The 56,673-nt window shown below is 62.2% G+C and carries 52 protein-coding genes (1 of these 52 running past the window's edge); 24 read left to right on the forward strand and 28 right to left on the reverse strand.

Annotated features, from left to right (window positions below; all coding sequences use genetic code 11):
• The 6 genes from AC0L3L_RS11220 to AC0L3L_RS11245 form a co-directional block, all read right to left on the reverse strand.
• On the reverse strand, nt 1–450 hold the beginning of the coding sequence (locus AC0L3L_RS11220; RefSeq protein WP_473637599.1) for a multicopper oxidase family protein. The gene continues 909 nt to the left of window position 1, outside the view; the window shows 450 of its 1,359 coding nt (coding positions 1–450); the start codon lies at nt 448–450; the stop codon falls past the left edge of the window.
• An 18-nt stretch (nt 451–468) separates the two neighbouring features.
• A complete protein-coding gene (locus AC0L3L_RS11225) occupies nt 469–1,926 on the reverse strand; it encodes a TolC family protein (protein ID WP_473637600.1) in 1,458 nt (485 codons plus the stop codon).
• Nucleotides 1,923–2,156 (reverse strand): hypothetical protein, encoded by a 234-nt coding sequence (locus AC0L3L_RS11230; protein ID WP_473637601.1) that lies wholly within the window; start codon nt 2,154–2,156, stop codon nt 1,923–1,925. Before AC0L3L_RS11230 ends, AC0L3L_RS11225 begins: the two co-directional genes overlap by 4 nt.
• A gap of 83 nt (nt 2,157–2,239) precedes the next feature.
• The gene (locus AC0L3L_RS11235) at nt 2,240–2,590 is read right to left on the reverse strand and encodes a hypothetical protein (protein ID WP_473637602.1); all 351 of its coding nucleotides are present in this window, start codon (nt 2,588–2,590) and stop codon (nt 2,240–2,242) included.
• A gap of 163 nt (nt 2,591–2,753) precedes the next feature.
• A complete protein-coding gene (locus AC0L3L_RS11240) occupies nt 2,754–3,191 on the reverse strand; it encodes a YqaA family protein (protein WP_473637603.1) in 438 nt (145 codons plus the stop codon).
• 26 nt (nt 3,192–3,217) lie between these two features.
• Nucleotides 3,218–5,221 (reverse strand): multicopper oxidase domain-containing protein, encoded by a 2,004-nt coding sequence (locus AC0L3L_RS11245; protein WP_473637604.1) that lies wholly within the window; start codon nt 5,219–5,221, stop codon nt 3,218–3,220.
• A 302-nt stretch (nt 5,222–5,523) separates the two neighbouring features.
• On the opposite strand from AC0L3L_RS11245, the gene AC0L3L_RS11250 reads away from it, so the two are divergent.
• From AC0L3L_RS11250 to AC0L3L_RS11270, 5 genes are all read left to right on the forward strand, one after another.
• Complete coding sequence (locus AC0L3L_RS11250; RefSeq protein WP_473637652.1) at nt 5,524–6,243, forward strand: FadR/GntR family transcriptional regulator; 720 nt, start codon at nt 5,524–5,526, stop codon at nt 6,241–6,243.
• Between the two features lie 148 nt (nt 6,244–6,391).
• Entirely contained in the window at nt 6,392–7,366 is a 975-nt protein-coding gene (locus tag AC0L3L_RS11255) for a sialic acid TRAP transporter substrate-binding protein SiaP (protein WP_473637605.1), read from the forward strand.
• A gap of 145 nt (nt 7,367–7,511) precedes the next feature.
• Nucleotides 7,512–8,084, forward strand: a complete 573-nt coding sequence (locus AC0L3L_RS11260; protein WP_473488355.1) for a TRAP transporter small permease — start codon at nt 7,512–7,514, stop codon at nt 8,082–8,084.
• A 3-nt stretch (nt 8,085–8,087) separates the two neighbouring features.
• On the forward strand, nt 8,088–9,494 hold the full coding sequence (locus AC0L3L_RS11265; protein WP_473637606.1) for a TRAP transporter large permease: 1,407 nt from the start codon (nt 8,088–8,090) through the stop codon (nt 9,492–9,494).
• Nucleotides 9,491–10,540 (forward strand): L-idonate 5-dehydrogenase, encoded by a 1,050-nt coding sequence (locus AC0L3L_RS11270; RefSeq protein ID WP_473637607.1) that lies wholly within the window; start codon nt 9,491–9,493, stop codon nt 10,538–10,540. Before AC0L3L_RS11265 ends, AC0L3L_RS11270 begins: the two co-directional genes overlap by 4 nt.
• A gap of 47 nt (nt 10,541–10,587) precedes the next feature.
• Here the strand turns inward: AC0L3L_RS11270 and AC0L3L_RS11275 are convergent, their stop codons facing one another.
• Both AC0L3L_RS11275 and AC0L3L_RS11280 read right to left on the reverse strand, forming a co-directional pair.
• Nucleotides 10,588–13,080 carry a TRAP transporter permease gene (locus AC0L3L_RS11275; RefSeq protein WP_473637653.1) on the reverse strand — a complete coding sequence of 831 codons (2,493 nt, stop codon included), beginning with the start codon at nt 13,078–13,080 and terminating at the stop codon, nt 10,588–10,590.
• 181 nt (nt 13,081–13,261) lie between these two features.
• Entirely contained in the window at nt 13,262–14,245 is a 984-nt protein-coding gene (locus tag AC0L3L_RS11280) for a TAXI family TRAP transporter solute-binding subunit (protein ID WP_473488358.1), read from the reverse strand.
• A 117-nt stretch (nt 14,246–14,362) separates the two neighbouring features.
• Between AC0L3L_RS11280 and AC0L3L_RS11285 the strand changes: the two genes are divergently transcribed.
• Complete coding sequence (locus AC0L3L_RS11285; protein ID WP_473637608.1) at nt 14,363–15,235, forward strand: MurR/RpiR family transcriptional regulator; 873 nt, start codon at nt 14,363–14,365, stop codon at nt 15,233–15,235.
• 12 nt (nt 15,236–15,247) lie between these two features.
• Here AC0L3L_RS11285 and AC0L3L_RS11290 read toward each other — a convergent pair whose 3' ends face one another.
• Nucleotides 15,248–16,570: an aspartate aminotransferase family protein gene (locus AC0L3L_RS11290; protein ID WP_473526759.1), complete on the reverse strand. Its 1,323-nt coding sequence runs from the start codon at nt 16,568–16,570 to the stop codon at nt 15,248–15,250.
• 93 nt (nt 16,571–16,663) lie between these two features.
• Here AC0L3L_RS11290 and AC0L3L_RS11295 point away from each other — a divergent pair, with 93 nt between their 5' ends.
• From AC0L3L_RS11295 to AC0L3L_RS11305, 3 genes are all read left to right on the forward strand, one after another.
• Nucleotides 16,664–17,521 (forward strand): beta-keto acid cleavage family enzyme, encoded by an 858-nt coding sequence (locus tag AC0L3L_RS11295; protein ID WP_473637609.1) that lies wholly within the window; start codon nt 16,664–16,666, stop codon nt 17,519–17,521.
• A 243-nt stretch (nt 17,522–17,764) separates the two neighbouring features.
• The gene (locus tag AC0L3L_RS11300; RefSeq protein WP_473637610.1) at nt 17,765–18,040 is read left to right on the forward strand and encodes a hypothetical protein; all 276 of its coding nucleotides are present in this window, start codon (nt 17,765–17,767) and stop codon (nt 18,038–18,040) included.
• Nucleotides 18,041–18,219: 179 nt separating this feature from the next.
• Entirely contained in the window at nt 18,220–18,558 is a 339-nt protein-coding gene (locus tag AC0L3L_RS11305; RefSeq protein WP_473637611.1) for an acyl carrier protein, read from the forward strand.
• 176 nt (nt 18,559–18,734) lie between these two features.
• On the opposite strand, the gene AC0L3L_RS11310 is transcribed toward AC0L3L_RS11305, so the two are convergent.
• Complete coding sequence (locus AC0L3L_RS11310) at nt 18,735–19,427, reverse strand: N5-glutamine methyltransferase family protein (RefSeq protein ID WP_473488363.1); 693 nt, start codon at nt 19,425–19,427, stop codon at nt 18,735–18,737.
• 795 nt (nt 19,428–20,222) lie between these two features.
• On the opposite strand from AC0L3L_RS11310, the gene AC0L3L_RS11315 reads away from it, so the two are divergent.
• Nucleotides 20,223–20,897: a LuxR C-terminal-related transcriptional regulator gene (locus AC0L3L_RS11315; protein ID WP_473488364.1), complete on the forward strand. Its 675-nt coding sequence runs from the start codon at nt 20,223–20,225 to the stop codon at nt 20,895–20,897.
• 195 nt (nt 20,898–21,092) lie between these two features.
• Here AC0L3L_RS11315 and AC0L3L_RS11320 read toward each other — a convergent pair whose 3' ends face one another.
• Nucleotides 21,093–22,622: a PAS domain S-box protein gene (locus tag AC0L3L_RS11320; RefSeq protein WP_473613709.1), complete on the reverse strand. Its 1,530-nt coding sequence runs from the start codon at nt 22,620–22,622 to the stop codon at nt 21,093–21,095.
• A 473-nt stretch (nt 22,623–23,095) separates the two neighbouring features.
• Here AC0L3L_RS11320 and AC0L3L_RS11325 point away from each other — a divergent pair, with 473 nt between their 5' ends.
• Nucleotides 23,096–23,806: a helix-turn-helix transcriptional regulator gene (locus tag AC0L3L_RS11325; protein WP_473550186.1), complete on the forward strand. Its 711-nt coding sequence runs from the start codon at nt 23,096–23,098 to the stop codon at nt 23,804–23,806.
• Nucleotides 23,807–23,938: 132 nt separating this feature from the next.
• Here the strand turns inward: AC0L3L_RS11325 and AC0L3L_RS11330 are convergent, their stop codons facing one another.
• A complete protein-coding gene (locus AC0L3L_RS11330; protein ID WP_473637612.1) occupies nt 23,939–24,241 on the reverse strand; it encodes a DUF982 domain-containing protein in 303 nt (100 codons plus the stop codon).
• A gap of 215 nt (nt 24,242–24,456) precedes the next feature.
• Here AC0L3L_RS11330 and AC0L3L_RS11335 point away from each other — a divergent pair, with 215 nt between their 5' ends.
• From AC0L3L_RS11335 to AC0L3L_RS11345, 3 genes are all read left to right on the forward strand, one after another.
• Entirely contained in the window at nt 24,457–25,578 is a 1,122-nt protein-coding gene (locus AC0L3L_RS11335) for a glycosyltransferase family 4 protein (protein ID WP_473637613.1), read from the forward strand.
• Nucleotides 25,550–27,712 (forward strand): amylo-alpha-1,6-glucosidase, encoded by a 2,163-nt coding sequence (locus tag AC0L3L_RS11340; RefSeq protein ID WP_473637614.1) that lies wholly within the window; start codon nt 25,550–25,552, stop codon nt 27,710–27,712. Before AC0L3L_RS11335 ends, AC0L3L_RS11340 begins: the two co-directional genes overlap by 29 nt.
• A 161-nt stretch (nt 27,713–27,873) precedes the next feature.
• Complete coding sequence (locus AC0L3L_RS11345) at nt 27,874–29,649, forward strand: alpha,alpha-trehalose-phosphate synthase (UDP-forming) (protein WP_123145952.1); 1,776 nt, start codon at nt 27,874–27,876, stop codon at nt 29,647–29,649.
• 197 nt (nt 29,650–29,846) lie between these two features.
• On the opposite strand, the gene AC0L3L_RS11350 is transcribed toward AC0L3L_RS11345, so the two are convergent.
• From AC0L3L_RS11350 to AC0L3L_RS11360, 3 genes are read right to left on the reverse strand one after another with little or no spacing between them, the layout of a single operon-like run.
• Nucleotides 29,847–30,518: an ABC transporter ATP-binding protein gene (locus AC0L3L_RS11350; protein ID WP_473637615.1), complete on the reverse strand. Its 672-nt coding sequence runs from the start codon at nt 30,516–30,518 to the stop codon at nt 29,847–29,849.
• On the reverse strand, nt 30,515–31,756 hold the full coding sequence (locus AC0L3L_RS11355) for an ABC transporter permease (protein ID WP_473488370.1): 1,242 nt from the start codon (nt 31,754–31,756) through the stop codon (nt 30,515–30,517). The genes AC0L3L_RS11350 and AC0L3L_RS11355 overlap by 4 nt, the downstream gene beginning before the upstream one ends.
• A 7-nt stretch (nt 31,757–31,763) precedes the next feature.
• Nucleotides 31,764–32,774 (reverse strand): efflux RND transporter periplasmic adaptor subunit, encoded by a 1,011-nt coding sequence (locus AC0L3L_RS11360; protein ID WP_473637616.1) that lies wholly within the window; start codon nt 32,772–32,774, stop codon nt 31,764–31,766.
• A gap of 139 nt (nt 32,775–32,913) precedes the next feature.
• On the opposite strand from AC0L3L_RS11360, the gene AC0L3L_RS11365 reads away from it, so the two are divergent.
• On the forward strand, nt 32,914–33,606 hold the full coding sequence (locus AC0L3L_RS11365) for a TetR/AcrR family transcriptional regulator (RefSeq protein WP_473488372.1): 693 nt from the start codon (nt 32,914–32,916) through the stop codon (nt 33,604–33,606).
• A 66-nt stretch (nt 33,607–33,672) separates the two neighbouring features.
• On the opposite strand, the gene AC0L3L_RS11370 is transcribed toward AC0L3L_RS11365, so the two are convergent.
• The 6 genes from AC0L3L_RS11370 to AC0L3L_RS11395 form a co-directional block, all read right to left on the reverse strand.
• A complete protein-coding gene (locus AC0L3L_RS11370) occupies nt 33,673–34,203 on the reverse strand; it encodes a cupin domain-containing protein (protein ID WP_473637617.1) in 531 nt (176 codons plus the stop codon).
• Between the two features lie 21 nt (nt 34,204–34,224).
• Nucleotides 34,225–35,088, reverse strand: coding sequence for a class I SAM-dependent methyltransferase (locus AC0L3L_RS11375; protein ID WP_473637618.1), 864 nt, complete (start codon nt 35,086–35,088; stop codon nt 34,225–34,227).
• A 213-nt stretch (nt 35,089–35,301) separates the two neighbouring features.
• A complete protein-coding gene (locus AC0L3L_RS11380) occupies nt 35,302–35,469 on the reverse strand; it encodes a hypothetical protein (RefSeq protein ID WP_473637619.1) in 168 nt (55 codons plus the stop codon).
• A gap of 13 nt (nt 35,470–35,482) precedes the next feature.
• The gene (locus AC0L3L_RS11385; RefSeq protein WP_473637620.1) at nt 35,483–35,851 is read right to left on the reverse strand and encodes a hypothetical protein; all 369 of its coding nucleotides are present in this window, start codon (nt 35,849–35,851) and stop codon (nt 35,483–35,485) included.
• 129 nt (nt 35,852–35,980) lie between these two features.
• Nucleotides 35,981–38,494, reverse strand: a complete 2,514-nt coding sequence (locus AC0L3L_RS11390) for a two-component system VirA-like sensor kinase (RefSeq protein WP_473637621.1) — start codon at nt 38,492–38,494, stop codon at nt 35,981–35,983.
• The gene (locus AC0L3L_RS11395) at nt 38,491–39,435 is read right to left on the reverse strand and encodes a cytochrome-c peroxidase (protein WP_473637623.1); all 945 of its coding nucleotides are present in this window, start codon (nt 39,433–39,435) and stop codon (nt 38,491–38,493) included. Before AC0L3L_RS11395 ends, AC0L3L_RS11390 begins: the two co-directional genes overlap by 4 nt.
• A 202-nt stretch (nt 39,436–39,637) precedes the next feature.
• Between AC0L3L_RS11395 and AC0L3L_RS11400 the strand changes: the two genes are divergently transcribed.
• Complete coding sequence (locus AC0L3L_RS11400; protein ID WP_473637624.1) at nt 39,638–39,826, forward strand: hypothetical protein; 189 nt, start codon at nt 39,638–39,640, stop codon at nt 39,824–39,826.
• Nucleotides 39,826–40,395, forward strand: coding sequence for a winged helix-turn-helix domain-containing protein (locus AC0L3L_RS11405; RefSeq protein WP_473637625.1), 570 nt, complete (start codon nt 39,826–39,828; stop codon nt 40,393–40,395). Before AC0L3L_RS11400 ends, AC0L3L_RS11405 begins: the two co-directional genes overlap by 1 nt.
• A gap of 46 nt (nt 40,396–40,441) precedes the next feature.
• Here AC0L3L_RS11405 and AC0L3L_RS11410 read toward each other — a convergent pair whose 3' ends face one another.
• From AC0L3L_RS11410 to tpiA, 6 genes are all read right to left on the reverse strand, one after another.
• On the reverse strand, nt 40,442–40,744 hold the full coding sequence (locus tag AC0L3L_RS11410) for a DUF982 domain-containing protein (protein WP_473487096.1): 303 nt from the start codon (nt 40,742–40,744) through the stop codon (nt 40,442–40,444).
• A gap of 352 nt (nt 40,745–41,096) precedes the next feature.
• The gene (locus AC0L3L_RS11415; protein ID WP_473637626.1) at nt 41,097–41,636 is read right to left on the reverse strand and encodes a DUF1697 domain-containing protein; all 540 of its coding nucleotides are present in this window, start codon (nt 41,634–41,636) and stop codon (nt 41,097–41,099) included.
• Between the two features lie 14 nt (nt 41,637–41,650).
• Nucleotides 41,651–43,288 (reverse strand): CTP synthase, encoded by a 1,638-nt coding sequence (locus AC0L3L_RS11420; protein WP_352953448.1) that lies wholly within the window; start codon nt 43,286–43,288, stop codon nt 41,651–41,653.
• A gap of 140 nt (nt 43,289–43,428) precedes the next feature.
• Entirely contained in the window at nt 43,429–44,541 is a 1,113-nt protein-coding gene (locus AC0L3L_RS11425; protein WP_473487097.1) for a L,D-transpeptidase, read from the reverse strand.
• A gap of 212 nt (nt 44,542–44,753) precedes the next feature.
• Complete coding sequence (gene secG / locus AC0L3L_RS11430; protein WP_473637627.1) at nt 44,754–45,212, reverse strand: preprotein translocase subunit SecG; 459 nt, start codon at nt 45,210–45,212, stop codon at nt 44,754–44,756.
• 178 nt (nt 45,213–45,390) lie between these two features.
• Nucleotides 45,391–46,158, reverse strand: coding sequence for a triose-phosphate isomerase (gene tpiA, locus AC0L3L_RS11435; protein ID WP_473637628.1), 768 nt, complete (start codon nt 46,156–46,158; stop codon nt 45,391–45,393).
• A gap of 144 nt (nt 46,159–46,302) precedes the next feature.
• Here tpiA and AC0L3L_RS11440 point away from each other — a divergent pair, with 144 nt between their 5' ends.
• The 6 genes from AC0L3L_RS11440 to lexA all read left to right on the forward strand — a co-directional run bounded on the left by AC0L3L_RS11440 (nt 46,303) and on the right by lexA (nt 52,672).
• Entirely contained in the window at nt 46,303–48,198 is a 1,896-nt protein-coding gene (locus tag AC0L3L_RS11440; protein WP_473637629.1) for a SurA N-terminal domain-containing protein, read from the forward strand.
• On the forward strand, nt 48,195–49,205 hold the full coding sequence (trpD, locus tag AC0L3L_RS11445; RefSeq protein ID WP_473487000.1) for an anthranilate phosphoribosyltransferase: 1,011 nt from the start codon (nt 48,195–48,197) through the stop codon (nt 49,203–49,205). The genes AC0L3L_RS11440 and trpD overlap by 4 nt, the downstream gene beginning before the upstream one ends.
• Nucleotides 49,206–49,209: 4 nt before the next feature.
• A complete protein-coding gene (trpC, locus tag AC0L3L_RS11450) occupies nt 49,210–50,061 on the forward strand; it encodes an indole-3-glycerol phosphate synthase TrpC (protein WP_473526770.1) in 852 nt (283 codons plus the stop codon).
• A 66-nt stretch (nt 50,062–50,127) separates the two neighbouring features.
• Nucleotides 50,128–50,622, forward strand: coding sequence for a cyclic pyranopterin monophosphate synthase MoaC (gene moaC, locus AC0L3L_RS11455; RefSeq protein ID WP_473487002.1), 495 nt, complete (start codon nt 50,128–50,130; stop codon nt 50,620–50,622).
• Nucleotides 50,623–50,624: 2 nt separating this feature from the next.
• On the forward strand, nt 50,625–51,830 hold the full coding sequence (locus AC0L3L_RS11460; RefSeq protein WP_473637630.1) for a molybdopterin molybdotransferase MoeA: 1,206 nt from the start codon (nt 50,625–50,627) through the stop codon (nt 51,828–51,830).
• Nucleotides 51,831–51,934: 104 nt separating this feature from the next.
• Entirely contained in the window at nt 51,935–52,672 is a 738-nt protein-coding gene (gene lexA, locus AC0L3L_RS11465; RefSeq protein WP_095492879.1) for a transcriptional repressor LexA, read from the forward strand.
• Here lexA and AC0L3L_RS11470 read toward each other — a convergent pair.
• Complete coding sequence (locus AC0L3L_RS11470) at nt 52,666–55,110, reverse strand: ComEC/Rec2 family competence protein (protein WP_473637631.1); 2,445 nt, start codon at nt 55,108–55,110, stop codon at nt 52,666–52,668. The two genes, lexA and AC0L3L_RS11470, sit on opposite strands and share 7 nt — an antisense overlap.
• 102 nt (nt 55,111–55,212) lie before the next feature.
• Between AC0L3L_RS11470 and gltX the strand changes: the two genes are divergently transcribed.
• A complete protein-coding gene (gene gltX / locus AC0L3L_RS11475; protein WP_473637632.1) occupies nt 55,213–56,637 on the forward strand; it encodes a glutamate--tRNA ligase in 1,425 nt (474 codons plus the stop codon).
• Nucleotides 56,638–56,673 lie beyond the last annotated feature (36 nt).

A 56,673-nucleotide genomic window follows, 5' to 3' on the forward strand; every position in this document is an offset into this window, starting at 1 on the left:
AGACGGGATTCCAGGCTGGGTCAGTCCTGTCACGCCATCCATGCCGTTTGGCAGGATCATGCCGTGCCAATGGATGGTGGTGTGCTCGGGGAGCTTGTTGGTCACGAAGATGCGGACCCGGTCGCCCTCGACCGCCTCGATCGTCGGACCGGGGGATTGACCGTTGTAGCCCCACAGATACGCAGTCGAGCCGGGCGCCAGCTCCCGTTCGACGGGCTCGGCGACGAGATGGAATTCTTTCACGCCGTTGTTGATGCGATGCGGAAGGGTCCAGCCGTTGAGCGTCACCACCGGCTGGTAGTCCGGCCCGCTCGTCGGAAAGATCGGCGGCTGCATGTCCGGGGATTCCATGATCGGAGCCTCCGGCAAGCCCATCGCCGAAGTCTTGGTCCATGCCGTAGCGCCGGCGAGCAGGGCTCCCGCGCCTAGTAACTGACGTCTTGAAAGCATCTATTGTTCTCCTTGGGTTCAGTGGCCTTCGGCGCCGGCCTCGGCTACGGCCGGGGCGTCGCCGCCACCGGCGCCCGATGCGCCTCCACCGTAGACGGCGGTTCCGAGATTGACGTCGGCGAGCCAGAAATTGCGCTTGGCGTTGAGGGAAAGCATGATCGAACTGATTTTCGCGCGGGTGTCTGCCAGAAGCTCGAACGTGTTGGTGATCATGCCGCTATAGGTGAGGACGGACTCTTCCTCGATTTTAGTTCGAAGAGGCACGACACTGTTGCGATAGTGCCGGGCAATGTCATAGGTCGAACGATATCCGTCATAGGCCGACCGCGCCTCGGAGCGGACGTTCACCGCTTTTTCCGCCAGCCGATTGGCAGCCTGCATGTAGGCGAGTTCAGCCTTGCGCATGCGCGCCTTGCCCGTATCGAAGATAGGGATGACGAACTCCAGCTCGAGGATGGGGGAGGTGCTCGTCTCGGTTCCGCCTTCTTCCGCCTCCTCGCGTTCCACTTCCACCCCAGTAAGAAGTTCCAGGTCGGTGACGTAGCGCGTCGCCTCGGTCAGACCGTAGGATTTCGCCAGCGCCTCCAGCTCGAGTTTCGCGATCTCAAGGTCGATGCGATTTCTTAGCGCCTCCGCCTCGATCGCGCGTTTGGCTTTGGCGCCTTTCGGTAAGGCTGGAAGCATGTTGGGGACTGAGTAATCGACGTCCGGTCCCCATAGACCCATCAGCCGGGTGAGCTGTTCCTTGGCAGTCCGGGCAGCGAGCCGCGCCTCCGCCGCCTGACCGGTGATCTCGGCATAGAAGACGTGTTCGCGGGCTTGGCCGGTCTTTGTGAAGGCGCCCGTTTCTCCAAGTTTTTGAGCGAGTTCGGAGGCAGCGTCGGCGGCGGCTTGGGCCTTATTCAAATAGGAGACGCTCTCCCAGGCCGAGACAGCATTGATCCAGGCCCGCCGCGTGTCCGCGGCCAGCCGTATCGTTTCTTCGGCGGCGCGAAGCTGCGCCTGACGGAAACGTGCATCCGCGACTGCGACGCGCCGCTTGTGGGTCGCCAGAGCAAGGATGTTGTTGACCACCGCTCCCTCAATCGTCCGCACAGGATCGACGCCGATCAAGCCGACCGAGATCGTCGGATTGACGAGCATCGTTTCCTGCCACATGTCGGCCGCCGACAGGCCGATCTCCGCATAGGCGGCCTGGAGGCCCTTGTTGTTGAGCAAGGCGACCTGCACCGCGGTGTCCGGGCCGATCGTCTTCTTCTGGACGAGGCGCTTCACGCGCTCTGAAACCGTCCGCGCTTCCTCGCTGGATTGCACCCAGACGGTTTTCTTGCCGGTCACGGATTCGGCACGTGCCGCGACCGTCGTGAAGCCGGCCATGGGATCGGAAATACCGTCAAGGGCGCCGGTGGTGGTGCATCCCGCCGTAATCAGGGGCATGGCTGCGACCGTAGCCATGGTCAGGAACCGCCGCTTCATGATCCGGCTCCTGGGTTCGCAGGGGAGCGTTCTTGATTGAGACGCCGCCAATTCTGCGGATCCACTGGCTCCCGGTGGCGATAGTCGACGACGGCCGGATGGTAGTGCGTATCACGGACGCCCATCGCGGGATCGGCCGGATTGAAGGTGGGAAGGATGTCCGGCGGCGTGGTTGCCGCACATCCTGCAACTAACAGCGATGCGAGCATCGCGAAGCTTGCGATTTTCATTGTAGACCTGAAGCTTGACGTATGCGTTTGGCCGCGCGGGAACGGATTCCCGACGCTGCGCGCGAACGCCCCGAAAGGGCGCGTCAGTTCAGATGTTTGGGAGGCCTTATGAGCGCTGTGTATTCGCCGAGCGGCAAAGTGACGGCAACGACGGGCGCAAAGCAGCGGGAGACAACATGCTCCAAGTCAGGGCAATCGACCGGCACCGCATTTGCCGGCGCGCAATGGACTTCACAGCTCTTGTCGGCGGATTGCTTGGCGCCGTGATGATGCTCAGACGTACCCGCGTCGTCCGCCGTGGCGCCGTGATCGCCCATATCGTGTGCGGGTGTCTCGGCCTGGAGATCCGCCCCGGCGTGAAAGCCCGTGGCATTGGCTGTGGCGAACAGACCAGGCTGAAGAGCCGACATGACCAGGAACACGACCGCCAGCATTGCTCGGAGCGGTACGTTTTCTAGGATCGCAATTCGACCAAGAGTCGTCATCGCACCCTTCCGACAATTGTTCGTCTGATTTGTCAAGGTCGCCGCGGCCGCTTTGTTGCAGTGCAACCAAAAGTGAACGCAACTGCCTGCTGCGATGTCCGCGATTTCGGTTTTACGTCAGGCTCAGCACCGCCCCGGCGACGACCAGATAACGCGAAACCTTCGCGACGGCGACGATTGCGACAAAGCTCCATAGCGGCTCGCGCAAAAGCCCAGCGACCACGGTTAGCGGATCGCCGATGAACGGCATCCAGCTTAACAAGAGCGACCATCTACCATAACGGCGATACCAGTTCGTGGCGCGGTTGAGCGTCGCGGGACGCAGGGGAAACCAAAGCTTGTCCTGGAAGCGCTCGATCCCTCGACCAAGACCCCAGTTCACCGCCGAGCCCAGGACGTTGCCTATGCTGGCGACAACAACCAGCATTGCGGGCGAGAAGGAATGTGTAGCGAGGAGCCCTGCAAGGGCGGCCTCCGACTGCGCCGGAAGGATGGTGGCTGCGGCGAAGGCAGCAAGAAACAGGCCGCCGTATACGGCAAACACATCCATCTATGTTTCGCCTTGCGAAGCGGGTTTCAGGGTTGCACATCGATCACGACCATCAGTCCGCCACCGCCCTTCTCTTCGACATTGTTGTTGGTCGTATGATGCCCGATATGGCAGTGGATCAGCCATTTTCCGGGCCGGCGTGCCTGCCAGACGACATCGTAGCGTTGCCCGGGTCCGACGTTGACCGTATCGGCAAGGAATCGTGCCGACTCAGGGATAGTCTCGCCGTCGCGGGCGACAACTTCGAATGGACCGCCATGGATGTGCATGGGGTGGATAAACCCATTATTGGTGCCGATGAAGCGCACTTTCAGCGTTTCGCCGACCTTCATCCTGATCGTGTCCGTTGACGGATAGGCTCGGCCGTTGATGGTGAAATAATTCGGCTGCCCGCCGTCCATCGGCATCGGCGGAAAAGTCAGGCCCTCACGCATCAGCCATTCCTGAAGCTGAATAACATAGTCGTGGTCGGCCGCAATCTCCTCCTGGGGATTGGCGGGATCGATGATGAGTGCGCCGTAGAGTCCGAGCGCCTGCTGGCGATCGACATGGTCATGCGAGTGATAGAAGTAGGTCCCCGATTGGCCCGCCGTGAATTCGTATCGGTAGCTGCCGCCGGGCGGGATCGGCTCCTGCGTGATCTCGGCCGGGCCGTCCATTTCGTTCGGCAGGATCAACCCGTGCCAATGGATGGTCGTGCTCTCCGGCAGCCGATTCGTCACATTGATGCGCACCCGGTCGCCTTGCCGGATATGCAGCCGCGGGCCGGGAACCTGCCCGTTGATCGCATAGGCGTCGACTTTCACGTCCGGCAGGATCGCCCAGCGGATGACCGAGGTTTCCAAGTCGAACACCTTTACCCCGTTCTCCATCCTGGCTTCCGGTTCCCGGTCGCCGCGAACCTCCAGGCCATGGCTGGCCGTGATCAGGCGAGGATGCACGGCGGCCATGTCCAGCATCGCTGCGGCCGGCGTGTCGCGGTCCATGATCATGCCGGGCGGCATGATGGCGCCGCCTACGTCTCGCGCGCTGAGGGTGAGATTCACCCAATTGGCCGGAGCGATCATGCCGAGCGCCAGCGCAAGCACGGAAACGCCGCCGAAGGCCGCGAGTTGCGGCACAGTTGCATCCGGCTCCATCCCGTGACCGCCATGCGGACCACGCGACCCGCCTCCCCCATTGCCGTGGGAGGAGCCATGGCCGGATCCATGATGGCCGGCCCCAGGGTTGCCACCTGGGCCGCCATGTCCAGGGTTGACGTGTTCGTCGAGGCGCGCGTGAGCGTGACGGTGCCCCGCCATCCCGGCTCCAGCGCCGCCATATACGTGCTCGCGCCCGCCTTCCCTCGCCTTGTCGAATTCCGGTTCGCGTTCGGTCATCAGCCCGTGCTTCAGGCCACGGGCCACCATCCATACGTTGGCAGGATATGCGGTGATGAAGCCAACGATCACGCCGAACGACATGACGCCCCAGAACAGAAGCTCGGTCGGCTCCATGGCCCGCATGTCGCTGCCCATCATCAGAAAGCTCATGACCGGCGCCATGCCCGCCATCATGAAATTCATGCTGATGAATTCCGGCATGAAGCTCTTGCGGACATTCTCCCAATAGGTGCCGCCCATCATCGATTTCATGAACAGCGACTGGAAGATGAACAGGCCGAATGCGAACCCGGCAATATACTCCACGATGAGATCGATCCACATCGGCAGCCCGAGAGCGGCGGTGATTGCCGCCGCGAGGATGATGCCGGTGGCGTCTCCGGCGACGCAGTGGATCGTCGAGCCGACGCCTTGCTTCCAGAGCGGCTTAGTGAACGCCTCGTGTTCGCCTGGCCGCGGCTCCTTGTCGGCCAGCACGTAAATCAGCAGCCCCAGCGGTCCCATATAGAGCGTGACTAGGATGAAGCCCCATTTCATCACCACGGGTTCGGGATTGTTGCGGAACTGATCCCACGCCACGTAAGCCGTGCTCAGGCCAGCAAGAACGAACCAGAATGCGAGGAAGTAGTCGACGGGCTGTACGAACACTGCAGAACTCCTGTCGGTTTTCTCTCCACTGACCTAGTCTGGCATTGCCTCTCCGGATCATCTGCGGCGGCTTCAGTTATCTCCTCGAAACCATGGACATAAGCTTTCCAGTTGCTGGAAGGTCAAGAGTTGCCGCCCAGCCAAATCGCCGATCCTTGCTTCCAAGAAAATGACAGAGAATGAGTTCCAAGGGCTGCTCCTTGACTCTTTGCTTTTTTCCCGGCACTTTTGATCAATAGGTCAGACCAATTTACCGATCCGGGATCAGCCAGATGATTCCGGTGAGGTGGAACTGGGTAACAATGCCGATCCAGGCCGTTGAACCGCGTCGACTTTACCGACAGATCGCCGACCAGCTCAGGCAGCTGATCGACGCGGGCGAATTCGCAGTCGGCGATCGCCTACCGACCGAGCGCGAACTGGCCGATCAGCTGGGCATCTCCCGCCCCACCGTCCGTGAAGCGCTGATCGCGCTCGAGGTCGAGGGGCGCATACGCATTCGCGTCGGTTCCGGCATCTATGTCACCGAACCGCCGCGGGCCGACGTTTTGACGGCAGAGATGGATGAAGGCCCGTTCGAGCTGTTGCGGGCGCGCGAGTTCCTCGAAGGGGCGATCGCCGCCGAAGCCGCCCTCCATGTTCGGCCGATCGACATCGAACATATGGACGACGTGCTGCGCCGCATGGAGGACATACCTCACCCGACCAGGATGACGATCGCGCTCGACCGAGAGTTCCATACGATGGTGGCGGGCGTTCTCGGAAACGCCGTCCTGGTGCGCTGCATCGGCGAGCTTTTCGACCAGCGCATGAACCCATATTTCGAACGCCTGTCGAGCTATTTCGAGAACAGGGATTCCTGGCGGGTCGCCGCGGAGGAGCATCGCGCGGTGCGCGACGCGATCGCGGCGCGCGACCCTGAAAGGGCCAAAGCCGCCATGCAGGAACATCTGCGTCAGTCGCAACTGAGATTCTCACGCAATTTCGGTGAGAAATCCGCGGCCAGGGAGGTCGCGGAATAGAGCATCGGACCCAAAAGCCTGCCCTCGGGCCCGACCCGGGGGTGGGAACCGGTTTTGGGAAAAACCGATGCTCAAACTAAAAGGTCTAGCAGTCGGCCGGGGGGAGATCCGGTCGGAGCAGTCAAATCCAACCTCAGGGAGGAACACAATGCTGAGAAAATACGGAATTCTACTCGGTGCGATCGCAGCAATCGCTATGCCTTTGGCTTCGGCCTCGGCGCAGACAGCTCTGAAATGGGCCCACGTGTATGAGACGTCGGAACCCTTCCATACCGAGTCCGTGTGGGCAGCGGAGGAGATTAAGAAGCGCACCCAGGGCCGCTACACCGTCGACGTCTTTCCGGCCTCGCAGCTCGGTAAGGAAGCGGATATAAACCAGGGCCTGACGCTCGGCACGGTCGATATCATCATTTCCGGGTCGAGCTTTGCGGCGCGCGAATATCCGCCGATCGGCGTCACCTATTTCCCGTATACCTTCCGCGACGCCGACCATTTGTTGAAATACACCAAAAGCGACGTCTACAAGGCGTTGACCAAGGGCTACGAGGAAAAGTCAGGCCATCACATAACGGCCACCACCTATTATGGCACGCGGCAGACCACCTCAAACCGGCCGATCGCCAAATGTGCCGATATGCAAGGTCTGAAGATGCGCGTCCCTGACGTTCCCGCCTATCTCGCCATGCCGCGCGCGTGCGGCGCCAACACCGCGCCGATCGCCTTCGCCGAGGTCTATCTGGCCCTGCAGAACGGCACCGTCGAGGCTCAGGAGAACCCGCTGACCACCATCGAGGCGAAGAAATTCTACGAGGTGCAGAAGCACATCGTGCTCACCGGACACATCGTCGATCACCTCAACACGATCGTATCACAGTCGCGCTGGGCCTCGCTTTCCGACGAGGACAAGCAGATCTTCACCGAGGTGATGCAGGAGGCAGCCGCCCGTGCCACGGCAAAGATCGTCGCGCGCGAAAAGGAATTGGTGCAGGTGTTCAAGGATCGCGGCATCACCGTGACCGACATCGACCGTGCCGATTTTGAAAAGAATGTTCTTGAGAAGGTCACGTTCGAGGAGTTCGGCTACAACAAGGCCGATTGGGAAGCGATCCGCGCGATTAAGTAGAGTATCGGGAAAATCAGGTGCTCAGACAAGGGGATAGAGCGGCAACCGGATTCGCCGCTTTAACCTGCCCGTCCGTCCGGTTCCATGTTGCGCCGGACGGCCTTTCCAATCCTTGACGACCTACCAGCTTCGGGAGCCCGCGCCAATGGCCGAGGAACACCATACCGAGATCACCGTCGAAGAGATCGCCCACGCTTTCGAGGAGGTGCCGATACACATTGATCTGTCGCACCACGGCATCGAGGACTGGATCACGCTCGCCGTGTTCTGGGGGATGGTCGTCTGTGTCTTCCTGCAGTTCTTCACCCGTTATGCGCTGAACAACAGCCTTGCCTGGACCGAGGAGATCGCCATCAACGCGCTCGTCGTCGTCGTCTTTCTCGGCGCCGCTATGTGCGTGCGCATCTCGCGCCACATCCATGTCGATGTGCTCTACCATTACCTGCCGGAGCGCGTCGGCCGCTGGCTCGCGCTTAGCGTCGACGTCATCCGTGTCGTCTTCTTCGCCTACGGGACCTGGCTGATGTGGCGCTATGTCTCGATCGTCGCGCACGAGCGGATGGTCACCATCAACCTGCCGCGCCGCTGGTTCTTCTACGCCGTCCTGGCGGGCTTCGCGCTGATGTTCGCGCGCTCGATCCAGGTCTTCATTGGCAACTACAGGCGTGGCTATTCGGTGCTCGAGCGCCCCGGTGCGTTCGAAACGGTGGGGGACTGAGCGATGCTGCTATTGGTCGGAGGCTTTCTGGTCCTGATGCTGATTGGCGTGCCGGTCGCCGTGTCGATGGCGGCAGCCTCGGTGCTCTACCTCGTCATCTATGGTGTCGCGCCCGACATCATCGCAGCCCAGCGCATGATTGCCGGGGTGGAGAGCTTTCCGCTGCTAGCCGTGCCCTTCTTCATCCTCGCCGGCAACCTCATGAACATCGCCGGCGTCACTGGCCGCATCTATGCCTTCGCCCTTGCGCTTGTCGGCTGGATGAAGGGCGGCCTGGCGCAGGTCAACATCATCGGATCGGTGATCTTCTCCGGCATGTCGGGCACCGCGCTCGCCGACGCCGCCGGCATCGGCACCATCGAGATCAAGGCGATGAAGGACCACGGCTATCCGATCGACGCCGCGGTCGGGGTCACCGCTGCCTCGGCGACGCTCGGGCCGATTTTCCCGCCGTCGCTGCCCTTCGTCATTTACGGCATGATGGCGAATGTCTCGATCGGCGCGCTGTTCATGGCCGGCATCCTGCCGGGCGTGGTCATGACCGTGCTGATGATGGTGACGGTCGCCATCTTCGCCTATCGGCGCGGCTGGGGTTCCGACACGCCGTTCGAGCTTCGGCGGCTCGCCGAAGCGGCGGGCGAGGTGCTGGTGGTGGCGGCCTTCCCGCTCGCCTGTTATCTGCTGGTGCAGCTTGGCCTGTCCACCAATGTCGCGGTCGGCATCGCGCTGCTGTTGCTGATTGCGGTCGACTGGTATTTCGACTTCTCCGCGGTCATGGCACTGATGACGCCGATCATCCTGATTGGCGGGATGACGATGGGCTGGTTCACGCCGACCGAGGCGGCGATGGCCGCCGTGATCTGGTCGCTTTTGCTCGGGCTGGTGCGCTACCGCACGATGACGCTGCGCACACTCGCAAAGGCGAGCTTCGACACCATCGAGACGACGGCCTCCGTACTCTTCATCGTCACCGCCGCCTCGATATTCGCCTGGCTGCTCACCGTCAGCCAGGCGGCACAGCTGTTCTCGACCTTCATCTTCGCCCTCACCGACAACATGTGGGTCTTCCTCATCCTGGTGAACGTCCTGATGCTGGTGGTCGGCTGCTTCCTCGATACGATTGCGGCGATCACCATTCTTGTGCCCATCCTGTTGCCGGTGGCCGCCGTGTACGGCATCAACCCGGTGCATTTCGGTCTGATCATGACGCTTAACCTGATGATTGGTCTCCTCCATCCGCCGCTCGGCATGGTGCTGTTCGTCCTGTCGCGGGTCGCCAAGCTGTCGGTCGAGCGTACGACCATGGCGATCCTGCCCTGGCTCGTGCCATTGATCGTCGCGCTGATCCTGATCACCTTCGTCCCCGCCATCACGCTGTGGCTTCCGACACAAATGGGACTGATCCGATGATCGATAACGCAGTCGCCGCGACGCTGTTCGGCCCCGAGGATCTGCGCGTCGTCGAGCATCCGCTCGGTTCCCTCGCGCTGGGAATGGTGCGCGTGCGTTTCGGCGCAGGCGGCATCTGCGGTTCCGACCTGCACTATTTCCGCCATGCGCGGACAGGCGATTTTGTCGTTACGTCGCCGCTCGTGCTCGGCCACGAGGTCGCCGGAGAGATCGTCGAAATCAACGCGGACGCGCCAGGACTTGCCGTCGGTGATCGCGTGGCGGTCAACCCATCGCGCTGGTGCGGACAATGCGCGCGATGCGCGGAGGGCCGCGCCAATCTCTGCGAAAACATCTATTTCATGGGCTCGGCGTCGAAAACGCCGCATATGCAAGGCGGTTTTGCCAGCGTGTTCGATGCCACGCCCGCGCAATGCGTCAAAGTCCCGCCTGATGTCGCCTACCAGGCGGCGGCACTCGCCGAACCGCTCGCCGTCAGCCTGCATGCTGTGGCACGGGCCGGCGACATCGCCGGCCGCAACGTCATCCTGTTCGGCGCCGGCCCAATCGGGCTTCTGACCATGCTCGCCGCCAGGCTCAAGGGATGTGGCGAGCTCACCGTCGCCGACATAGCCGAGGCGCCGCTCGCCTTCGCCAGCGAACTTGGAGCAAACAGGACGATCGACCTGTCCGGCGGTGGCGACGAACTCAAGGCGCTCGCGGCCGACAAGGCGATCGACGTCGCGTTCGAGATTTCAGGCACCGCTGCGGGTCTCGCGGCGGCGATCGCCAGCGTCCGGCGCGGCGGTACGGTCGTTCAGGTCGGCAATCTTCCGGGTGGTCAGATCCCGGTGGCGGCCAATGCGGTGATGGCCAAGGAAATCAATCTGAACGGCACGTTTCGTTTCGGCGCGGAATTCAACCAGGCGGTCGATCTCATCGTCGGCGGGGATATAGACGTCCTGAGACTGGTGACCGCCGAACGCCCCCTCTCCTCGGCCCGCGATGCGTTTCGCCTGGCCGCCGACCGCTCGCAGAGCGTCAAGGTGGTGCTGACCGCCGACTGAGGGTTTGCCCAGCGCCTGCCACCAGCTGTTATCAACCGTTCCCAGGCTCAGCGCGCCGGCCCGGTTTCCTTCCTGTCCGCCTGCTTGCGCGCCCGCGCAAACTGCAGCCCGGCGACGCCGGTGGCCGCAGCAAGCGCCAGGCCGATCGGAATGAGGCTCGAGGGCTGGTCGGCCTTTCTGAGCACGGCCACCACGTCATATCCGACATCCAGCCCAATGCGTTTGGCGTAGGATCCGAAATCGACATTGCTGATCATCAGCGCGTCGCCCACTTGCGTGATGGTAAGGCCGATGCCGCGCAGCCGCTCCAGCGGTTCGCCCGGCTCGCCGAGCGGCACGTTGACCGTTTTGCGTACATCTTCGCCCATAAGGTCGACACCCTCGACGACGAAATTGATGCGGCCATCGGCCGGCGTGCTCGCCACCGCCGGCAGGAACTCGCTCGCCGGCAATTCCTCGTAAGGCGGCGACACCTGATTGAGCCACCAGTCCGGCCGAAACAGCGTGAAGCAGATGACAAGCAGGGCCGCACTTTCCCAGAGACGGCTTTTCGTCACGAACCAGTTCATGGTCGCCGCCGAAAACAGCAGGATGGCGATCAACGACACCGTTGCCACCCAGATCGTCTGCGGCCAGGTGTCGACTCCGATCAACAGGATCGACGGATTGAAGATGAAGACGAAGGGCAGGATCGCCGTACGCAGCGAATAAAGCGCGCCCTGGAAGCCGGTGGCGATCGGATCTTCCTTGGAAATCGCCGCCGCCGCAAAGGCCGCCAGCCCGACGGGCGGGGTGATGTCGGCCATGATGCCGAAGTAGAAGACGAACAGGTGGACCGCGATCAGCGGGATTGGCAGTCCGGCCTGCGCCCCGAGATCGACCACGACCGGCGCCATCAGCGTCGCCACGAGGATGTAGTTTGCGGTGGTCGGAATACCCATGCCGAGCACAAGGCTGATCGCGGCGATGAGGATCAGCATCAGGATGACGTTGCCGCCGGAGATGAACTCGACGAGTTCCGTCATCATCAGGCCGAGACCGGTCAGCGTGATCGTGCCGACGACGATGCCGGCAGTGGCCGTGGCGATACCGATGCCGATCATGTTGCGGGCGCCGAGCGCCAGCCCGTCGATCAGGTCATCCCAGGCAGCCCATATTGAGGCGGCGAGGTTTTCGTTACGGAATACCGCCATCAGCGGCTTGCGGGTGGCGACGATACCGAGGATCGACAGGGTCGCCCAGAACGCCGAGAGGCCTGGCGACAATTGCTCGACCATCAGGCACCACAGAAGCACCGCGATCGGGATGAGGAAATCGAGCCCGGTCCGCGTGACGTCCCAGGCGCGCGGCAGTTCCAGGATTGGCGCGTTCGGATCGTCAAGTGCGAGGTCCGGATAGCGCGAGGAATACCAGACCGAGGCGACGTAGAGAGCGACGCCGGCGATCGCGAGCACCGGCGGCGCGTTTCCACCGAAGAGAGCCTGGATAGCAACGATGCCGTAATAAACGATACAGACGGCAAGAACGCTGCCCGACAGTCCCAGCCCCATCCGCAGCATCCGTTCCCTTGCCGGCGTCGGACGCTGCGGGATCGTCTTCAGGCCCATCTTTATCGCTTCGAGATGAACCATGTAGAGCAGCGCGATATAGGAGAAAACCGCCGGCAGCAGCGCGTGCTTGACGATCTCCGAATAGGGAATGCCGACATATTCGACCATCAGGAACGCAGCCGCGCCCATGACCGGCGGCATGATCTGGCCGTTGATCGAGGCTGAAGCCTCGATGGCGCCCGCCTTGACGCCGGAAAGGCCGGTGCGCTTCATCAGCGGGATGGTGAAGATGCCGCCTGAAACCACGTTGGAGACAGACGAGCCTGACACGACGCCGTTGAGAGCCGATGAGACCACCGCGACTTTCGCCGGGCCGCCGCGCAGATGGCCGAGCAGCGCGATGGAGATTTGCATCATCCAGTTGCCGGCGCCTGCCTTTTCCAGAAGCGTACCGAATAGGACGAAGAGAAAGACGAAGCTCGTCGACACACCAAGTGCAATCCCGAAGACGCCTTCGGTGGTCAGCCATTGATGGTTGAGAAACTTGTTGAGCGATGCGCCGCGATGCTGAATCACGTCCGGCATGTACTGGCCGGCAAAGGTGTAGAAGATGAAGACACATGCCACGACCACCATCGGAAGGCCGAGCGCGCGGCGCGTCGCCTCGAGAAGCAACAGGATGCCAACGGTGCCGGTAACGAGATCGAGCGTGGTCGGCTGGCCCGGCCGTCCGGAAAGCTGGACGTAAAAGAGAAAGAGGTAGGCGCCGGCAAACCCGCCGACCACGGCCAGCACCCAGTCGAGTAGCGGCACACGATCGCGGGGAGAGGATCTCAGCGCCGGATAGGCGAGGAACGTCAAAAACAGCGCGAAGCCGAGATGGATGGCGCGCGCTTCCGTATCATTGAGGATGCCGAAGCCGAACACGAACGGCAAAGGCGAAGCGTACCAGAGCTGGAAAAGCGACCAGGCAACTGCAACCCAGAGCAGGATTCGAGCGACTGTTCCGCTCGGACGCCGGCCACCCGTATCGGCCTCCGCGACGAGCTGTTCGAGCTCTTCGAGATCGACGCCGGCCGGTTGTTCTTTCACTTCGCTCAATGACGCCTCCTGTTGCGGATGGCCCCGGCGGGTCCGCTGAACCCGCCGGACAGTCGTCAGGTCACGAAGCCTACTTCAGCCAGCCCTTCTCCTTGAAGTATTTTTCAGCGCCCGGATGCAGCGGCGCGGAATTCCCTTCCGACACCATCTTGGCCGGGTCGAGCTTAGCGAAGGCCGGATGCAGCGACTTGAACTCGTCGAAATTCTCGAACACCGCCTTGGTCAATTGATAGACGCTCTCATCGGGAACCTTGGCCGAAGTCACCAGCGTGGCGAGCACGCCGAAAGTCCCGGTATCGTCGGGATTGTTTGCGTAAAGGCCGCCTGGGATGATCGCCTTGGCGTAGTAAGGATTCTCGGCGACGAGCTTGTCCACGACTTCTCCAGTCAACGGCACCAGCTTGGCGGCGCAGGTGGTCGTCGGATCCTGGATGTTCGCCGAGGGATGGCCGACGCCGTAGAAGAACCCGTCGATCTTGCCGTCGCAGAGCGCCGGGCCGTGCTCGTCAGCCTTCAACTCCGATGCGAGCGAAAAGTCGGCCAACGTCCAGCCCATCGCACCGAGCAGACGTTCCATGGAAGCGCGTGTCCCGGAACCGGGATTGCCGACGTTGAAACGTTTGCCCTTGAAGTCCTCGAATTTCGTCACGCCGGCATTCGGATGCGCCAGGACCGTGAACGGCTCCGGATGGATCGAGAAAACCGCGCGCAGGTCGGTATGGGCGCCACCATCCTTGAATGATTCCAGCCCCTTGTAGGCGTTGTACTGGACGTCGGACTGGGCCATGCCGAAGTCGAGTTCGCCTTCCTTGATCGTGTTCACGTTGAATGTCGATCCGCCGGTCGATTCGACCGAGCAGCGGATGCCGTGTGTCTTGCGATCTTTGTTGAGTAGGCGACAGATAGCACCGCCGGCGGCATAATAGACGCCGGTGACGCCACCGGTCCCGATGGTAACGAAATTCTGCTGCGCCATTGCGCTGGCCGAAAACAGCAGCGCCGCCGACAAGGCGGCGATCTGCGCTCCGTGGCGTGCAGTCCGGGCATGTTTCATCTGGTTCTCCCTTGGTACTTTGCGTGCCGTCGCGGCCGTCCGGTGTTTTAGTGTCAAGGCACGTCGATGCATGCTACGATTGTTGCGCTTTATCAATCAAGGGAAATGCTTGTTACAATGATTACGCGGGAGATGGGTTTCGACGCGCTTCTGGCGCGCATATTGACCGAACTCCCCGAATTGAGCTCGGAACTGCGCAAGGCGGCGCGATTCCTGGTCGATCATCCCGACGAGGTGGCGCTGGTTTCCATGCGGGTTCTGGCCGCGCGATCAGAGGTGACACCGACGACCTTCGTGCGATTGGCGCGGCGGCTGGGCTTCGGGGATTGGGCGGCGCTGCGCAAGCCGTTCGAGGACCGGCTGCGCTCAGGCAAGGCGCCTTTCGCGGCAAGGGCCGATGCGCTTGTCAAGCGCGGGTCCGAGGCGATTTTCGCGGAATCGCTAAGGACGACGGTTGCCAATCTGGCGGCGGCCGAAGCGGTCAACGGCAGCGAAGAAATAGCAAGGGCTTGCGCGATACTGGAGAAGGCACAGGGCATACGCGTCGCCGGGTTCCGAAGCTGCCGCGCGCCCGCCCACGCGCTCGTCTATCTCTGCCGGATGTTTCGGCGCGACGTCACGCTGCTCGGCGGCGACGGCGGTGCGATTGAGGCGGAACTCGCAGCGCTTGGAAAGAGGGAAGCGGTCGTCGCGATCGGCTTTTCGCCCTATTCGCGTGAACTCGGGCCGGTGATGGAGGCTGCGCAACGACACGGCGTTCCGATTGTCGCGATTGTCGACAGCGTGGCCGCTCCGATCGCGCGGCATGCCGACGTTACATTGCGATTCTCTACCGACAGCCCGTCCTTCTTCCCGTCGGTAGCCGCGGCTATGGCCATCGTTGAAGCGCTGGCTGCAACGATGCTGGCGCGCAGCGGGCCGGCCGCCGCGGCTCGTGTCAGGGAGACGGAACTGGAGTTACAGGCGTTCGGTGCCTATCTGCCGGAATGAAGAGCGCTGGCGCTATGCCACTGCAGCGTCTATCGCGTCGCCGAGCCGTTCAACAACCGCATCGATTGCTGCGGCGTCTATGATGAAGGGCGGCGCAAGCAGCACGTGATCGCCGCGGACGCCGTCGATCGTGCCTCCCGCGGGATAGACCAGCAGTCCGCGCATCATCGCCTCGCGCTTTACGCGCGCATTTAGTTTGCGGTCCGGATCGAACGGCTCTTTCGACGAACGGTCTTCGACCAGCTCAAGTCCCATGAAAAGGCCACGCCCGCGAATGTCGCCGATATGGGCATGGTTGCCGAACCGTTCGCCCAGTCGCCGCGAAAGATGTGCGCCCATCGCCCGAACATTGGCGAGCAGATCGTCGCGAGCGATCACCTCCTGGACGGCAAGCGCTGCTGCGCAGGCCATCGGATGGCATATGTAGGTGTGGCCGTGCTGGAAAAAGCCGGAGCCTTGGGCGAACGCGTCGAAGATGCGGCGCGAAAGCAACACCGCACCAATAGGCTGGTAGCCTCCGCCGAGGCCTTTGGCGATTGTCATCAGGTCGGGCGCGACACCGTCCTGCTCGCAGGCGTGCAGCGTGCCGGTGCGGCCCATGCCGCACATCACCTCGTCGAGGATGAGGAGCACACCGTAGCGGTCACAGATTTCCCGGATGCGCCCGAAATAGCCAGGAACGGCAGGCACCGCTCCTGCTGTCGCGCCGACGACAGGTTCCGCGACGAAGGCCATGACGGTGTCCGGACCGAGTTCGAGAATTTTATCCTCGAGCGCCTGAGCGGCGCGCAGCCCGTAGGTCTCCTCGCTCTCACCGGATTGCTGATAGCGGTAGGCATAGCATGGGTCGATATGATGCGTGTCGATCAGCAACGGGCGGAATTGGGCGCGGCGCCACTCATTACCCCCGGCAGCGAGAGCGCCGAGCGTGTTGCCGTGATAGCTCTGTCGGCGGGCGATGACGTTTCGCCGCTCGGGCTTGCCAGTTTCGACGAAAAACTGCCGTGCCATCTTGAGCGCCGCCTCCACCGCTTCGGAGCCGCCGGACACAAAATATGCGTGGCTAATACCTTGCGGCGCGCCAGCGACGAGCTGGTCGGCCAATGTCTCGGCCGGCTCGTTGGTGAAGAAGCTGGTGTGGGCATAGGCGAGCTTGTCGGCCTGTGCGTGGAGCGCGGCCGTAACGTCGGGATGGCCGTGACCGAGGCAGGAAACCGCCGCGCCGCCTGACGCGTCGATATAGGCGCGGCCATCGCGGTCGAAGAGTTCGATACCGTTGCCGCCAGCCGCGACGGGCAGGGTCGCATGGATCTGACGATGCAGGATGTGTGTCATGCTTTCCTCGATTGACGACGGCGCGATTTGGAGCAAACCATCATGCAACACATGTTACATAGTGCGCAATACTGAAACGATTGGACTGCACCTATGACCATCGACAGGGACGTGACCGGCCCCGGACTTATCGCACCAACTGCGATCGCCGTTGCGCCGAATGGTGGACGGCGTGGCAAGCAAGACCACCCTGCCCTGCCGATCGGCCCCCAGGAACTGGCCCGGACCGCCGCCGCCTGCCTCGAGGCGGGCGCCGCTATGATCCATACACATGTCCGCGATCGCGACGGCGGCCATTTGCTCGACGCGCACGCTTATCGCGAGACGACGAAAGCGATACGCGATGCGGTGGGCGAGCGGCTGATCATCCAGATCACCAGCGAAGCGGTCGGCCGATACCAGCCGGCCGAGCAGATGGCGATTGTTCGCGCTACCCGCCCTGAGGCGGTTTCGCTGGCGCTGCGCGAACTGGTGCCGGACGCTGCCCATGAGACCGCTTTCGCGGAGTTCCTGTGGTGGCTGAAGAGCGAGCGGATCGCCCCTCAGATGATCCTCTACGCGCCCGAAGAGGCGTCGGCCCTAGCCGCCATGCAGCAGCGCGGGCTGGTGCCCTTCGACGACATCCCGGTGCTCTATGTGCTCGGCCGCTACACGCCGGGACAGGTTTCGCGACCGGCCGACCTGCTTCCCTTCCTTGCGCATGACCGTCCGCGCTTCGCGCACTGGATGGTCTGCGCCTTCGGTCGGGAAGAAACCGCTTGCGTTACGGCCGGTGCGCTGCTGGGCGGCCATGCCCGCGTCGGGTTCGAGAACAATTTTACTCTGGCCGACGGCACAACCGCCAAGGACAATGCCGCGCTCGTAACGGCGACCAAAGGTGCCCTGACTGCTTGCGGCCTCAGGACCGCCCAGGCCAACGACCTGCGCGCCGCTTGGTCGATCCACCGCTAACCCTCGACCGTACACCTTGACGCAGGTTTCCTTTTCTCATGTAGCGCGGCGGCAAGATCCCGAGATGTAAGCGATCCGTAAGCGGCCTTCCGTCAGGATGAGAGCTTGGGCCATCTCCGTCGTTCTCGGAACGGCCGAGCAGCGGCCTCGTCGGTTCGTCACATTTGTCAAAAATCTCTTTGCTACGCTGCAACCGGACGCTTTGACCGACGTTAAAGTTGTAGCGGGCCTGGGGAGGCATCTATGCAGACATACCTCGTCGAACAAATGGAGGGCGATGATGTGATCGCGGCGCGTATCATCAACGCGCCGAGCCCCTTCAGAGCCGCCGCCATGTCGACAGATCGACATGTTACTCTCCGAACGTGGCAAAAGGATTGGATTCGCGTAACCGACGAGAACCGGGGACATATCTTTGCATACTGCTTTGTCTCCGCCGAAGACTCAGACACCAGCGGGCCCACAAAAGCACCGAATAAACCAAGAAAAGGCCAAAAAGCTGATCAGAGAGCCGGGTAAGCGCAAACCACTGATCTTTTTGCCCCCTCGCTGCGTGATATCGCCCAGAGCCGCGAACGCGACGAATTAAGCCAATAGCGGCGGCGCTGGCCATACGCCAGGCGCGATCGGCTGCGCCGCGATATGACAGCCAACGGAAGCAAGCGCGGCAGTTTGGCGAAGATCGCGGCTTCATCAGAATGATCGATGAAAAGATTTCGGCTGGCGGCGATGGTGCGGTCGAGCAGATCCGCCGCGCTCAGGAGAATTCAATGTTGTCTACCAAGGATAGAGCCGAAACCTGCAAGGATCAGATCCGCGCTTTCCTGGCGTCGAATTTCTACATAGCCGACGCGGATGCTCTGGAGAGCCACACGTCCCTTCTCGACCAAGGCATCGTCGACTCGGCAGGGGTACTCGAGGTTATCGGCTTCATCGAGGAGAGCTTCGGCATCACCGTCGAAGACAGCGAACTCCTGCCGGAGAACCTCGATTCCATCCAAGGAATTGCGCTATATATTCTCCGCAAGCAAAACTGATTGCCGACATCTTGCCTAAAGCGCGTCGCGTTTGACCGGGCCTCACGCGACACGCTTTAGGTTGTTGTTTTATGCATGTCGTTATCGCAAAACCGCTGCACACTTTTGCGCGACATGCATTAGCGTTGTTCTACGCCGCCGACAGCGCAACAGAGCCTGCCGCAGTCTCGGCATGCTCACGCTTGCGGCGTGGTATGTCCCATAACCACCCTGCCCTCGCCGGCTTCGTTCGTGATCGCGCGGATAGTTTCGTACGCCTTGGAACGCCCCAGCAGACTGATGACCTGCCGGTCCTGGCCGAGCCCTACCTCAAAGAGCAGGATGCCTCCGCGCCGCAAGTAACGTGGCGCGTCCTTGATCACCCGCATATGGATGCTCAGGCCGTAGGGACCGGCCGCAAACGCTTCCCGCGGCTCGAGTTCGGTCAGATGCGCGCGGTCGCCCTCGAGCCGCTTTTCCGAAATGTAAGGCGGGTTGCAGATGATCACGTCCATCGTGCCATCTAGCTTCAAGCCCGAGAAAGCGCTGAACAAATCGCCCTGAAGCACCGACACGCGATCCGCCATGACGTGATGGGCGACGTTGCGGCGCGCGACTTCGACGCATCCATCGGTGAGATCGCTCGCCCAGACAAGCGCGGTGGGGGCGTAATGCGCGATGGCGCAGGCCAGATTGCCGGCCCCGCAGCACATGTCGATAACGCGCGGCGCCGGCAGGTTCATTTGACTCAGAACATCAAGTGCGGTCGTGCCGAGCAACTCCGTCTCCGGCCGGGGAACGAGCGCACCGGGCGCAATGAGCAACTCCAGCCCCATGAAGATGGTGCGGCCTTTGCTGTAGGCTTCGGCGACACTGATCTCTTCGCTCACGACAGACCCCCTTCCTGACTTGCCGGTCCCGGTGTCCGACAATTGCGTACCAATTAAGTGTATCTCAAATTCATTAAAATTCTCGATGGGCAATCGAAAAACACTCGTCGCCATAGGCTTGAAGACATGATGCAACGGAAGGAGTGATCACAAGCCTCTCATCTGTCGCATGACTGGGAATATTGCCTCATGATTGGCGATATCAGCTTTTCCCGCCTCGCTATCCCAGCCTTGCAAAGCCAATCCCGGAATTCTCGGTCCTGCGTCACGATTTTGCTACATTTTAATCAAAAAGGCACATTTACGTAAGCAAATCGTGATGTTTCGGTAGCTAACGGAAAGCAGCCGCTTCCCGCAAAGGCGAGAGGGTTAGCGATCATCGACAGGACCAACAAGTTCGCGCCGCAATTTCGCACGAAAGATCGCAGACCATGAAGCCAACGCAAGGGCGCTCGCTCGATCTACGTTCCGCTGTGTTCGGCTCGATGCGCGGGCTGATCGGCGGCACACCGGAACCGGGAAGTCGCATCTGGCCATCGCCATAAGGGGGTCAAAATTGGACGCCGATCGGGGGTCAGTTTTGCAAGCCGTTTGACACATGCGACGACGTCAGCGGCTCTCGTTCACAGGGTCAAAAAAAAGAGGAGCCTTACCTGTTATTTAGGATTATATTAACAATCTGACGCATGCGGTGTTGGGGCACCGCGGCGTTGACTGGATGAATCGACGAGTGATTGGCCACGACTTTAAGGCCTATGACCGTTCCATCCGTCTAGGTTTGGTTGGGGTAGTTCAATGTATCGAATCGTTATCGCCGACGATCACGGCTTGTATCGTCGTGGCTTGCGATTGGCACTGACCGCAGGCATTCCAGGTGTGGAAATATTTGAGGCGTCGTGTTTCGATGCCGTACTCAGTCTGTTGGCGGAACAGGCGTCCGTTGATCTTGCGATGCTGGACTTGAACATGCCGGGATTGTTCAATCAGGAAGTGCTCAGCGGCATTCTGTCGGCTTATCCGGATACGCGATTTGCGATTGTTTCCGGGAACGATTCACGCTCGGAGATACTCACGGCTCTCTCGATCGGACTTCACGGCTATATCGTAAAGTCGCAAAGAGACGAGGAGGTCGTTATGGCCGTCAACGAAATCCTCTCGGGCCGCATCTACGTGCCTGCACTTCTGTCGCGCCCGGGTGCCGCGCAAGCAACTCACGTACCTACTCCATCCGAGCATATCCCACCCCGACGTACCACCAGTGGCAATCTTGGCAGGCTAACCTCGAGGCAAAAGGAGGTCCTCAAGCTGATGGCGGAAGGGTACTCGAATAAGGAAATTGCGCGCGATCTGGAAATCGCCGAAGCGACGACGAAAATTCATGCCGCTGCGGTTCTGCGTGAGCTTGGGGTACGGAATCGCACAGAGGCTGCCGTTATGCTGAAGACCTGGCTAACGAGGGATGTCAATTAGAGCGCCGCATCCTAGACGCGCAAGGGACGCTCTAAAGCTTTGAACCTGCGCGTTATGCCTTCTAATGCATGTCGCGCAAAAGTGTGCAGCAGTTTTGCGATAACGACATGCATAAACAACAACCTAAAGCGCGTCGCGTGAGGCCGGTCAAATGCGACGCGCTTTAGAAACGAGCCCGATTTTTGCGTCAAAGCGCTAAGGGCCGATTTCCTTGCGCGACAGCCGCAGCGAATATCGCAGCCCGTGATCCGACATTTCCAACTTAGGCGAGTAACCGACAAGCGGCGCCCCATCCACTCCGATTATCATGGAACCGAACCCATGACGGACAACTTTTGAAGTCCGCCGCCGCCCCGATTCCACCCACTCGAACACGATGTCACTGCGTGCGTCTTCAGACGCGAATGTCCAATTTACCTCGATCCGGCCTTTTGAATCGCCAAGCGCTCCATGTTTCAGGGAATTGGTCGCAAGCTCGTGAACAATCATCGCAAAGCTCTCGGCGGCGCCGCCTGACATCGCAACGGAGGGACCGCTGACTGATATGTCGCGTGTCCCCATGTACGGTTGCAACTCCTGAACAACGAGATCGTGGAGCATTCCCGACGCGCTACTGTTGCCTGAAAGGAGCAGATGCGTTGCCTCAAGCGAACGAATCCGGTCGATGAGCGTCTCCTTGTACCTGGCGACATTGTTCTCCGGAACATTGACCATTTTCACGAGCGCCGTGATCACAGGAAATAGGTTGCTGAATCTGTGTCGTTGTTCGAGCATAATGCGCTCCCGCTTCTTTGCCGCGGCGCGCAGCAGCGTGGTTTGTCGTCGCTCAGTCAGGTCGGCGGCCACGCCGAGCCGCTGTAGACGATCATCGTATTTCTCTTCCCTTCCGCGCAGGGCAACCCAGCGGATATGTCCGTCCGGTCGTCGGACGCGAATCTCGACGTCGTAGTTCGTGACTGATGCGAGCTTTCTCGATGCTACCAGCTTTGGCCAGTCCGCCGGATGGACGACGGCTGACAGTTCCTCCAAACGGCGGCTAGCGGCCGTGGGCAGGCCGAGAATGTCCCAGAACGTGCCCGAGCCGGTGACGATCCCGTCTTTAAGGTCGATCCGCCACGTGGCCAAACGTCCGGCAGACAAAGCGAGATCCAGCCACTCCTTCTGAGCCCGAAGCGCTTCGTGTACGGCTCGTCGTTCCGAGATATCGTCGACCACTACGAAGATGCTCTCTGAGAGAACCCCGGCGGGCACAGACGAAGACAGGGTTAGCCGCGCCCAGAATGCCGAACCGTTCTTTCTTAACAGACGAACCTCCGAAGCGAACGAAGCAGAGTCGTTACCCAGGCCCGCCAGCAACTGCTCCAAGGCATCACGGTCGTCCGGATGAACGAGTGTCTCGAGCCGCAATTGGGCAAGCTCCTCCTCCTCGTAGCCAGTCATCTCACTGAGGCGCCTGTTGGATTGCAGCAGCTCACCTTTCTCGTTGGTGTTTGCGAATCCCATGGCGGCGCGTTCGAAAGCCCAACGGTAGCGGCTTTCAGTTGCTTCGACGGCGGCGAGTCTGGCTTCTGCTACTTCCAGCAGCTCACGCAAGTCCTGCCGCAGCCGATGAAACGTCACGGCAATCACGCCGCCCGAAACCACAAGCAAAATGGCGCGCGCCCAATCTTCGCTGGATATCTGACCATGCAGGGTGCTTCGTGCCCATAGGCCGGCAGCCACCATCAGGATTGTCGCCGCAAGCGCAGGCCCACGGTCTTCAAGGTAGGAAATGATAATAATAGCTGGTATGAACTCCAGAAAACTCGATCCCTCCCCAATATATGCTGACGCTTTTGTTTCAAATATCAGTGTAGCAGCCAGCACCAATACGGAGGCAATGTGAGTTAGCAGTCTGACTGATGGGTTCGAATCCGACCTGCGCGACTGCGAGTTCATGGGCATAGACTACAACCTTTTGACTAGGCCGTCGAGACTAGAGCAAAAAACGTACAACCTAGTACGACTGCCGGATTGCCATACCACTATCACAGCGCGCATTTTATCTCGTGGGGGGAGCATGACTTGGTCATAACTCCTCAGAATATATCGAATTTCAAGGTAGTAGGGCCCGTTTTTTCACGAGCCCCACGCAAGAAGACTGTTCGTAAATCACGAACGATTTACTACGGGCTGACGAACCTTTGGGGAGGTTAAAAATGGCTATGATCGAGAGACACAGTGATGCGGTTGCGGGAAAACGGAACGTTACAATAGGAGCCAAGTATAACCCTGGCGCCCAGATGATGCGGCCGTCATATGCTTATCATTCGATTGGTGCATCTGACCGACCGGACGCAGGGGCCGACGAACCGCGGAGACGCAGCCTGGAATCCGTCACGGGGATGCTTGATCGCATCGGCTGTGGCTATCTCGTACTGAACCGCGAAAGAAAAGTCATCGAATGGAATGCCGCCGCTCAAACCACGCTGGAGCGCCAGGGGGAGCCGGCTGATACAGCCAGCGAGCTTTCGGTAGCCCTAAAACGGCTGATCGCGAATGTTCCGGCCCATTTCCTGCCGGGCTCCCTGTCTTGGGTGGTGATCCGCAGCAGAGGCGACAGGCCGGTGGTACTGAAAGAGAACGGCCTTATCGCTCCTGACGGAACGAGCATTGTGGCATTGCTGGACCGTGAGAACAGGTCGGGGCCAAATCCTCAGACACTGCAAAGGATGTTTGGCTTGACGAGCGCGGAAACGCACCTTGCGCTGCGCTTGGCTCAGGGCGATGCGCCGTTGGAGATAGCCCGCAGTTGGCGCCTCAGCCGCACCACGATCCGCTCCCAGCTTGCCTCGCTGTTCGCCAAGACCGAAACGAGACGTCAGGCGGAACTGGTGGCTCTTCTCGGGCGCATTTCGGTCTTGCCATAAGGGCCGGCTTGGATCCAGGCGCCCGGGCATCGGCCCTGCAGATTGCGCGTCGCGTTGCACGGTTCGGGGCACCGGCTTGCTCAGCTAAGCCTGGCTCCGACAAGCCGAGGCCAACCTCGGCAGTCGCGACGTCTATCGCCTCGGCGCGAATACGCTGTCCATCTTTTCGCCGCCCATCGGCAGCGCCATGTCGTCATCCAGCAGCCGGGTGATCCGGGCAAAGCCCGTAAAAGCCTTTCTTGCTTCCTCGGCAGACATCTGGCCCGCCAGAGCCGCAGCGCAGCAGTTCAGCGCGCATTGATACACCGGGCCGCGCCGCCCTTTCGGCCAATGGCGCAAAAACGTCATCGCTTCGTTGACACTGTCGATTTCTTCGACAGGTTTCCCCTGCCCGCACGAAATTCGCACCGGCGTAAAGAACTGCAGGCGATTCATCGTTTCCTCCCGGTCGATCGCGATGCGTTCGATCGAACCTAGCTAAATTCACGGCCAGCCAATTGGTTCCCGGCAAAAACGCCCACCCTTGCTAAATGGCAACGGGTCGGCTGAGTGAATCGCCAGTCATCGCCCGACTTCTTGCCGTGGCGGGAACGTTCGGGGGGGTGATGCATTTCGACTTCAGCGATGATCTTTGAGGGAAATGCCAGACTATGAGAATAGCCCATGTGGCGCCGCTCCATGAATCCGTACCGCCTCGGCTCTATGGAGGTACGGAGCGCATCGTCTCCTATCTGACCGAAGGATTGGTCGAGCTTGGCCATGACGTAACCTTGTTCGCCAGTGGCGATACAAAAACGTCGGTAAAATTGGTGCCGTGTCGCGAGCGTGCGCTGCGTCTTGACCCACGCCCGCTGAAATCCGAGACAGCCGCGCACCTTTCGATGCTTTCCGAGGTGAGGAAACGATCTCAAGAATTTGATATCATTCATTTTCACCTCAGCCATTTCCTGCATTTTTCTTTTTTCGAGCACATGCCCGAGCGGACGGTGACGACGCCGCATGGCAGGCTCGACTATGTCGATCTGGCGCCGGCCTATGAGCGTTTTCCGCGCTTTCCGATGATCTCCGTTTCCCGTAGCCAAAGAACGGGGCTCGCCAACGCCAACTGGCTGACGACGATCCACCACGGGCTGCCTATCGAACTCTACAAACCGGTTTTCGAGCCGAGCCCAGGGGAGCCCTACCTCGCCTTCCTTGGCCGGATGTCGCGCGATAAGCGTCCGGATCGTGCCATCGAGATCGCGCTGCGCTCGGGGCTGAAACTGAAGCTTGCGGCAAAGATCGGCGACGACGACCGCGCCTATTTCCGAGAGATGATCGAGCCGCTGGTCGACGGTGACCGTGTCGACTATGTCGGCGAGATCGAGGAGGACAAGAAGGCGGAATTCCTCGGCAAGGCGGCCGGCCTCGTATTCCCGATCGACTGGCCCGAGCCGTTCGGTCTTGCCGTCATAGAAGCGATGGCCTGCGGCACGCCGGTGATCGCCTGGAATTCCGGCGCCATGCCGGAAATCGTCGATCAAGGCATAACCGGTTTTATCGTGAATTCCATGGAGGGCGCGGTCGCATCGGTGCCGGGCATACTGCGGCTCGACAGGCGGAAGGTTCGAGCTGTCTTCGAGAGGCGGTTTTCCGCCAAAAGAATGACCCGCGACTACGTTTCCGCCTACGCGCGCCTGATTGGTGCGTCGGCCGAAGCAAGAGCATTACCTCGGGGGGCGAAACGAGAGAGATATGTAGCGAATGGCCCAACTCGACGAGCGCAAGCTTGATCCCGCCGTAGCACTTGCGTCCCTGGACGCCACCGCACCTCGAGAGCCGCATCGGCTGTTCGCCCTCAAGCAAGGCGATTGCTTCGCCGTGGCCGACGCCTACGGCGATATCCGCGGCGCCGGCGATGGTTTCTTCCGTGACGACACGCGAGTGCTTTCCGAATTCCGGCTGACCGTCGGCGGCCGGCAGACATCGCTGCTCGGTGCGTCGCTCAGCCAGGACAATGTGCTCTTCACCTCCAACCTGACCAATCTGCCGATGCAGAGCGTCCGCTGCCGGGACATTCCGCAGGGCGCGATCCATATCGAACGCGTCAGGCTGCTTTGGCAGGACCGGCTGTTTGAACGCATCACCCTTTCCAATTACAGTCAGGAACACTCCACCATCCGCGTTTCGCTGCATTTTGCAGCCGACTTCCGCGACATGTTCGAAGTGCGCGGCTCGACAAGGCTGAAGCGCGGTATGGCCCATGCTGCCGAGACCGATGCGACCTCCGTCCTGCTTCGCTACGACGGGTTGGACGGGCTGGCGCGGATGTCGGCGATATCGTTCTCGCAGGCGCCGGACCATCTGACGGCCGACCGTGCGGATTTCCTGATTGCCGTGACGAGGCGCAGCAGCAAGGCGCTGTATGTCGAGGTCGGTCCCGAGGTCGCGGAAACGCCGAACCGCGATCGCTTCCGCGCCGCCGCGGCCCGGGCTCGCTTCGGCATGCGGATTAAGCGCCGCCATGGTGCCACGGTGCACAGTTCCGGGCGCGTCTTCAACGATTGGGTCGCGCGCGCTCGCGCGGATGTGGCGCTGCTGACCACCGAGCTTACGACCGGACCCTACCCCTATGCGGGCATCCCCTGGTTTTCGACGGCATTCGGCCGCGACGGCGTGATCTCCGCGTTGCAGATGCTGTGGCTCAACCCGGGCTTGGCGCGAGGCGTGCTGGCCTTCCTTGCCCAGCACCAGGCGACAGAGACATCGCCGTTCAGCGATTCGCAGCCGGGTAAGATCATGCACGAGACCCGCAAAGGCGAAATGGCGGCGCTGCGGGAGCTCCCCTTCGGCCGCTACTATGGCGGTGTCGACACGACGCCGCTCTACATCCATCTCGCCTGCGCCTATGCGGACCGTACCGGTGACATGGCGTTCGTCGACAGCCTGTGGCCGTCGCTCTGCGCCGCGGCTGAATGGACCGAGGAGGCAAGCCGGCCGACCGGCTTCGTCACCTATCAGCGTGCTGCCGAGTCCGGCCTCACCAACCAGGGATGGAAGGACAGTATCGATTCGGTCTTCCATGCAGATGGCCGAATCCCCAAGGGACCGATCGCCCTGGTGGAGGTGCAAGGCTATGTCTTTGCCGCGTTCCGGGGGCTGGCGGCGCTCGCCCGTCGCCGCGGCGAGGACGACAGGGCCGATCATTGGGACAGCCAAGCCGAGGCCATGCGCGCCGCTGTGGAACGCCATTTCTGGCTGGACGATCTCGGCTTCTATGCCTTGGCGATTGATGGCGCCAGCGAGCCCTGCAAGGTGCGGACGTCTAATGTCGGGCATCTTCTCTATGTCGGGCTCCCCGAGCCGACGCGGGCGCAGATGGTCGCCGACCAGCTGCTTTCGGCGTCCTTCCATTCGGGCTGGGGGCTGAGGACGGTCGCCGACGATGCTGTGTTCTTCAACCCGATGTCATACCACAACGGATCGATCTGGCCGCATGACACCGCCATGTGCGGCGCCGGTCTGGCACGCTTTGGCGAGCGTGAAAGCGTGGTCCGGCTGATGAGCAGTACCTTCGAATCGGCGGTCCATTTCAACATGCGGTTGCCCGAACTGTTCTGCGGTTTTACCCGCGCGCCGGGCGAAGCGCCGATCGCCTACCCCGTCGCCTGCTTGCCGCAGGCGTGGTCGGCCGGGTCTGCCTTCATGCTGATGCAGGCCTGCCTCGGCTTGGAGATCCACGGCTGGGAGGGCGAAATCCACGTGACCCGGCCCAGGCTGCCGATTGGTATCGACATGCTCACGCTGAGGCATCTGGGCGTTGGCGCAAGGGCGGTGGATCTGACATTTCAGCGCGTCGGCGACAGGGTCGTCGCCTTTCTCGCCGACCGACATGAGGGGTTAGTGCCGCTCATCGTGCGGACCTAGTTTGGCTTTACGCATCGAATTGACCGCCGCGCTTAAACTACCGGAACCGATGGCCCCATCCGTGCGTTGCAAAATCATGCCGGCGCACAGCGGCCTGTCACCAGTGGCCGGCTTTGAAAAAAAGAAAAACGGCCACCAACCGGAGGAAAATCGTTGTTCCGATGTCAGACTATGGCATAGAGGTACTCTGGATTCTGATCCTTGCAAGCCTCGGCCTTTCCGCTGTTGCCGTGGTGTTCTCGGTATTCCAACGGCGCCACAGCCACACACCAGCGGTCGCATACGCCGCAGGCGAGGACGTGGCTTCGGAAGCGGCTCGCAAAGTGCTGCGGGAGTTTGAAAAGAACGGCCACTCGGCCGATGCCGCACTGATCACATGGTCGCCCGACACCTTGCGCAAGATCTTGGCGGACGATCTGCCGGAGACGCAGGTGATCGTGGTATCCAACCGCGAGCCGTATATCCACAACATCAAGGATGATAGCGTCGAGCTCTTGGTACCGGCCAGCGGGCTGGTTTCGGCGCTCGAGCCGATCACCCGCGCCTGTGCCGGCACCTGGATCGCCTATGGCGGCGGAACAGCGGACCGCCTCACGGTCGACAAGAACGACCGGATTGAGGTGCCGCCTGGCAATCCGTCCTACGCGCTGCGCAGGGTCTGGCTGACGGAGGAAGAATACCAGGGCTATTATCTGGGCTTCGCCAATGAAGGTCTGTGGCCGCTTTGCCATATCGCCTTCACCCGCCCGATTTTCCGTGCGTCGGATTGGGAGGCCTATGAGGCCGTCAACCGGAAGTTCGCCGATACTGTGGTTGCCGAAGCGCGCAACGAGCGGCCGATTGTGCTGGTCCAGGACTATCACTTCGCGCTCTTGCCGCGCATGATCCGAGAGCGCCTGCCCGAGGCGATCGTCATCACTTTCTGGCATATCCCATGGCCCAACTCGGAAGTGTACAGCATCTGTCCATGGCGTGAACGGATCCTGGAGGGCTTGCTTGGCAGCTCCATCATCGGCTTCCATACCCAGTTCCATGCCAACAATTTCGCCGAAAGCGTCGATCGCTTTCTGGAAAGCCGTATAGAGCGGGCCGATGCGGCGATCTCCTACGGCGGACAGACGACGCTGGTGCACGCCTATCCCATCTCCATAGAGTGGCCGGCCGAACTTTTGGCGAAACTGCCTGATGTCGACGAATGCCGCGCCCGCCTGCGCGAGAGGTTCGGACTGAAAGAGGATGTCAAACTGTGCGTCGGCGTCGAGCGTCTCGACTACACGAAGGGCATTCTCGACCGTTTCCGGGCGCTGGAAGAATTGTTCACGAGACATCCCGAATGGGTCGGGAAACTGGTTCTCCTACAGATCGCAGCACCCAGCCGCGGCACACTCCCGGCTTACAGGCAACTCCACGATGAATGCCGCCGCTACGTCGAAGAGCTCAACCAGCGCTACGGCAGCGAGGATTACAGTCCTGTCCTAATGGTAGACAAACATCACCCGCAGGAACAGGTCTACGAATTCTATCGCGCCGCCGACATATGCATGGTCACCAGCCTGCATGACGGCATGAACTTGGTGGCCAAGGAATTCGTCGCGGCGCGCGACGACGAACAGGGCGTGTTGTTGCTCAGCACCTTTGCCGGCGCTTCGCGCGAACTTCTGGAGGCATTGATCGTCAATCCCTACGATACGGCCATGACGAGCGAAGCGCTGCTGCAGGCGCTGACCATGACGCCGGAGGAACAGCGCGAGCGTATGCGGCCCATGCGCGAGATGGTCCGCGACAACAACGTCTATCGATGGGCCGGCAGCATGCTTCTGGACGCGGCCCGCCTTCGCAAGCGCGGCGACCTCGACCGGGTGACGGGCAACGGCGAGCGGCCATCGAACAACAATGTGATTCCCATGTTCGAGCGGGCAAGAAAAGCAGTGTCGTGACGAGCATTCGCTGCCGCTGCGTCATGTACCAGTTCTCCTGAATACTGCGCCAGTTCGACGTTCTGAGTTAAGTTAACGGTTCGTATATCGACTGCAAGCGCCAGACGTGCTTGAGAAACCCCATAAGGAAGGCGCCAAGGTGACCTCGATCGGATTAACGCGCCCTGCCCATCGCCTCGGCCCACTGGAGAAGCTGATCAGCCGATCTTCCCGTCCACGATGTGAATGCGGCGATCCATGCGCGCAGCTATGTCGAGATCATGCGTAACCGCCACGACGGTCTTGCCGCGCTCGCGCACAAGATTCTCCAGGATTGCGAAGACCTGCTCGGAGCTCTTGCTGTCGAGGCTCCCCGTCGGCTCATCGGCGAGGATAAGCGGCGGGTCATTGGCGAGCGAGCGCGCCACCGCGACGCGCTGACGCTGGCCGCCCGAGAGCTGGTCGGGCCGCTTCTCGAGATGTTCGCCGAGCCCCAGGGATGAAAGCAGCTCCCCGGCCCGTTCGCGCATCTGAGGCCGCGCCAGGCGGCCCAATTTGCGCATTGGGATTTCGACATTTTCGCGCGCCGTGAACTCCGGCAGCAGAAAATGAAACTGGAACACGAAGCCCAGCATCGAAAGCCTGGTCCGCGCGCGCTCCCTTTCATTCATCGGCTCGGTGTCGCGGCCGCCTATTCTCAACCTCCCGGCAGTCGGCCGGTCCAGCAGCCCGAGCAGATAGAGCAATGAGGATTTGCCGGACCCGGAGGGACCGGTGACGGCGACGAATTCTCTCTCGTTGATCGCGAGCGTGATGTCCTTGACCAGCGTGACGGGAACGGTCTCGGGCAGCACGCGCGTCAGTTTCTCGGTCTCGATGAGTGCGCTCATGACGCGCCTCTGATGATCTCGACGGGGTTCAGGCGCGCCGCGCGGCGCGCCGGCAGGTAGCCGGCCACTGCCGCCGAGCCTAGCGCGAAAGCCGACGCAATGACGTAGTGCATCAAGCTCCAGGCGATCGGCAGCCGGGTCATCTCCTGGCCGGTCGCGGCGATCTCGAAACGCACAAGCGACAGTGCATAGGTCATGGAAACGCCGAACAGCCCGCCGAGCACGGACCCGGCCGCGCCGATCGCCACGCCTTCCAGCAGAAAGAGCCGGCGCATGTCGGACTCCGGAAAGCCAAGCGACTTCATGATGGCGATGTCGCGCGCCTTCTCGTGCGTGATGGTCGAGATGATGTTGTAGATGCCGAAGCCAGCGACCAGCATGATCGCGCCGACGACGGTGTACATGATGACGTTGCGCACGACGAGCGCTTCGAGGATCGATTCATTCGCCTCCTGCCACGCTACGGCCTTGTAGCCCAGTTCGGCCTCGGCACGCTGCGCCACCGCCGGAGCGCGGTTGGGATCGTCGAGCTTGATGCGGATCTCGTTGATTGCGTTTGGACGCGCGGAGAGGATCTGCGCGTTCTTCAGCAGTACATAGGCCTCACCTTCGTCGCGCGCGGTGGTGCCGGTGTGGAACAGGCCAGCGATCTTGAAGTTGCGCGTCAGCCCCTCGGAGGAGACCGCCGTTATCGTGTCGCCGAACCCGGCGCCGAGCCGGCTCGCCATCGTGTCGCCGATGAGTACGTTGTTGCCGCCCGCGGCAAGTGCCGAAAAGCTGCCTTCGACGAAGTCTCCGACGATCGGCGACACGCCGGACTCGCGCTCCGGTTCGATCCCAATGATCGCCGCGCCCACTTCGCGGCTGGAATAGCGGATCACCCCCTGCGTTTTGAGGCTTGCCGCGAACCGGCCGGGAATCCAGCTCTCGAGCCAGGAGGTCGCGGCGGTCGGATTGATGATGCCGCGGCGATCGTCGCGCGGCCTGAGCCCGGAGATCGCGACTGTCGCGAAGGCATTTTCGGCTGGCTGACGGCGGGCGGTGCGCTGCTCGTCGGTGATGTCGACATGCGGCATCGTATCGACGAGCTGCCTGACGAAATCGTCCTGCCCGCCCTGCATCAGCGCCGCCATGGCGATGGAGAATCCGACACCGACCGCAACGCCGATCACGGCAACCAGCGTCTGGCGACCGCGGCCGGCAATATGCGTGATGGCGATGTCGAAGATGAGAGGCATCGTTGCTTTATCTCTCCTGGGCGGCGGTGATGCTTACGCGCCCCCCGTCGGCCAGGTCGGCGGGGTAGGGCGAGATGACGCGAGCCTTCTCGTCGACACCTGACAGAACCTCGATGCCATTGGTGCCGCGAATGCCGGTTCGGATTTCACGGCGCCGGGCCTTGTCGCCTTCGACTATGAACAGCTTGTTCCCATCCATCGCAGCGGGCGGGATCAACAGCGCATTTTTCGAAACGCGGATGACGATGTTCACGTCGGTCGACATGCCTATACCAAGCGGCGTATCGTCCGGCAGGCGGAAACGGACGCGATAGGTCTTCGTCACCGGATCGCCCTTGGGCGTGATGCTGTCGACCACCGCTTCCAGGTTCTGCCCAAGGAACGCATCCGATTTAAGCAGCGCGCGCTGGCCGACCTCGACCCGGGGGATATCCTCCTCGTTGACCTCGGCGACCACCAGGAGCGGCTTCGGCTCGCCGACCCAGAATAACACCGTGCCGAGCTCGGCGACCTCACCCACCTCGCCGTCCTGCCTGAGCACGACACCGGCGCTCGGCGCTCGTAAGACGTAGGTGTCGAGTCGCGCTTTCTGTCCGGCAACCAGCGCCTCGATCTGGCCGAGCTCGCTCTGCGCACGATCGAGCGCCTGCTGGCTCGCAGCACGCCTTTCGGCAAGCACCGTCAGCCGCCGGAGCTCTTCCTGGGCAAGCGCTTGACGCGCTTCGAGCTCGCCAAGCACGGCCCGGGCCTCGCTGTCGTCGAGCTTGGCGAGCACGTCGCCTTGTGCAACCCTCGACCCCTCGCAATTACATTGCTCAACGATCCTCTCGCGGACCACGGGAGTCACCTTGGCCCAGGTTCGCGGCTCGACGGAGCCGCTCGCGTAAACGATTTCCGCCGCGTCGCCGCGTTGTGGCGTCACGACCGAAACCTTGGCCGGTTGCCACAGATACCAAGCCCCGAAAGCAGCCGCAGTCGCGACAAGAACAATGCCGACAGTCGAGCGTATCCGTCGCAAGAAACTCTCCCTCCATGATCGAATCCGAACGTCGAGCAGTGGACAGATATAGCACCAGACCGACCGTCGGTCTATAAAAGTTGCATTAAGAACCGGTTCGTGCTCCTCTTGCTCCACCTGCACTTTGTGAGGATCGATTTTGCCCCGAGTGATAAAGCCGCCGGAGATACGATCCGCCGAGCTCCTCGACTGCGCCCAGCGGCTTTTCTTCGAGCATGGCTACGACAACACGACTGTGAACGACATCATCCGCGAGGCCGGCCTGTCGAAGGGCGCGTTCTACCACTATTTCGCATCAAAAGAGGCCCTGCTGGAGGCGCTCGCCACACGTCTCGCCCGCGACAGCTTCACCGAGTTGCAGCCCGTGCTCAACGATCCGTCACTCGATGGGCTTGGCCGGCTCAATGCGCTCTTTGCCGGCTCGCGGCGGCTGAACGTCGAGCTTGCCCCGCAATTGCGCAAGACATTTTTCGTCCTGTTCCGGCCCGAGAATCTTGCCCTCTTCCATCGGGTCGACCAGGCGGCCAGGGAATTGGCCATGCCGATAATCACCGATCTGCTCAGGAAAGGAAGCGAGGAAGGCATCTTTGACGTGCCCGACCCGGAAGCTTTTGCCGAAATGTTTATGCAGCTGCGGCTGATCTTTCGGGATGTGATGCACCGCGCCTTACTGAAAGCCGAGCAGGGAAATATCGACGAAGCGGCGCGGCTGCTCGACGACCGGCTGCGGCTCTACGGCATAGCAATCGATCGGCTTTTGAAGCTGCCCGATGGAACGATAGAAGCGGCGCAACCCGGGTTTGCCCGGGCTTTCCTCGAAGCAGGCCCATGAGCCGCCGAGCCCGCAAGGCCGCGGAGCAGCAAATTCACCGCGCCTCGTATACCGGTGCGGTCCAAATCAGGGGGGCGTCAGTGAAAGACCGACACTCGCATTCGCTTCCGGCGTCGCGTTCCAGTAGCCGTATGCCGCGGCGGTCGTCAGGAAATGCTGGATCGCGTCGGCTGACGGAGGATCCGAATGCCTGTTTTCCCCGGCGATCGGCTTTCCGACTTCCTGGAAGAACCGGCCCATCCTTGAAGTGCTGACGAGGATCATCACGGCCGCCTCAGTCGACAGGTTTCGAAAGGCGTGCTTTGCCCCGCCGGGCACGTGGAAAATGTTGCCCGGCCGGATCGATACCCAGACGAAGCCTTCCGGCGACTGCGAAAGCCCCTCGATCTCGCCGGAAATCTGGATGAAGGTCTCCGGATCGGCGTGGCTATGCAGCGGCACGGTAACACCCGGCGGAATGGTGCCGCGCATGACGCAAGGCTCGCCATCGCGCGGCGACGTAAGAAACTGAACCACAGGGCCCAGCACGTTGAGCGTCTCGACGTTGCGCGGGTCGACGAGATGTCCCGCGCGTTCGATGATGGCAGTGTCGAGCATCCGATGTCTCCCTTCGGTTCGTTATCCCGGCGTATTTGCCCATGCGCCGACAAAGGGCGGCAACATGATACACATCTGCTGTTCGACAGCCTCGCTGCGCAGTCGCTCGGCGAGCGTATCGACCCTTATTTCGGCGGCGGTCGCGGCGCCGACGGCCTCGGCCATCGGCAGCAGGCTGCGCAAGGCCTCGTAGATCGGCGAGTTGGGCCCGCTGCCGGCAAGGCCGGCGGAATTCATCTGCGGCGCAGGCAGCCCTGCGCCGGCGAAGACCATCGGTAGCCTGCCACCCATGTCGACCTCGAAACCCGCCCGCTCGATCGTCTCGATGATCCAGCCGCGGCATTTGCTGAACAGCGGCGCCTCTGGAAAACTGCGGGCGAGCGGCATCGCCATTTCCTGGAAGGCGATGATGCCGCCCGGCCGCAGATAGCCGGCATGCCTGCGCAGGGTTGCGGCCGGATCGGGCAGATACATCAGGACGAGCCTGCCGATCACCGCATCGAAGGTCTCGTCGGGCGAGAATGTATCAAGCTCACCGACAGTGAAACATGTCCAGTAACACTGGCCGGATTCGGTGGCGCGCCGCTCGGCAACGTCTACAGCCCCCGCCGAGCGATCGACGCCGAGCACTCTTCCCGAAGGCCCGACCAGCTTCCCGGCCAGCAAGGAGACGTCGCCGACGCTGCAGCCAATGTCGAGCACGCTCATGCCCGGTCCTATCCCCGCGCTGCGCAGGACATGCTCCGTAAGGTTGTAGATGAGCGATCCCTGCAACTCCAAGCGCTTGAATTCACCTTCCGTGTAGCCCAAGGCGTAGGGACGCGGATCCGTTGTGCCCTGATCGCGGTCGATCTTCGGCGCGTATTCGGCAAGCAGATTGTCCATTATTCGACTCCCTGATCGATCGGTCTGGATTTGACTTCCGATTGCCTGCTGGGCAGCCTATATGGCCACCCTGAGCTGGACCGTCATCACGATCGGTGATCAGTGCTACAACGTGATTTCCGGAATCGGGAATTGCGTTACGACTGAAACAGGCGGCCGTGTCTGACCTACCGCACAGGCGGAGAACACCCTGCGCCGGGTCTTCGGACGCGACTACGACTTCGGAGGCTGCGGTACGAACACAATGTACGGTGTCTTCGGCGGACGATCGGGCGGCACATAGTCCGGAACCGGCGCATCGTCTGCCGGCAGCGAGAGCACATAGCGGTGTATGGCGCGCAGGTCGGCCTCGGTCATGGCACGCAGGTTGAACCACGGCATAGGGGGGCGCGTCTCAATTGTACGCGCTAACTGTACCCAGTCGTCCTCGTCCATGGTGCGCAAAAGGTAGCGAAGATTCGTTGGATAAGTCGTGCCCCCACGGCCCATTGAAGCCGAGAGAGCCGCCGATCAGCCATCGATCCTCGGGGACGTTGCCGGCCTTCTCCAAGTAGCCTGGCGTGTGGCAGTCGTTGCAGCCGCCGATTTTCACCAGGTACCGACCGCGCTCGATCGAGTCGGCCGCCGTCGCCGCACCCACCTCATTTTGGTCGAGCGTCGCGACTGTGAGCACTCCGCCCAGGCCAAGAGCGGCAATTCCGATGAGAACCCATCGTGTCATCAGCTTCTCCGGTTTGCTGCTATTTGACGCCGACGAGACCATGATCCTTTCCGAAAACCGGTTTCCACTTTCCGGATCATGGTCTGGACGCGGATGGAACATCGAACAGCCCGGCTACAGGTTGATTTCACCCAGTGGAATTTTGGTTACAGCTGTAACGAAAACCCGTGATCAGCCTGAATGCAGATGGCGAGCAAGGCATTGTGCGACGGCGGTCGACAGCAGCGGCTTCTTGATGACCTCGCTTATGCCGGCCGCCGTCAGTTGACGCGACCGGAGCGGGCGGCCGTAACCAGTCATCAGGACAATTGGCAGGTCCGACCGGATCTCATGCAACTTGCCGGAGAACTCGACCCCCGTCATATCAGGCATGACCTCGTCCGTCAGCACCAGGTCGAAGCGTTCCGGATCGGTACGGAATGCACTGAGAGCGGCAGGGCTGCGGTCGAACCCGACCGGCTCGTAGCCAAGCGCGGCGAGCATCTCCTCTGCAAGTTGCATCAACGGCGTATCGTCGTCCACGACCAGGATCGTCTCGCCATTGCCATACTGGATCCGAACCTCGGTGCCCTCCCCCTCATCGTCGTCCTGGGTTGCAGCGGATTCGATCTGCGGAAAATAGATCTCGAAGGTTGTGCCTTGGCCAAGTTGGCTCTTCACGTCGACTGCGCCTCTATGCGCCGCAACGATGCCGTGCACCGTCGACAGGCCGAGCCCGGTGCCTTGCCCTGCCGGCTTGGTCGTGAAGAACGGCTCGAAGATGCGTTCGAGCGTCGCCTGATCCATGCCGGTGCCGGTGTCCCCGACGGCAAGACGGAGATAGCGGCCGGCCGGCAGGTTGCCGTGCGACAGCACCTGCGCCTCTACGAACTCCGTTATGTCGAGACCGATCTTCAATACGCCGCGGTTGTTCATCGACTGCGCCGCGTTGGTGCAGAGATTTATCGCCACCTGCTGAAGTTCGGTCGGATCGCCCATCATCGCGGCATCCGCGGCTGCAAGATACGTCTCCACTGAAAGCGTCGCGGGAAACGAGGCGCGCAGCAGATCGATCGCCTCCGCAACCACGGGCTGTGCCCGCAGCGCGTGATGCTGTCGCTCGCGGCGACGGCTGAAGGCAAGGATCTGCTCCGTGACGTCCTGCGCCCGCCTGCCGGCCTTCATGATCTGCTGGACGTAGCGCCGCGCGCGGGATTCTTTCAACAGCACCGCCAGCGCCATCTCGCCATAGCCGAGGACGGCGCCGAGAATGTTGTTGAACTCGTGCGCTATGCCGCCGGCTAGCGTTCCGATTGCTTCCAGCCGCTGCGATTGGTTGAGCCGCGCCTGCAGCGCCTCGCGTTCGTTGTGCTCGCGCGCGATGGCGTTGGAGAAGATCTCGGCGGCGGTGCGCAGCAGGGCGATGTCGTCGTCGGTCCAATGCTTTTCATGCGTGACGCTATCGAGAGCCAGAAAACCCAGCCGCTCGCCGGCATGCCACATCGGTATGCACAGCCACGATCGAATCTGACGCGCCTGCAGGCATGCCTTCTCCTGCCCGTCGGGAAGCTCGCCGACGCGGGGGACGTCGATGCAGCCTTGCCGTTCGTGGTTCGCGAGCGTCCAGCGCGAAGCCAGCTCGATGGTGTCGTTCGGCAGGCGGGCCGTCGAGCTCCCGCCCGGGCGGCGATAAAAGTAGCCGCCGGAAAAATCGGCATCGTATGTGCGGCTGACGAGAATCTGGGCGCCGTCGAGCCCGGCATGTTCCACCAGGCGCGCGAGGCCCTTGCTGATGCCGGCCCGGATACGGTCACGCGGCAGATTGATGAACTGGGTGGAGATCGAGGCGATCAGGCCCTCGAACTGCAGCCGCTCGCGCAGGATCCGCGCATTGTGGCGCAGCCGGGCGAACAAATAGGCCACATAGCCCACGAGAACCAGCGCGGTGATGTAGAGTAGCGTCTGGAACCGCGCGGCCCGCGCCGCAGCGCGCCCATGCGCATCGAGATAAAGGTCCTGCAGCGCGCGGGCGCGTTCGCTCGTTGGCGCAGTCTGTAGACGGGCGACGAGGTCGTCGACCGCCGGAAGCCTGGTGACGATAAGCCGGCCGTGGGAAACGAGCGAGTGGACGTCGCTTGCAGGCACGGCGTCGACGGACGGCCCGGCCAGCCGGTCGAGCGCAGCGGTCACTGCCTTTGCCGCCTCCGGCTGGGGATCATTGATGAACCGCGACATTGTGATCATCAGGGCTCCGATCTCGACCGCTCGAAGGCCATCGCCCTCGGTCGTAAGCCGACCGCTCATGTAGTTGAAATAGTTCAACGAGTTCTGCAGCAGCGCGTTGTCCGACTTGAACGCCTCGACGAGCGCCTCCTCGTCACCCACCGCGGCGATGACCTCGGCGACCCGCCGGTCGATATCCGCCCGTGCTTCGCCGCTGGCGATGTCCCGGGCGGCCGGCAGCGTCTGCGTCGCATCGTTCAGGTTCTCGATCGACCGCACAAGCGGATCGTAGCTGCGCAGCAGCCCCGCGCGTGCCCGCAACACGTCGCGCTGGAGGGCGGCGTTATAGAGGATGACCGTCCTGAGAGCGTCGAGCGTGCGCTCGTGACGGGCGGCATCGGGAGCCGCGCCCTGCACCAGGAGGTAAGTCAGGATGATGAGCAGGCACACGACGATCGGCGCCAGGATGCGTAACGACTTCATTGCTGCAGATGATCGGCTGCGCTGGTCAACGGCTGGCCGCGATACTCGCCCGTCAGCGTCCCGAGGAATTTGACGATGAGATCGGCATCGCGCTGGTCGAGCTCCCGGCCGAGTTGGTTCTGCGCCATGATCTTCACTGCGTCTGCGAGCGATGCGGTACGGCCGTCGTGAAAATACGGTGCCGTCACCGCGACATTGCGCAGGCTGGGAACGCGGAAGACATGGCGGTCGCTCTCGACGCCGGTAATAGTGAAGCGGCCGAGATCCGCCTTGGTCAAGGTTTTCTGGCCGGCGAAGGGATCCTGAAAGATGCCGAACTTCTGAAACAGATTGCCGCCCACATTGGCGCCCTGATGGCAAGCGATGCAGCCATACGCCTTGAACAGCTGATAGCCATGTTCCTCGTCCGCCGTGATGGCGTCGCGCTCGCCCTTGAGATAGCGGTCGAAACGGGCATTGGGCGTGATCAGCGAGCGCTGAAAGATGGCCAGGGCGTCGAGCACATCCGTCCGGCCGGGGGCGCCGCCGTAGACCTTCACGAATCGCTGCGAATAGTCTGGGTCGGAGCGCAGTTTCGGCAGCAATTCTTCCCAGCTCGTGTTCATCAGCCTGTTATCGAGCAGGGCTGCCTCGTTCTGCTCCTCGACAGTGCGGAAATTGCCGCGCCAGTTCAGCCGGAAATTGAGCGCTGCGCTGAAGGCGGTCGGCGCGTTGAAATCGAGCTGCCCGCCATCCGTCGCCGTGGAACGAGCCTTGCCGTCGTCGCCGCTGAGATCGAGCCTGTGGCAGCCGCTGCAGGCGATGACATCGTCATGCGACAGCCGGACATCGTTGAACAGGCTCTCGCCGAGTGCGATCTTCGCCTGGTCGGAAGGACCAATGTCCGTTATCGGAGCAATCGGCTCACCGATCGGAGGGGCCGGCTGATTGACCAAGGCCAACGCAAATGGTGCCGCTGCTGCCAGGCAAAGCGGAACAAAAAGCCCCGCCCGAACCTTACCAATCTGCTCATGCGCCATCGAGTGAGCCTGTGGTATCCGATCACGAAGATCATCGGCGCTTACCAACAAATCGCCGAAATCAGCGTTAAGTGTAATAAAGCAACGGCTCGGTCATGGGTTCCATACGTGCGGACGGTCTGAGATGTTAGCCGAACAGAACACTCGCTACGAAGAGCAGTCGAAAGGCAGACTCGAACAGGCAGCGGCGGCGAAGCATATCCTTGTCGTCGATGACGACCCCGAAATTCGCGAGATGCTTACCAATTGCCTGGAGAGCGAGCACTTCAGGGTCAGCGCTGTCGCCGATAGCCGGGCAGACCGGTGGACCTGATGATCCTCGACATGCGGCTTGCCGATGAGGACGGCTTTGAAATCATGCGGCAACTCGGCAGTCCGCCGGAAGCCCCCGTCATCATCATCACCGGCCACAGGCCCGACGAGGTGGATCGCGTCGTCGGCCTGGAGCTCGGAGCAGACGACTACATCACCAAGCCCTTCAGCCTCAGGGAGCTGCTTGCGCGCGTTCGCGCCGTGCTGCGGCGGTCGGGGTCAACGCGTCAGCATTCGCGTGGCAAGAAGCACAAACGCTACCGCTTTGCCGGCTGGGAACTCGACATGCGGATGCGGCGTCTGAGGTCGCCCGCGGGCGAAGCAACGCCGCTGACCGCCGGGGAGTTCAACCTGCTGGCAGCGTTCCTGCAATCGCCGCAGCAGATCCTGAGCCGCGAGCAGCTTCTCGCCGCCAGCAGGATTCACGACGAAGAGGTGTTTGACCGCAGTATCGACGTGCAGATATTACGACTGCGCCGCAAGCTCGAGGTCAACCCGAGCGAGCCGAAGCTCGTTGTCACCGAGCGGGGCGCTGGCTACGTCTTCGCTGCCTCAGTCGAGGTGCTGTGACTTTGCCGCAGGGTGCCGCGTTCGTGGCAGGTGCAGATATGAACGTTCATCGCCTCAGCGCATGCACGTTATCAGTATTTTCGCCGCCCATCGGCAGTGCCATGTCGTCGTCGAGCAGGCGCGTGATGCGGGCGAAGCCGGCAAAAGCCTTCCTTGCTTCCTCTGCCGACATCCGGCCCGCCAAAGCAGCGGAGCAGCAATTCACTGCGCACTGGTAGACTGGCCCACGTCGGCCTGTCGGCCATTTACGCAAGAACCCCATCGCTTCGGCTACGCTATAAATTTCTTCGGCAGGGCTTTCCTGCCCGCGCGAAATCCGCACAGGCGTAAAGAATTGCAGGCGATCCATCGTTTCCTCCCGGTCGATCGCTATGTGCTTGATCGAACCTTTAAACTTACGGCTGGCCATTTGGTTTCCGGCAAACAGAGCCCGGGGCTAAAAAAGAGGCCCGGCTAAAACGAAGTCTTTCACATCACTCGACCGAAATCGAATCACCAAACGTGACAACCATGTGACGAACCGTTGCCCGCCGATAAGCGCGAATTTCATCGAATGCCTATAAGGCCTAAGCCGGCAAATCAATCGGTTGCCGGTTCCCTCGCGTCGAGGCTCTTTACAGGGAAAATGGCGCGTTCCGCCGGAGCCGGAGCGGCGAAGGCATGACATAATTTCCCCCTTCTCCCCTTGCTTGTGGGAAGCCCTATTCACCGACCATCTCGGCCAGCCTGCGCACTGTATTCCAGTTGCGCGAGGTGCCGACCCCGAGCCGTTTATGGCTTGCCGCTGCAAGCAACCGCGAACTTGGCGTCTCGCGGGAAAATGCGATCCAGATGTCGCCGCCGACCGCCTGCATCCGCTCATCCTTGCCGACATAGGCCTCCAGCGCCGCGACGGCCTCAGCGGGAACGGGCTTGCGCATCACACGCACCGCTACCTGATCCGCGGCGGCAGCCGATTCGGCGGGAAACGGATTGCCGGCCGCAAGCCTCAACCAGTCATCCGCGCGGCGCACGATGATGTCGACATGGCGGCCGAAGGTCTTTTGGAACGCCGTCTCCAATCGGCGCTCCAGCGCGGCAATTTCTGTCTCTTTCGTCTCGAAGACCAGATTGCCGGTCGCCACCAGCGTGCGCGGGTTGTTCAGCCCCAGGCCTTCCGTCATGGCCCTGAGATCGGACATGACGACACGCCCCCCCTCGCCCAGGACGATGCTGTAAAGCAGAGCGACGTAGGTTTGCATGGTAACCTATCGGCTTAGACCAAGCGGCTCTGCTCCACCGCCGCTTCGATGAAGCTGGCAAACAGCGGGTGCGGGTCGAGCGGCCGGCTTTTCAGTTCGGGATGATACTGCACGCCGATGAACCAGGGATGGTCGGGGTATTCGACCGTTTCCGGCAGCACGCCGTCCGGCGACATGCCGGCAAAGACCAGGCCGCAATCTTCGAGCCGCTCCTTGTAGTCGACATTGACCTCATAGCGGTGGCGGTGGCGCTCGGAAATCTGCGTGTCACCGTAGATGTCGGCGATTTTCGAGCCCTTGGCGAGGTCCGCCTGATAGGCACCGAGCCGCATCGTGCCGCCGAGGTCGCCGGTTTCCCTGCGCTTCTCCAGCATGTTGCCTTTCAGCCATTCGGTCATCAGGCCGACGACCGGTTCCTCGGTCGGGCCGAACTCGGTCGACGAGGCATGCTCGACGCCGGCCAGCGAACGCGCGGCCTCGATACAGGCCATCTGCATGCCGAAGCAGATGCCGAAATACGGCACTTTTCGCTCGCGGGCGAACTTCGCTGCCAGGATCTTGCCTTCCGCGCCGCGCTCGCCAAAACCGCCGGGGACCAGAATGCCGTGGACCTTTTCCAGCCACGGCGCCGGATCTTCCTTCTCGAATATCTCGCTCTCGATCCAGTCGAGCTTGACCTTGACGTGGTTGGCGAGGCCGCCATGCGACAGCGCCTCGATCAGCGATTTGTACGCGTCCTTGAGGCCGGTATACTTGCCGACGACGGCGATGGTCACCTCGCCTTCCGGATTGTGAATGCGGTTGGACACCGCTTGCCAGGGCTCCATGCGCGGCTTCGGCGCCGGATCGATGCCGAAGGCGGCCAGCACTTCCGAATCCAGCCCTTCATTGTGATAGGCCATCGGCACGTCGTAGATGTGCGGCACGTCGAGCGCCTGGATGACCGCGCTCTCGCGGACATTGCAGAACAGCGACAGTTTGCGGCGCTCTTCCCTGGGGATGGGGCGGTCGGCGCGGACCAGCAGAATATCGGGTGCGATGCCGATGCCGCGCAATTCCTTGACCGAATGCTGGGTCGGCTTGGTCTTCAATTCGCCCGCCGTTGGAATGTAGGGCATAAGCGTCAGGTGCACGTAGACGGCGTTGTTGCGCGGCAGGTCGTTGCCGAGCTGGCGGATCGCCTCCAGGAACGGCATCGCCTCGATGTCGCCGACGGTGCCGCCGATCTCGCACAGGACGAAGTCATAGTCGTCGTTGCCGTTGAGAATGAAATTCTTGATCTCGTCGGTGACGTGCGGAATCACTTGCACGGTGGCGCCAAGATAGTCGCCGCGCCGCTCCCGCTCGATGATGTTCTTATAGATGCGGCCTGTGGTGATATTGTCCTGCTGGTTGGCCGAGCGGCCGGTGAACCGCTCATAGTGGCCAAGATCGAGATCGGTCTCGGCGCCGTCGTCGGTCACGAAGACCTCGCCATGCTGGTATGGCGACATCGTGCCGGGATCGACGTTGAGATAGGGATCGAGCTTTTTGATGCGTGCGCGATAGCCTCGCGCCTGCAAGAGAGCCCCTAGGGCCGCTGCAGCGATGCCTTTTCCAAGTGAGGAAACCACGCCGCCTGTGATGAATACATATCGCGCCATGGGAGTCATCGCTTAACGCGGCCGAATTGATTCCGCCAGAGAAAAAACCACCGCGAAGGCTTTTTCCCAAGAAGGCGCTCTGGTGGTGCGTGAACCAAAACAAAAGGGCCGGCGAGACCCGGCCCTTTTTGGGATGACCCGTTAAGGCGTCAGATGATGACGACCTTGGTGCCTACTTTCACCCGGCGGTAGAGGTCCATCACGTGCTCGTTGATCATGCGGAAGCAGCCGTTGGAGGCGCTCGTTCCGATCGACTGCGGCGCGATGGTGCCGTGAATGCGCAGATGTGTGTCCTTCTTGCCCTCGTAGAGATAGATGGCGCGCGCGCCGAGCGGATTTTCGCCGCCGCCGGGCATGCCGTCCTTGTACCGGCCGTAATTCTTCGGCTCGCGCTTCTGCATCTCGAGCGTCGGGATCCAGCGCGGCCACTCCTGCTTGTCGCCGACGGCGACCGTGCCCTTGAACTGCAGGCCGTCGCGACCGACCGCAATCGCATAACGGCGGGCGGTCCATGAAGATTCGACGAGGTAGAGGCGACGCGCGCTGGTATCGATGACGATGGTACCGGGGCTGTAGCCGGTGAACTCGACCTCTTGCGGAACGAACTCCGGCTTCACCTTGAACTGCTTCTTGGCTTCCTTCCTGGCGAGTGCGGCATCGAGAGCGCGGGTCTCGGGGAGCAGCGACATCGACGAGGACGTGCCGCCGAACAGGCCTGCGAACAGCCCGACGCTCTGCGGCTTCTGTCCAACCGGCTCGCTGCGCAATTCCCCGTTGTTGCCGGTCAATGCGACATTCATGGCCTCGGCGGAAACTGGCTCGGCCGACTGGATCGGTGCGATGGGTTGAACCGGTTCGATGAACTTGATGGTCGTCTTCTTAGCCAGCCGGGCAGCGGACGTATCCTTCTTGGCAAGCCCCTTCTTGGCAAGAAACGCTTGCCGTTCCGCGTCGGCCTTGGCTTTGGCCGCCTCGCGCATCGCCAGCTTCGTGGCCTCGAGCGCCTTGGCTCGAGCGGCCTCCTTGTCGGCCGCGATCTTGGCTTCGATCTTGCTGATTTGGGCAAGATCGTCCGCGGTCGGGTTTTTCTTCTTCTTGAGCAGCCTAAGCTGCGCCGTATCGCTTTTGGCAGCGACGTTGACAACGTCAGTTGTTACTGCGGCTTTAGGAGCCGAATTACCCGCCGGCATGGCCGCGTAAGCGGGCGCACCAAGGCTGAGCACGGCACAAAGGCCGGCTAAAATGAAGCTGCGAAGCTGCATGGCGAAGATCCGATCGTTCAATGCTTGTTGCCCACGGCGTCGCCCGGCGTCCCCCAAGGACCCCGAAAGTGCCGCGCGCAATCTATAGTCGATTAGTCGGAGACGCCTCAAGCGCCCTGTCGTGCCGTGCCCGGTCGAATCCTCGCGATCGTGCGGCATTTGCCGCGACTGTGTTCAAACAACAACAGATCGCGGCGCCGAACGTCTGCTGATTACTGGTTTGGAACCTGCGGCGTTACTGGCAGGGTGACGCCGTTTGTGGCCGGCGGCGTGGTCGAACCCGCCGCAGGCGGCGCAGCCGGCGCCGGGGCTGCGGCATCACTTCCGGAAGGCGGCGTTGGCGCCGTATTGCCGGAAGGTGGTGTCGGCGCCGTGGTGCCAGGCAACTGGTTGAGCACGCCGCCCGCACCGTTAGTCGCAGGCACACGATCGAGAATGTCGATCGGCTTTTCGCCGTAACGGGCGACGATCGACAATGTCAGCGAGGTGGCGAAGAAAGCCGCCGCCAGGATCGCCGTCGCCCGCGTCAGCGCGTTGGCCGCGCCGCGCGCGGTCATGAAGCCCGATCCGCCGCCGATGCCGAGGCCGCCGCCTTCGGAGCGCTGCAGCAGCACCACGCCGACAAGAGCGAGCACGACCATGAGGTGGACGACGATCAGTACGGTTTCCATAGTTTACCCTGGCAAAGCCTTGCGCGGCCGCGGATACGGCCGGTGATTTGGAGGCGGCTCAATACAATGCTTTGACGGCATTTCCAAGCCCGTGGCCGGAATATGGGAAGCGATGCGCCCTTTGCAACGATTTCCGCTGCGGCACAGCCTATCCGAAGCGTCCGACAGCCTTTCGATGCTACGAGATATTTCGATAGGCTTCGGCGATGCCGAGAAAGTCCGCCGCCTTCAGACTGGCGCCGCCGACCAGCGCGCCATCGACATTTTTCGCGCCGAGCAGTTCGACCGCGTTCGATGGCTTGACCGAGCCGCCATAGAGGATGCGCATCTTCGCCGCCGCGCTGCCAAGCTTTTCCGACAGTTTTTCGCGAATATGCACATGCGCCTCAGCAACGTCGGCGGCGGTCGGCGTCAGTCCCGTGCCGATCGCCCATACCGGCTCGTAGGCGATGACGGTATTCGACGCCGTGGCGTCGGGCGGCACCGAGCCGGCGACCTGGCGCGACAGCACGTCGAGCGTCGCGCCTGCCTCGCGTTCGGCTCTCGTCTCACCGATGCAGATGATGGCTACCAGTCCGGCTCGCCACGCGGCGGACGCCTTGGCCTGTACAATGGCGTCGTCCTCATTGTGATCGGCGCGGCGTTCGGAATGGCCGACGATGACGTGGCTGGCGCCCGCGTCTTTCAGCATCTCGGCCGAAATACAGCCGGTATGGGCGCCGCTCTCCTTGGTGTGGCAATCCTCGCCCCCGGCCCGGACCGGCGTGCGCGACAAAATCTCTGCGGCATGCGCCAGCAGCGTCGCCGGAACGCAGACTAGCGCTTCGGTTTCCGCATCGAGCCCGCTCATAAAGCCGTTGCCGATCATCCTGAGTTCGTTGAGCGAGGCGCTGGTGCCGTTCATTTTCCAGTTGCCTGCGACCAGCGGGCGGATTCCTGGCGTCATGGGATTTGTTCCTCCGGGCGATATTCGGCTGCGTCCTCACTACCAAACTCAGCCCACAAAGCAATCGACAGTGGGCCGGAAGGACGCTATTGCCCTTGTTTCAGACTCGGCGCATGCGAAAATGCGCAAAAATCGGAAGTGACCATGCTTAGTATCTTGAGAAGCGCGGCGGGGACCTGGGTCGCGAAGGCACTGCTGATATTGTTGGTGTTGAGCTTCGCCGTCTGGGGCATTTCCGGGCAGCTGGTCGGTGGTTTTGCAGGCCACGATGCAGTTGTCACGGCCGGAGGCACCAAAGTGTCGATCAACGAGTATCGCCTCGCCTATGATCGCCAGATCAGCGTGATGTCGCAGCAATTCGGCCAGCGCATCAGCCGCGAGCAGGCGACGGCGCTCGGCCTCGACAACCAGGTGCTGGCGCAACTCGTGTCGGGCGCCGTTCTCGATGAGCAGGCCCGCAAGCTCGGACTAGGGCTGTCCAAGGACCGGCTGGCCCAACTCACGCATGAAGACCCGGCCTTCAAGGGTCCCGGCGGCACCTTCGACAGAAGGACTTTCGAATACATACTGCAACAGGTCGGCATGCGGCCGGAAGACTATCTGAGGAATCGCGCCCAGGTGGCTGTGCGCCAGCAGATCGTCGAGGCGGTTTCGGACGGCCTCAAGGCTCCGGATACTTTCTTGAAGGCAGTCGCGCTTTATCGTGGCGAAGACCGCACCATTGACTATCTGACCTTGCCGAAATCGCTGGTCGAGCCGATTGAAGCGCCATCCGACACTGCGCTTTCAGCTTATTTCGAGGAAAACAAAAAGACCTATGCGGCGCCCGAATACCGCAAATTCTCCTATGTCAGGCTCGAGCCGCAAGACATCATGGATCTGAGCGCCGTGACCGACCAACAGGTCAGCGACGACTACAACAAGAACAAGGGGCGCTACACCACGCCGGAAACGCGCACCATCGAACAGCTCGTGTTCAAAACGCCTGATGCCGCGAAGGCCGCGCTCGATTCACTCAAGACCGGCGCGACCTTCGACAAGATCGTCGCCGCCGAGGGCAAGACGCAAGCCGACACGCTGCTCGGCACGCTGTCCAAGGACAAGATCGCCGACAAGGCGGTGGCGGATGCGGCGTTTGCGCTCAATGTCAACGAAGTCAGTCCGGCGGTCGTTCAGGGCGCCTTCGGTCCGGTGCTGCTGCGCGTCACCGACATCAAGCCCGAAGTGGTGAAGCCGCTGGCCGAAGTGTCCGCCGATATCCGCAGGGATCTGGCGCTGGGCGAGGCAAGCCGCATTCTGTTGGACGTGCATGACAATTACGAAGATATCCGCGCTTCGGGCAGCACGCTCAAGGAAGCGGCTGAAAAACTGAAGCTGAAGGTCGTCACCATCGACACGATCGATCGCACCGGCCTGAGGCCGGACGGCACCATCGTCAAGGACCTGCCGGAATCGCCGGAACTCATTAAGGCGGTGTTCGACGCCGAACCCGGCACCGAGAATCCCGACCTCACCACCGCCGACAACGGCTTCGTGTTCTACGAGGTGGAGTCGATCACGCCGGCCCGCGACCGCACGCTGGATGAAGTCCGCCAGAAGGTGGTGGCCGACTGGACGGCGGCGGAAACGACCAAGCGACTCACCGCAAAAGCGGGCGAACTCGAAAAGCGTCTCGATGCCGGCGCTACGCTCGATGTGATCGCGAGCGAGCTCAAGCTCGAGAAGCAGACCAAGCGCGGCGTCAAGCGCGAGGCGGACGACGTCGATTTCGGCAAGGAAGGGGCGGCTGCGATGTTCGGCGAAGGCCAAGGCGGGACCGGATTGATCCCCTCGCCCACCGGCGACGGACAGATCCTGTTCAAGATCGCCGAAGTCTTCGAGCCTGCCGGAGCCGACGCCAGCTCGGTGCCGGATGAGGCGCAGAAATCGTTCACCGCCGGCATGTCCGATGACCTGCTCGACCAGCTGGTGGCGCAGCTGCAGACGCAATATGACATTCGCATCGACCAGACCGCCGTTGCCCAAGCCCTGACCAGATGAGCGCGCTCAAGACCCATATCGCCAAGGTCGCCGCAGGCAATTCCCTTTCCTTCGAGGAAGCGCGCGAGGCCTTCGACATCATCATGTCGGGCGACGCTACGCCCGGCCAGATCGGCGGCTTCCTGATGGCGCTGCGCGTGCGCGGCGAGACGGTGAGCGAGATTTCCGGCGCCGTCGCCACCATGCGCGCCAAGATGCTGCGCGTCGACGCGCCCGCTGGCGCGATCGACATCGTCGGCACCGGCGGCGACAATTCGCACAGCGTCAACATCTCGACCGCATCCGCCTTCGTCATCGCCGCCTGCGGCGTGCCGGTGGCCAAGCACGGCAATCGCGGACTGTCCTCGCAGACCGGCGCCGCCGACGTGCTGACCGCGCTCGGCGTCAAGATCGATATCCCGCCGGAAACGATCGGCCACTGCATCCACGATGCAGGCGTCGGCTTCATGTTCGCGCCGGCGCATCATCCGGCGATGAAGCATGTCGGTCCGATCCGCGTCGAGCTCGGCACCCGCACCATCTTCAACCTGCTTGGCCCGCTCTCTAATCCGGCCAGTGTGAGCCGGCAGATGGTCGGCGTCTTCTTGCCGGAATGGATCATGCCGGTGGCCGAGACGCTGAAGGCACTGGGCGCCGACCACGCCTGGGTCGCCCATGGCGACGGTTATGACGAGATCACCACCACCGGTGAAACCCAAGTGGCCGAACTGGTCGGCGGCGAGATCCGCACCTTTACGCTGACACCGGAAGCGGTTGGGCTGAAGCGGCACACCAAGGACGAGTTGCGCGGCGGCGATGCCGCCTACAACGCCCAGGCGCTGCGCGACATGCTGGGCGGCGCTGCCGGCGCCTTTCGTGATACGGTGCTGATGAACGCCGGCGCGGGGCTGGTGGTGGCGGGCAAGGCGACGACGCTTGCCGACGGCATGGCGACGGCGGCGCAAGCCATCGACAGTGGCCGGGCGCTGAAAGTGCTCGATCGGCTGGTCGAGATTTCGAACGGATAGAGCCGTGTCTGATATCCTGCGCAAGATCGAAGCCTACAAGCGCGACGAGATCGCCGCGGCGAAGGCGCGCGTGCCGCTTGCCGAGGTCAAGGCGCGGGCGAAGGACACCGACGCAGCGCGCGGCTTTCTCTCGGCTCTTGAAGCCAGGCGCAAATCCGGCAGCTTCGCGCTGATCGCCGAGATCAAGAAGGCGAGCCCGTCCAAGGGCCTGATCCGTGCCGATTTCGATCCGCCGGCACTGGCCAGGGCCTATGCGAAAGGTGGCGCCGCCTGCCTTTCGGTGCTGACCGACGCGCCGTCCTTCCAGGGTGCGCCTGAATTCCTCACCGATGCGCGCAACGCCGTGACATTGCCCGCTTTGCGCAAGGATTTTCTGTTCGAGCCTTATCAGGTGTTCGAAGCCCGTGCGTGGGGCGCTGACGCCATCCTGATCATCATGGCGAGCGTCGATGACGCCGTGGCCAGGGAACTCGAAACGACGGCGTTCGAACTCGGCATGGACGCGCTGGTCGAAGTGCATGACGAGGCTGAGACGGAACGCGCGCTGAAACTGTCATCGCGGCTGATCGGCATCAACAACCGCAATCTCCGGACGTTCGAAACCAGCATCGAGACCTCGGAGCGGCTCGCGACGATGATGCCGGCAGACCGCCTGCTGGTCAGCGAGAGCGGTATTTTCTCGCACGAAGACTGCCGCAGGCTGCAACGGAGCGACATCGGTACGTTCCTCGTCGGCGAGAGCCTGATGCGGCAACAGGACGTGGCCACTGCGACGCGCCTGCTTTTGACGGGCAATGCGCCCGCCATTGCATCGGCCCGAAAATCGGAATCGATTTTCGGAGAGCACGATGCATAGATTCAAAGTGTTAGAGCGTGCTTTGCGCGTCCAGACGGACGCACGTCGCGCTAAGGTGACCTGACGATGACGGCCGCCCTCACCCATCTTGGCGCGAAAGGGGAAGCCAATATGGTCGATGTCGGCGACAAGGCGGAGACGACGCGCACGGCAATCGCCGAAGGTCTTGTCTCGATGCGGCCCGAAACGCTGAAGATGATTCTCGACGGCGATGCCAAGAAGGGCGACGTGCTGGGCACGGCGCGCATCGCCGGCATCATGGCGGCCAAGAGGACGCATGAGCTGATCCCGCTCTGCCATCCGCTGCTGTTGACCAAGGTATCCATTGACATCGAACCGGACGCGACGCTGCCAGGCCTGAAGGTCACGGCGCTGGCCCGCGTCACCGGTAAGACCGGCGTCGAGATGGAAGCGCTGACCGCCGTCTCGGTCGCCTGCCTGACCATCTATGACATGGCCAAGGCGGTCGACCGCGCCATGGTGATCTCGGGCATCAGGCTGGCGGAAAAGACCGGCGGCAAATCCGGCGACTACAAGGCGGATGCCAAGGGGGCAGGCTAATAATGGCACTGCTTCCGGTCGCCGAGGCGCTCGAGCGCCTGCTTGAGGATGCTGCGCCCTTGCAGGCTGAAAGCGTCGCCCTGATGGACGCCGCCGACCGCGTGCTGGCGGAGCCGCTCCTGGCGCTCCGCACCCAGCCGCCGTTCAACGCGTCCGCCATGGACGGCTATGCCGTGCGGGCCGAGGATGTCGCGTCCGTGCCCGCAAGACTTTCGGTGATCGGCATCGCGCCGGCCGGACGCGGCTTTGCCGGAACAGTCGGCCCGGCGCAGGCCGTGCGCATCTTCACCGGCGCGCCGCTTCCTGCAGGCGCGGACACCATCGTCATCCAGGAGAATGTCCGCGACCTCGGCGGCGGCAGCATCGAAGTGACCGCGTCGACGGTTGAAGGCCGCAACATCCGCCGCCTCGGGCTCGATTTCTCGAAGGGCGACGTCCTGCTGGAGAAAGGCCGCCCGCTTGATCCGGCGGCATTGTCGCTGGCGGCGTCGGCCAACCACCCGCAGGTCAGCGTGGTGAAACGGCCGTTGGTCGCCATCATCGCCACCGGCGACGAATTGCTGCCGCCGGGCAGCGACCTTGGCCCCGACCAGATCATCTCGTCCAATGCCTATGGCGTCGCCGCCGCGGCCCGCTCGGTCGGCGCCAGCGCGCTCGATCTCGGCATCGCCCCCGACCGCAAGGAGGCGATCGCCACGCTGGTGAAACAAGCGGTCGACGCAGGCGCCGACGTCATCGTCACGCTGGGCGGCGCCTCGGTCGGCGACCATGACCTGGTCCATGACGTGCTGACCGGTGAAGGCATGACGCTCGATTTCTGGAAAATCGCCATGCGGCCCGGCAAGCCGCTGATGTTCGGGCGGCTGGGCGACATCCGCTGCATCGGCCTGCCTGGCAATCCGGTGGCGAGCCTGGTCTGCACGCAGCTCTTTCTGACGCCGATGCTTGCGCGGCTCGGCGGCCGCGCCTTCCGGCAGGACATGCGTCAGGCGCGGCTCGGCGCCGCCATGCCGGCCAACGATCTCAGGCAGGACTATGTACGCGCCGTGGTGAGCGAAGAAGCCGGCACGCTGCTGGCGACCCCGTTCGGCATCCAGGATTCCTCGATGCTCAAAATGCTGGCCGACGCCAACGGGCTGATCGTGCGCGAGCCGTTCGCTCCCCCAGCCGCGACGGGCGCCGCGTGCAGCGTGCTGATGCTACGCTGAACAAAACGTCAACACATTCATTAAATTTTAAACGGTTGCGGAACACAACTGGAACAGATAGTGTTTGTTCTGGGTTTGTTTTTCTGATTCTGTTGGGGGTCGCGATGCTGACACGCAAACAACATGAACTGCTGATGTTCATCCACGAGCGGCTGAAGGAAAGCGGCATTCCGCCCTCGTTCGACGAGATGAAGGAAGCGCTCGACCTCGCCTCGAAGTCGGGGATCCATCGGCTGATCACTGCACTGGAGGAGCGCGGTTTCATTCGCCGCCTGCCCAACCGCGCCCGCGCGCTGGAGGTGCTGCGCCTGCCCGATTCGATCGCGCCCGGCCTCAATGCGGCGCGCAAATTCTCGCCAAGCGTCATTCAGGGCAGCCTTGGGCAGGGCAGCCTCGGACGACAGATCAAGCCGGCGCCTTCGCGCATGCCTGCGGCCGGCAATGACGACGACGTCGTTGCCACCATCTCCATACCGGTGATGGGCCGCATCGCTGCCGGTGTGCCGATCGACGCCATCCAGCACCAGACGCATTCGATCTCGGTACCACCGGACATGATCACCGGCGGCACGCACTACGCGCTGGAGGTCAAGGGTGACTCGATGATCGAGGCCGGCATTTTCGACGGCGACACGGTCATCATCCGCAACGCCGACACCGCCCAGCCTGGCGAGATCATCGTCGCCTTGGTCGACGACGAGGAAGCGACGCTGAAGCGGTTCCGCCGCAAAGGTGCCTCGATCGCACTGGAAGCCGCCAATCCGGCCTATGAGACGCGCATCTTCGGGCCGGACAGGGTCAAGGTGCAAGGCAAGCTCGTCGGACTGATCCGGCGTTACTGAACGGCAGGCTTTTTGGGTTTCTCGGCCCTGCGGTATGGCGGCAGGCCCCTCGCCTCGCGCGAAAATCTCCGCTGCTCATGCCAAGGCCTATAGGGCTGTCTGACGGCAAAACGGATTTCTGCGCGCGTCGTCGCAGATAGCGGATCGAAAAAGACGGCGGCACTGCCCATGCGAGCGAGCTGCCGTTTGGTGACGACGAGAACCAGCGGATTGCGGCAGGGATTATAATAGGCTGTGGCATCATCGATGACGATCAAATCCGCAAAGGCACAGGCTGGCGGTGCGGTTTTGCGGTCGTCGGCGAGCGCGATGATCGCGCCGGACTGGTGCCGGGCGAGGCACAGGCCGGCAGTGCAGTAGAAGGGCGCTCCCGGCGGCAGGTCGGCCGGGTCGACGATGTCGAACCGCACGTCTCCTTTTTCGAATGTCTCCGGCTCGACAATGGTCGCTGAAACCAGCGCATGTTTCCAGTTGTCGGTGGTGAATTCGTTCGAGCGCACCCGGTTGACGGCAAGTTCGCCGCCGCCGATCGGCAGCGCCACCAGATGCGCATCTTCCGAAATCAGCACGTCGGGGGTGCGCGTCTCGGAAATCGTCAGCAGGCCGGCGAGCGCAAAGGGAAGTGCCGCAAGCCGCAACCATGTCGTTGCCATCGTGGCGATGACTAGGGCGGCCGTCACCAGCAGAACCGACTGCAACGAGATCAGCCCGACGGCATCGACCGGCGACCGCTCGGAGATCCATCCCGATATTGCAATCATGGCCGTCAGCCCCTTGCCCATCATGTATAGGAAAGGGCCGTCGAAGCCGAACGGCATTGCCAAGGCGCTGACGACGGCCAGGAACATGACGACCGTGACGATCGGCATGACGGCCAGATTGGCGAACAGGCTGAGCGGCGAGACGCGCTGGAAGTGCCAGATGGCGAAGAGTGCGGTGGCGCTGCCGGCAATGATGGAGGTCATTGCGATGGTACCTGTCCCAGCGGCAAGTTTTCGCGTGACGAAAGCGATCGTTGACCGTCGCTGTGGCGGCGCGGTGGCCTTGTCGGCACGATAGTCGGACCAGCCGGCATAGGCGCCCACGAGAGCAGCGGTCGCGGCGAAGGACATCTGGAAGCTTGGGCCGACCACCTCGTGCGGCGACACGACGATGACGGCGATGGCCGAAATCGCCAGATTGCGCAAGGTGAGTGCCGCCCGGTCGAACAGCACGGCGACAAGCATTACCGCCAGCATGATAAAGCTGCGTTCAGCCGCGACCACGATACCGGAAAAAATCAGATAGGCAGCGATGGAAACGAGTGCGGCAGCAGCCGCATATTTTTTGACCGGCCGGCGCGACGAAAAATCGGGAACCAGCGCAAAGGCGCCGCGCAGCAATCCCATGATGGTGCCGGCGACAAGCGCCATGTGCAGGCCGGAAATCGAGATGATGTGGTAGATGCCGGTGCGCCGCATCGATTCGTTTATCTCTTCGGGAATGCCGGCACGCACGCCGACGATCAGCGCGGCGGCAATCTCCCCCTCGGCGCCACCGATGCTGTCCCTGATATGGTCGGCGATGGTTTCACGCGCCTTTTCGATCGAGGAAGAAATGCGCGCGGCGAACGGTGCATCTTCGGAAACGACGATCTTCGGATTGCCGAGGAAAAAGCCACTGGCACCGATACCGGCGAAATAGCTGTCGAAGGAGAAGTCATAACTGTCCGGCCTAACCGGGCCAGTCGGAGGCAGAAGCCTCACATAGCCGGTTGCCACCGAGCCTGCGGTCATCTCAGCGGGAATTTTGCGTGCCGAAACCCTGACACGTTCCGGCGCATAACGCAGTGTCGGCCGGGCGGTCGTCATCACGTCGATGGTCAGCCTGATCCGGCCGTTCGCCATCTGATCGAGCCTAACGACACGGCCGGTGAGCTGGGTCTGGATTTCCGAGCCGAGCATCTGCGTTGCCACGCGCCAGGTTTCAACCTTGGCGGCGAGTAGCCCGAGTGCGCACAGCAGCGCTGCCATGAAGCACAGATGCGTTTTGCGCCATGAGCGTGTCACCGCCGCACACAATGCCGTGAGGACCACGACGGCAATGGGCTGCGGAAAGTCCGGTTCGACGGCAAGCGAAAAATAGACGATCACCCCGCATGCCAGAAAAACCGGCACCAGCAGGAAGGCGACGCCGCGGTCTAGTTCCAGGCCGGCTGCCGAGGCCACGCTGTTGCGGATACCGGATGGTGAAAGATGGCTGAGCTGTCGGCGGAAACGAATGACATGCCCGGGTGTTGGCGCGGCCCGGTCCGGCGAAAGAGGCTGAATGCCCGGGTGCGACGCAGGCAGCGAAACGGGTAGCGGCTCGGCGTGGGGAACGTCGGCAAACAGCGATCGTTCGCTGACGCTTGTGGTCGCGCCCTCGCTCTTGTCCGCGCCGCGGCCTGGTCCAGCCATCGGGTCTGCCCCTTGCGCCCTTGACCTCCTATGCTACATGAACGCGCGACGCGCGAAAGTCCGCGCAATCACATCCGTTTCCTGCGCTTGCCTGAGAGTTCCATGTCCGACAAGGTCATCACCCGTTTCGCCCCCTCGCCCACCGGCTTCCTGCATATTGGCGGCGCGCGCACGGCGCTGTTCAACTGGCTGTATGCGAAACACACCGGCGGCACGATGCTGCTGCGCATCGAGGACACCGATCGTGAGCGTTCGACCGATGCGGCAACCGCCGCCATCCTCGACGGACTCTCCTGGCTCGGCCTCACCTGGGACGGCGAGCCGGTATCGCAGTTCGAGCGCGCGCCGCGCCACCGCGCGGTCGCCGAGGAACTGGTGCGCATGGGCAAGGCCTATTACTGCTACGCTGCGCCGGCTGAACTGGAAGCGATGCGTGAGAGCGCGCGGGCCAAGGGCTTGCCTCCCCGCTATGACGGCCGCTGGCGCGACCGCAACCCGTCGGAGGCGCCGGCCGGCGCCAAGGGCGCGATCCGAATCAAGGCGCCGGCCGACGGCGAGACGGTGGTGCATGATCTCGTGCAGGGCGAAGTCCGCTTCCCCAACAAGGATCTCGACGATTTCATCATCCTGCGCTCGGACGGCAATCCGACCTATATGCATGCCGTCGTCGTCGACGACCACGACATGGGCATCACCCACATCATCCGCGGCGACGATCATCTGACCAATGCCGCCCGCCAGATGGTGATCTATCGAGCCATGGGCTGGGACGTGCCGTCGATGTCGCATATCCCACTGATCCATGGCGCCGACGGCGCCAAGCTGTCGAAGCGGCACGGCGCCCTCGGCGTCGAAGCCTATCGTGCCATGGGGTACCTGCCTGAGGCACTGCTCAACTACCTGGCGCGGCTCGGCTGGAGCCACGGCGACGACGAGGTCATGTCGATCGCCGACATGATTGCCTGGTTCGACATCGGTGACGTCAACAAGGGGGCCGCCCGCTTCGACTTCGCCAAGCTCGAGGCGCTGAACGGCGTGCATATGCGCCGCATGAACGACGCCGAATTGCACGATATCTTCATCAACACCTTGCCCTATCTCGAAGGCGGCCCGGCGATCGCAGCGCGCCTCGACGACACGCGCAAGGCACAGTTGCTCGCCGCGCTGCCAGGCCTAAAGGAGCGCGCCAAGACCCTGGTCGAACTGGCCGACGGTGCCGCCTTCCTGTTTGCCGAGCGGCCGCTGCCGATCGACGAGAAGGCGGCTGCATTGCTCGGCGGTGAAGCGCGCGAGATCCTGCGGGGCGCCCACGCGGCGCTGAAGGCGATTTCATGCGACTGGACGGCCGAGGCGGTGGAAGCCGCGATCCGGGAATATGCGGTGGCCGGCGGCCATAAGCTCGGCGCTGTGGCCCAACCTTTGCGCGCCGCGCTCACCGGCAAAAGCACCTCGCCCGGCGTGTTCGACGTGCTTGCCGTGCTTGGCCGTGAGGAAAGCCTGGCGCGCGTCGCGGATCAAATCGATTAGCAAAACTGGCCCAAGAAGATTGGCATTGAAAGGTGG

This window comes from Mesorhizobium sp. WSM4849, from assembly GCF_055811385.1.

Bases quoted from the DNA above. Each gene is read 5' to 3' on its own strand.
- AC0L3L_RS11415 (WP_473637626.1), bottom strand. From the start codon at position 41,636: ATGCAAACCTACGTCGCTCTGCTTTACAGCATCGTCCTGGGCGAGGGG.
- AC0L3L_RS11350 (WP_473637615.1), bottom strand. From the start codon at position 30,518: ATGAGCGCACTCATCGAGACCGAGAAACTGACGCGCGTGCTGCCCGAG.
- AC0L3L_RS11345 (WP_123145952.1), top strand. From the start codon at position 27,874: ATGTCAGACTATGGCATAGAGGTACTCTGGATTCTGATCCTTGCAAGC.
- AC0L3L_RS11330 (WP_473637612.1), bottom strand. From the start codon at position 24,241: ATGAATCGCCTGCAGTTCTTTACGCCGGTGCGAATTTCGTGCGGGCAG.
- AC0L3L_RS11305 (WP_473637611.1), top strand. From the start codon at position 18,220: ATGATCGATGAAAAGATTTCGGCTGGCGGCGATGGTGCGGTCGAGCAG.
- AC0L3L_RS11405 (WP_473637625.1), top strand. From the start codon at position 39,826: ATGATCCTCGACATGCGGCTTGCCGATGAGGACGGCTTTGAAATCATG.
- AC0L3L_RS11375 (WP_473637618.1), bottom strand. From the start codon at position 35,088: ATGGACAATCTGCTTGCCGAATACGCGCCGAAGATCGACCGCGATCAG.
- AC0L3L_RS11295 (WP_473637609.1), top strand. From the start codon at position 16,664: ATGACCATCGACAGGGACGTGACCGGCCCCGGACTTATCGCACCAACT.
- AC0L3L_RS11420 (WP_352953448.1), bottom strand. From the start codon at position 43,288: ATGACTCCCATGGCGCGATATGTATTCATCACAGGCGGCGTGGTTTCC.
- AC0L3L_RS11300 (WP_473637610.1), top strand. From the start codon at position 17,765: ATGCAGACATACCTCGTCGAACAAATGGAGGGCGATGATGTGATCGCG.
- tpiA (WP_473637628.1), bottom strand. From the start codon at position 46,158: ATGACGCCAGGAATCCGCCCGCTGGTCGCAGGCAACTGGAAAATGAAC.
- AC0L3L_RS11425 (WP_473487097.1), bottom strand. From the start codon at position 44,541: ATGCAGCTTCGCAGCTTCATTTTAGCCGGCCTTTGTGCCGTGCTCAGC.
- trpD (WP_473487000.1), top strand. From the start codon at position 48,195: ATGAGCGCGCTCAAGACCCATATCGCCAAGGTCGCCGCAGGCAATTCC.
- AC0L3L_RS11265 (WP_473637606.1), top strand. From the start codon at position 8,088: ATGCTGCTATTGGTCGGAGGCTTTCTGGTCCTGATGCTGATTGGCGTG.
- AC0L3L_RS11440 (WP_473637629.1), top strand. From the start codon at position 46,303: ATGCTTAGTATCTTGAGAAGCGCGGCGGGGACCTGGGTCGCGAAGGCA.
- AC0L3L_RS11385 (WP_473637620.1), bottom strand. From the start codon at position 35,851: ATGGTCTCGTCGGCGTCAAATAGCAGCAAACCGGAGAAGCTGATGACA.
- AC0L3L_RS11325 (WP_473550186.1), top strand. From the start codon at position 23,096: ATGGCTATGATCGAGAGACACAGTGATGCGGTTGCGGGAAAACGGAAC.
- AC0L3L_RS11355 (WP_473488370.1), bottom strand. From the start codon at position 31,756: ATGCCTCTCATCTTCGACATCGCCATCACGCATATTGCCGGCCGCGGT.
- secG (WP_473637627.1), bottom strand. From the start codon at position 45,212: ATGGAAACCGTACTGATCGTCGTCCACCTCATGGTCGTGCTCGCTCTT.
- moaC (WP_473487002.1), top strand. From the start codon at position 50,128: ATGACGGCCGCCCTCACCCATCTTGGCGCGAAAGGGGAAGCCAATATG.
- AC0L3L_RS11225 (WP_473637600.1), bottom strand. From the start codon at position 1,926: ATGAAGCGGCGGTTCCTGACCATGGCTACGGTCGCAGCCATGCCCCTG.
- AC0L3L_RS11380 (WP_473637619.1), bottom strand. From the start codon at position 35,469: ATGCCGTGGTTCAACCTGCGTGCCATGACCGAGGCCGACCTGCGCGCC.
- AC0L3L_RS11270 (WP_473637607.1), top strand. From the start codon at position 9,491: ATGATCGATAACGCAGTCGCCGCGACGCTGTTCGGCCCCGAGGATCTG.
- AC0L3L_RS11280 (WP_473488358.1), bottom strand. From the start codon at position 14,245: ATGAAACATGCCCGGACTGCACGCCACGGAGCGCAGATCGCCGCCTTG.
- AC0L3L_RS11250 (WP_473637652.1), top strand. From the start codon at position 5,524: ATGCCGATCCAGGCCGTTGAACCGCGTCGACTTTACCGACAGATCGCC.
- AC0L3L_RS11255 (WP_473637605.1), top strand. From the start codon at position 6,392: ATGCTGAGAAAATACGGAATTCTACTCGGTGCGATCGCAGCAATCGCT.
- AC0L3L_RS11285 (WP_473637608.1), top strand. From the start codon at position 14,363: ATGATTACGCGGGAGATGGGTTTCGACGCGCTTCTGGCGCGCATATTG.
- AC0L3L_RS11315 (WP_473488364.1), top strand. From the start codon at position 20,223: ATGTATCGAATCGTTATCGCCGACGATCACGGCTTGTATCGTCGTGGC.
- AC0L3L_RS11410 (WP_473487096.1), bottom strand. From the start codon at position 40,744: ATGGATCGCCTGCAATTCTTTACGCCTGTGCGGATTTCGCGCGGGCAG.
- AC0L3L_RS11335 (WP_473637613.1), top strand. From the start codon at position 24,457: ATGAGAATAGCCCATGTGGCGCCGCTCCATGAATCCGTACCGCCTCGG.
- AC0L3L_RS11400 (WP_473637624.1), top strand. From the start codon at position 39,638: ATGTTAGCCGAACAGAACACTCGCTACGAAGAGCAGTCGAAAGGCAGA.
- AC0L3L_RS11340 (WP_473637614.1), top strand. From the start codon at position 25,550: ATGGCCCAACTCGACGAGCGCAAGCTTGATCCCGCCGTAGCACTTGCG.
- AC0L3L_RS11240 (WP_473637603.1), bottom strand. From the start codon at position 3,191: ATGGATGTGTTTGCCGTATACGGCGGCCTGTTTCTTGCTGCCTTCGCC.
- AC0L3L_RS11230 (WP_473637601.1), bottom strand. From the start codon at position 2,156: ATGAAAATCGCAAGCTTCGCGATGCTCGCATCGCTGTTAGTTGCAGGA.
- lexA (WP_095492879.1), top strand. From the start codon at position 51,935: ATGCTGACACGCAAACAACATGAACTGCTGATGTTCATCCACGAGCGG.
- AC0L3L_RS11390 (WP_473637621.1), bottom strand. From the start codon at position 38,494: ATGAAGTCGTTACGCATCCTGGCGCCGATCGTCGTGTGCCTGCTCATC.
- AC0L3L_RS11460 (WP_473637630.1), top strand. From the start codon at position 50,625: ATGGCACTGCTTCCGGTCGCCGAGGCGCTCGAGCGCCTGCTTGAGGAT.
- AC0L3L_RS11320 (WP_473613709.1), bottom strand. From the start codon at position 22,622: ATGGTGGCTGCCGGCCTATGGGCACGAAGCACCCTGCATGGTCAGATA.
- AC0L3L_RS11260 (WP_473488355.1), top strand. From the start codon at position 7,512: ATGGCCGAGGAACACCATACCGAGATCACCGTCGAAGAGATCGCCCAC.
- AC0L3L_RS11470 (WP_473637631.1), bottom strand. From the start codon at position 55,110: ATGGCTGGACCAGGCCGCGGCGCGGACAAGAGCGAGGGCGCGACCACA.
- AC0L3L_RS11290 (WP_473526759.1), bottom strand. From the start codon at position 16,570: ATGACACACATCCTGCATCGTCAGATCCATGCGACCCTGCCCGTCGCG.
- gltX (WP_473637632.1), top strand. From the start codon at position 55,213: ATGTCCGACAAGGTCATCACCCGTTTCGCCCCCTCGCCCACCGGCTTC.
- AC0L3L_RS11370 (WP_473637617.1), bottom strand. From the start codon at position 34,203: ATGCTCGACACTGCCATCATCGAACGCGCGGGACATCTCGTCGACCCG.
- AC0L3L_RS11235 (WP_473637602.1), bottom strand. From the start codon at position 2,590: ATGCTGGCGGTCGTGTTCCTGGTCATGTCGGCTCTTCAGCCTGGTCTG.